The organism is Nitrococcus sp. (assembly GCF_059432795.1).
This window is the reverse complement of the sequence record NZ_JBXWZQ010000204.1, coordinates 1-47,534: the sequence shown is the minus strand read 5'-3', so window position 1 is coordinate 47,534 and position 47,534 is coordinate 1. Positions and strand designations below refer to the sequence as shown.

Genomic DNA, 47,534 nt, shown 5'->3' with positions numbered 1-47,534 from the left:
TCGTGCGCGACCAGCAAGGCCAGTGGCGGTTGGCCGAGGGCGATCGCTTCCTCGAAGGGGAGTTCATGGCCGCGCTCTCGGCCGAGCTCGGTGGTGAGCGCGCGCCGTCCGCATCGGCGACCCTCGTGAGCCAAGACACTCCGAGTGAGCCCAAGCCCATGATGCGGCAGCTCGACGATGGGCGGTCCGCTTTGATTCTGCCCGACCGATTCTTCAAGGCGTGGCGGCGGATCGGCTTGGCCCTCGACCGGGCCGGTTTTACCGTCGTCGACCGGGACCGCAGCGCGCGGCATTATTTCGTGCGCTACGATACACGTGCCGAGGTGGGGCCAAAGGAAAAAGGATTGTTGGACACAGTCGCTTTCTGGCGCTCCGATATTCCGGATACGGTCGAGCAATACCGGATCGACCTGAGCGAAGCGAACGACGACATTCAGGTTACGGTCCACCGTTTTGACGGCAGCCCGGCGGCCGAGGGCATCAGCGGCAAGATACTCGGGTTGGTCGAGGAACAGCTGAACTGACGGTCGGGGTGCTTCGCAGGCGAAGCACACATTCCCATCGACTCGGGCCATTGCAAGCCATGCTGAGTTTCACCGGCGGCTCCGCCCTATCCGCTTTTCGCACCGAGCAGCTTGTCAGCAACCTCAAGCGAGCCGTGGACCGTATGCATTCGGTCAGCGCGCGCTACATGTATTTCGTCGATATCGAGATGCAGCTCAGCGGGCGCAAGCACGCGGTGCTGCAGGACCTGCTCGGTTGCGAGGCTGGGTGGGACGCCGGCATGGAAGGCGGACAGTTGCTTCTCGTCGTGCCCCGTCTCGGCACCGTTTCCCCCTGGTCGAGCAAGGCAACGGACATCGCCCACCATTGCGGCCTGAGCGAGGTGCGGCGTATCGAGCACGGCATCGCTTATCGCTTGCGGGCGGCCGATGGCAAAGCGATTACGTCAGGCGAGCTACAGCGGGTACACGGTCTCATACACGATCGTATGACCGAATCCGTGCTTACGAGTCTTGGTGCTGCCGGCTCGCTTTTTTATCTGAGCGACCCCGCGCCACTCGGGCATATCGACATCCTCGGTAACGGACAGCTCGCCCTCGAGCACGCGAATCGCGACCTGGGACTGGCGCTGGCGAGTGATGAGATCGACTACCTGCTGGAGAGCTACCGAGCTCTGGGGCGCAACCCGAGCGATGTCGAGCTGATGATGTTCGCTCAGGCCAATTCCGAGCACTGTCGGCACAAGATATTCAATGCCGATTGGATCATCGATGGCGAACGCCGCCCGCACTCACTGCTGCAAATGATTCGCCACACCCATGAATGCTCTCCACAATGGGTCCTTTCGGCTTATCGTGACAATGCGGCGGTCATCGAGGGCCATTTCGCGCGCCGGTTCGTTGCGGATCCCGACAACGGTGTCTACGGACTTCTCGAGGAGCCGGCGCACTTGGTGCTCAAGGTGGAAACGCATAACCACCCCACCGCGATCGCGCCTTTTGCGGGCGCGGCGACCGGCGTCGGCGGCGAAATTCGCGACGAGGCGGCCACCGGACGCGGGGCCAAGCCCAAGGCCGGGTTCGCCGGATTTGCGGTTTCCAACCTCCGCCTGCCCGAGGCATTGCAGCCTTGGGAGCAGGAATACGGTCATCCCGAGCGCATCGTCAGCGCGCTGAACGTGATGTTGCACGCGCCCATTGGGGCCGCTTCCTACGCCAACGAGTTCGGGCGCCCGCAGTTGAGCGGTTATTTCCGCACGTTCGAAATGACGGTGCCCGGTGCCAAAGGCGCGGAGGTGCGTGGCTATCACAAGCCGATCATGCTCGCCGGCGGCGTTGGCAATATTCGCCCGCAGGACGTTGCCAAAAAGCCGATACCGGTCAATGCGGCGCTGGTGGTTCTGGGTGGGCCGGCGATGTTGATCGGTCTCGGTGGCGGAGCGGCCTCCTCCCTTGCCAGTGGGGCGAGCGCGGAGGCGCTGGATTTTGCCTCGGTTCAGCGCAGCAATCCCGAAATGGAGCGCCGTTGCCAGGAGGTGATCGACACCTGCTGGCGATCGGGTGCGCGTAATCCCATCCTTTCCATTCATGACGTCGGCGCGGGCGGCCTGGCGAACGCATTGCCCGAGCTGCTCGATGAATTCGCCCGCGGCGGGCGCATCGAGTTGCGCACGATCCCCAATGCCGATCCGCGCATGTCGCCGCTGGAGTTGTGGTGCAACGAATCCCAGGAGCGCTACGTGCTCGCGATCGAGCCGGATCGTTTCGCGGCGTTTCGCCGGATTTGCGAACGTGAACGTTGCCCCTATGCAGTTGTCGGCGAGGCCACGGCGGAGCGCCGCCTGATCGTCGGTGACGGGCATTTCGACAATACCCCGGTGGATTTGCCTTTGGAACTGCTGCTCGGCAAGCCACCGAAGATGTTGCGACAGGCCCGTAGCCGGCCGGTACCCAAGACGAGGCTCATGCTCGCGGGCATCGATCCGCTCGCCGCGGCGCAGCGGATACTGCGCCTGCCCTGCGTCGCCGCCAAGCATTTCCTGATCACAATTGGTGATCGCAGCGTCTCCGGTCTGGTCGCACGTGATCAGATGGTCGGCCCCTGGCAGATCCCGGTGGCCGATGTGGCCGTGACCCTGGCGGATTATCTGGGCTATTCAGGCGAAGCCATGGCCCTCGGTGAACGCACGCCCGTTGCGTTGCTGCAGGCCCCGGCGTCCGGACGCCTGGCGGTGGGCGAGGCGCTTACCAACATCGCTGCGGCCGCGGTGGGGGAAATCGCGCGGGTGAGCCTGTCGGCGAATTGGATGGCCGCTGCCGGTTACAGCGGCGAGGATGCGCGTCTTTATGAAACGGTGCGCGCCGTGGCGATGGAGCTCTGTCCGAAGCTGGGCATCCCCATTCCGGTCGGCAAGGATTCGCTGTCCATGCGCACGGTGTGGGAGGAGGCAGGTGAGCCAAAGAGCGTGACGGCCCCCTTGTCACTGGTTGTCAGCGCGTTCGCGGCGGTAGAGGATGCGCGCAAAACGCTCACGCCGCAGCTGCGGACCGACCGTGGCGAGACGGACCTCATTCTGATCGACCTGGGCAAAGGCCGCAATCGCCTGGGCGCTTCCGCCTTCGCTCAGGTATATGGGCAGCTGGGTCACGAGCCGGCGGATCTGAATGACCCCGATGCCTTGGTGAGAGCGTTCAACACGATCCAGGCGCTCGTCCGCGCGGAGCGCTTGCTCGCTTACCATGACCGCTCCGATGGCGGCCTCTTCGTCACGCTGGCGGAAATGGCGTTTGCCGGCCACACCGGCTTGGATGCCAACCTGGACGAGCTGGGGGACGCGCCGCTCGCGGCACTTTTCAGTGAAGAGCTGGGAGCCGTCGTGCAGGTTGAGCGCGCGCGCCGCGCGCAGGTGCTCGACGCGCTGCACGAGGCCGGGTTGGGACGCCATTGCCATGTGCTCGGTGGTCTGCGTGACGATGATCGCTTGGTGTTCCGCCGCGGTGGCACGATCGTGCTCGAGGCACCCCGCGTCGAGCTGCAGCGGGCGTGGTCCGAGACAACCTGGCGCATGCAGACGCTGCGGGACAACCCGCAGTGCGCGCGTGAGGAATACGATGCCTTGCTGGAAGGCTCGGATTCCGGGCTGCACGCCGCGCTCACGTTCGATCCGGCGCACGACGTCGGTGCTCCGTACATCGGCGCCGGCGCACGCCCGCGCGTGGCGGTGCTGCGCGAGCAAGGCGTCAACGGGCATGTGGAGATGGCGGCGGCATTCGATCGAGCCGGCTTCATGGCGGTCGATGTGCACATGAGCGATCTGCTCGAGGGCCGCCGTTTCCTCGATGAATTCCACGGTATCGCCGCAGCCGGCGGATTTTCTTACGGCGACGTGCTGGGAGCGGGTGGCGGCTGGGCCAAATCGATTCTCTACAACGCCCGCGCTCGCGATGCATTTGCCGCCTTCTGTGGGCGGCCCGATGTCTTCGGTCTCGGGATATGTAACGGCTGTCAGATGTTCGCCGGGCTGCGGGAGCTGATACCGGGCAGCGAGCTTTGGCCGCAATTTGTCCGCAACCGCTCCGAGCAGTTCGAGGCGCGCCTGGCGATGGTGGAAATAATGGCGTCTCCCTCGATATTCCTGGAGGGGATGGCCGGCTCCCGGCTACCGATCGCCGTGGCGCACGGCGAAGGCCGCGCGCAGTACGACTCGCCGCAAGGGCTTCGGCAGGCCCTCGCGGCCGACGTGGTCGCCATGCGTTATGTGGATAATTTCGGCCGGCCCACCGAGCGTTATCCGGCAAACCCCAACGGTTCACCCGAGGGGGTGACCGGTTTCACTAGCCGTGACGGGCGCTTCACCATCCTCATGCCCCATCCGGAGCGGGTGTACCGCACGATCCAGCTTGCCTGGTCGCCACGGCAGTGGGGCGAGGACAGTCCATGGTTGCGACTGTTTCGCAACGCACGCAAGGCCTGCGGTTAGGCGCGGATGTCGATGGTGGCCGTGCGAGGCGAAAGCGGTTTTCACCTTCACTAAGATAGAACACTGAGCGGGCGATCAGGTGCTGCGCGCAAAGCGCGCGAGCGTGAGCCCGTCGAGATCGAGCTCGGGCTGGCCTCCGGCGAGGATATCGTTGAGCGCATAGGCGCATCCGGCGGCGAACGTCCAACCAAGGTGACCGGAGCCCACGTTCAGCAAGAGGTTGGATACCGGAGTGCGTCCCAGGATGGGGGGGCCGTCCACCGTGAGCGGGCGCAGGCAGGCCCAGCCGGAAGCCGCGTCCCGATCCACCGTGGCGGCGAGTTCCGGCAAATTGCTCAGGGCCTGCTCGATGATGGTGCGCACGCGCTGTTCCCGGATGCTGTAATCGTAGCCGGCAAACTCGGCGGTTCCCGCGATGCGCAGGCGCTCGCCCAGCTGGGTCATCACGACCTTATGGCGTTCGTCGATGATGGGCACCCGCGGCACCCCGGGGCAACCGGTGGTGCTTAGGCTCGCGGAGTAGCCTTTTACCGGGCGGATCGGCAGATCGATGCCGAGTGGCTTGGCGAGCAGCGGCGCGTCCGCGCCGGCGGCGAGCACGTAGCAGTCGGCTTGGCGCAGGCCGCGGCTGGTCACGACGCCATGAATGGAGCCGTCTCTGAGCTCGATGCGACGCACCTCCGTGCGCAGCTCGAAGCAGACGCCTTGCCGTGCGGCCAGCTCACCCAGACGACGAGTGAAAAGGCAGGCATCACCGCTCTCGTCGTCCGGATAATAGATCGCGCCGACGAGCGCCTCGCGTACCCCCGCGAGGGCGGGTTCCAGGGCGATCGTGGCCGGCACGTCGAGAATCTCGTGGCGCACGCCGAGCTCCGCGGTCAGCGCCGCGGTCAGCGCCGCCTTGTCGAGTTCGTGCCGGGAACGGAAGATCTTGAGGATGCCGTGCTGCGCATCATCGTAGCGGATACCGGTTTGCTCCCGGATGCGCTGTGTCATCCGGTGACTGTAGCGGGCGAGCCGGGTATTGATGCGCGTGTTGCGCCGGTGGTGGTGAGGGCGACTATAGCGCAAGAAGCCGACGCCCCAGCCGAGCAGATACGGCAATTGCGAGAGCCGCAGGAGCAGGGGCGAGTTCTCCCGCCCGATCCAGCGCGTGAGCTGGCGCAGGGCGGCGGGGGTATTCCAGGGTTCGGTGTGGCTCGCGTGCAGCATCCCGCCGTTGGCGAAGCTTCCCTCGGCGGCCAGTGTGCTTGCCCGGTCGACGACGGTGACCTCGTGACCGCTCTGCCGCAAACACCACGCCGTGGTGGTGCCAATGACGCCGCCGCCGATCACCAGAACCTTCATTCACCGCTCATGTAACGTCGATGCCTACCGGGGGGACGGCGAGGCATGTTCGCGCATTGTCGCATGGTTTCGATCGTTCCTTGGCCCCTTTCTTGGCGTCACCGGCGACGGGTGATGTCCCGCATCGTCGTCGACGCTCGTTGATCGGCTAAAGCGACCTACTTACTGAGAATGTTCAGGCAAGGGGCGGGTCGTTCAATGCGGCGAGGGTTGGTTGCTGAGGTCGGAGGTCACCCTGATGCCGCGGTGCGCCAGTATGGCATGATTTGGCCTTATTGTTTATCGCGGCAGCTGCGAATTCGAGCACACTTCGCGCGATATTCGCCGGTGGGCGCGTGCAACAGGATCCATTAGGGTGTATGCAGGCAATGCCGATAAGCGATCGCCTCGGCGAGGTGCGTGCAGCGTATGCGCTCGGCACCGGCGAGGTCCGCGATACTCCGCGCGAGCTTCAGGCAGCGGTGGTAGGCGCGGGGCGAGAAGCGGAGCCGTTCCATCGCCTGCTGTAGGAGCCGCAACTCCGCTTCGCCGAGCGGGCAGGCGATTTCCACTTCGCTCGCTGTGAGCCGCGCCGCCGGCTTGCCGTCGCGCTCAGTCTGACGCTGACGGGCGGTGACGACGCGTTGGCGGACGACAGAGGTGGGCTCGGCCGCTGCGCTTTCGCTCATCTCGGCGGCCGTCAGCCGGGGAACGGCGACGTGCATGTCGATGCGATCGAGTAGCGGACCGCTGAGCCGGCCCCGGTACCGGGCGATCTGATCGGCCGTGCAGCGGCAAGTCGCCGCGGTGTCCCCGAGATGGCCGCAGGGACATGGGTTCATGGCGGCCACAAGCTGAAAGTTGGCCGGGTACTCCGCCTTGGCGGCGGCACGGGAGATAATTACCCGCCCGGTCTCGACGGGCTCGCGCAGTGCTTCCAATGCCGCGCGATTGAACTCCGGCAACTCGTCGAGAAAAAGCACGCCGTTGTGAGACAGGGAAATCTCTCCCGGTCGCGGTCGAGTCCCGCCACCGGTCAGTGCGACGTTCGAGGCGCTGTGGTGCGGGGCACGAAAGGGGCGCCGAGCCCAGTGCTCGGGGCGAAAGCCCCCGTCGGCTACGGAGAGCACCGCCGCCGTCTCCAAGCTTTCTTGTTTGGACATGGGAGGCAGCAGGCCGGGCAGGCGTCGTGCAAGCATGCTCTTGCCGGTGCCGGGTGGTCCGATCAGCAGCAGGCTGTGCTCACCGGCGGCGGCGATTTCCAAACAGCGTTTGGCCTGCTGCTGCGCCCGCACATCGGCAAGGTCCGGGGCTTGCGCGCTCGGCACGCCGCGCGGTGCCTCCACGGCCTCAAGGCGAGTCGTTCCGCTGAGATGAGCGCAGACATCGAGCAGGTGAGCGGCACCGAGAACATTGTCCTCGGCGGCCAACATCGCCTCGGGCGCGTTCTCGCGCGGTACGATCAACCAACGTTCGCTCTGGCGGGTGTGCAGCGCCATCGGCAGAACGGCGCTGATTGCGCGAAGCTTGCCGGTCAGTGCCAGCTCACCGGCAAACTCGTAGGACTCGAGCTCATTGCAGGGCAATTGACCCGAGGCGGCTAGAATGCCCACCGCGATGGGCAGATCGAAGCGACCGCCTTCTTTGGGCAGATCGGCGGGGGCGAGATTGACGGTGATCCGGCGCGTGGGGAAGTCGAATCCGCTGGTCAGTATGGCGCTGCGTACGCGGTCTTTTGCTTCCTTTACGGCCGTTTCCGGAAGCCCGACCACGGACAACGACGGCAGGCCGTTGGTCAAATGTACTTCGACGGCAACCGAGGGTGCCTGTACCCCAACGGCAGCCCGCCCGTAGGCGACGGCAACAGACACGGCACCCTCCTTGGCCGAACCGAGCGCCCATTTCGCTGACCGAAACGGGGCGTCATTCGTTGCTGGATTGCGGATCCTTGCCCGTGCTGCGCGCGCGCCGTGTCGGACCCTTGCCCGCCGAGGGCGTCTCGCCGGGCGTGGCGGCGGCCTTCAGCGCCGTTTCGAGTGCGGCCACCTGCGCCTCCAGCTCATGCAGACGCGCCCGCGTTCGCGCCAGCGTTTTCGCCTGAGCGTCGAATTCGTCGCGTGTGATCAAATCCATGCGGGCGAAGGCGGACTGCATGGTGGCCCGCACATTCCTCTCGACCTCCTGTTGGAACTCGCGCATCCCGGGCGGAAGGCTTTCCGTGAATCGACGTGCAAGCTCATCGAGTTGCTTCGGATCGAGCATTGGGCTGCCTCCTTCATGACGGCCTGAACCATTGTAAGTCGGCGGCGATCCGCCCGCCAGCGCCTTTCCTGTGCACCACGACGATGCCTTTTGCACCTGAAAGAGGCCGGCGCTTGTGGCAGGGCGGTCGGGGGCGTATTACATGTGATTGTTTCTTCGAGGAAAACAGGCATTGGCCCAGACCATGCTTTGCTGTCCGCGCAGATCGGAACAAAAGCCCGTTGCCGGTGGCGAAAACACATAGGGAAAGCCATATGAAATACGTTGTCGCGGTAATCAAGCCGTTCAAATTGCACGACGTGCGTCAGGCACTCTGCGGGCTCGGCCTGCAGGGGCTCACCGTATCGGAGGTAAAGGGGTTCGGACGCCATGTGGATCATGGCGAGCTTTATCGGGGCGTGGAGTACCGGGCCGACCTGCTGCCCCGGATCAAGGTCGAGGCGGCGCTGGATGATGGTTGTGTGGAGCAGGCCCTCGAGGCGATCTGTCAAGCCGCCCGCACGGGGAAGGCGGGCGACGGGAAGATCTTCGTCTCACCGCTCGAGCGGATTGTGCGTATCCGTACCAACGAGACCGGCAAAGCGGCGCTGCGCGCGTGAATAAGGCAGTCACGGAGGAGGCATCCATGGACGTTCGCTCGACTCGCAAAGCTCTCGGCCTCGTCACAATCTTAATGTTGCCCGCTCCGCTCGCAGCGGTGGCCGCCGAGGCTCAGCGTGTCGACTCGGGCGACACCGCCTGGATGTTGACGGCCACCGCATTCGTGCTCTTCATGACGATCCCGGGGCTGTCCCTATTCTACGCCGGCATGGTGCGTAGCAAGAATGCATTGTCGATCATGATGCAGTGCTTCGCCATTACCTGTCTGGTCAGCCTCTTGTGGGCCACCTACGGTTACAGCCTCGCATTCGCCGACGGCGGTGGGTTGCAGCCGGTCGTTGGTTCGCTCGCGAAATCGTTGCTCTTCGGTGTGGACGGAGTACTTGACGGTGGCCGTATCCCGGAGACCGTGTTCGCGATGTTCCAGCTGAGCTTCGCCGTCATCACGCCGGCGCTTATCGTGGGGGCGTTTGCCGAGCGCATGAAGTTCTCCGCCATGCTTTGGTTCGTCGGCGGTTGGCTGAGCCTGGTCTACATCCCGGTTGCTCATTGGGTGTGGGGCGGCGGTTGGCTCGGCGCTCTCGGCGTGCTGGATTTTGCGGGCGGCACGGTGGTGCATATCAATGCCGGGGTGGCGGGGCTGGTCACGGCGATGGTGCTGGGTCGGCGACGGGGTTATCCGGCTACCCCGATGATGCCGCACAATATGGTATTCACGCTCGTCGGTACCGGCATGCTTTGGGTCGGTTGGTTCGGCTTCAACGCCGGCAGCGCACTCGCTGCGGATGCGATCGCCGGTCGGGCGATGCTGGCGACCCAGATCGCCACGGCCGCGGCGGCATTGAGCTGGATGATCGCCGAGTGGGTCGGTCACGGTAAGCCGAGCGCTTTGGGGATCGCCTCCGGGGCCGTGGCCGGAATGGTGGCGATCACGCCCGCTTCCGGATTGGTCGGCGTGCTCGGCGCACTGATCATCGGCGCTGGCGCCGGTCTCGCCTGCTTCTATGCCGTCACCCGCGCTAAGCCGGCGCTCGGTTATGATGATGCTCTGGACTGTTTCGGTGTGCACGGGGTGGGAGGCATCGTCGGCGCGCTCACTATGGCCATCTTCGTGGTCGAGCCGCTGGGCGGCGTCGGCCTGCCGGCCGAAGTTTCCCTTGTAGGACAAGCGGGCAGACAGATACTGGGCGTGTTGGTAACGATCATCTATGATGCCTTGCTCACCTTTGCGCTGCTGAAGGGCATCGATGCGTTCATCGGGCTGCGGGTGACCGACGAGCAGGAGATGGCGGGCCTCGATATCGCATTGCATGATGAGCGCGGCTATAACCTCTGAGCGAGCGAGAGCGGTTGCGGTCGGTGGCTTCATCGCCACGGGCGCCGATGGGGCACAGCGCGATTTGCCGCTGGGCGTGATTGGCCAAGGTGGCGTGCACGGGGCTTGATCTCTCAGGCCCGAGGGATGATTACCTCGCTCTCAAGGGGCGAGCGACGGCTGACAGCGGTATGATGAGCACGGGCCTGGTCATAGAAAACCTCGATTGCGGCAGTGTTCGCGACGTGAATCTCACGCTCGCCGGGGGCGAATGCGTGAGTCTCGCCGGCGTGTCCGGCAGCGGCAAGACGCGGCTGCTGCGCGCGATTGCCGATCTCGACGAGCATCTCGGCAACGTTTCACTCGACGGCACGGACCGGCGCGCGTTTCGGCCGGCGCAGTGGCGCCATCGGGTGGTGATGGTTCCGGCGGACAGCCATTGGTGGGCGGATACGGTGGGCGTGCATCTCAATGGCAGCCCGGATAGGGACCTCACCGCACTGGGTTTTGACCCCGAGGTGCGTGGTTGGTCCATTCGCCGCCTGTCCTCCGGGGAGCGTCAGCGTTTGGCGCTGGTGCGCGCGGCGGCACTGGAACCGCGAGTTTTGCTGCTCGATGAGCCGACCGCTAATCTGGATGCCGACGCGACCGGACGGGTCGAGCGCTGGCTTGCTGAGCGTCGCGAGCAAAATGGCACGGCCGTGCTCTGGGTCACCCACAATCCCACCCAGGCGGCGCGGGTAGCGCAGCGCGGCTACCGGATCACCGAAGGCAGATTGCAACGCGTATTCCCATGAAGATGGAGCATTTGGGGTGGCTGGATCTCAGCGTCGCCGCGATTTTGGTGGTGATTCTGGCGGCGCTCGCGGCCCGCGCGCGTCTGGAGATCAGTCGTCCACTGCTGATATCGGCCGCCCGCATGGTGATTCAGCTCGCGCTGGTAGGCGTCGTGCTGGAGACACTCTTCGCGCACACCGCCCTTCACTGGGTTTCGTTGATGGCCGTGGTCATGTTGCTGCTTGCCGGTTGGGAGGTGGTGGCGCGGCAACGCCGACGGCTCGCCGGATGGTGGAGCTTCGGCATCAGCGCCGCGGCCATGTTCGTTTCGTCGTTTTCCGTCACCGGGTTCGCACTGATTGCGCTGGTGCAGGCCGAGCCCTGGTACGAGCCGAGGTATGCGATTCCGCTGCTCGGCATGCTTCTCGGCAATACCATGAACGGCGTGGCACTGAGCCAGGATCGGCTGATCGAAGGCGCGTGGCAGCAGCGCGATATCATCGAGGCGCGCCTGATGCTGGGGCAAGGATGGCAGGAGGCCTTGGGGTCGGTCAGCCGCGAAAGCATGCGCAGCGGCATGATTCCTCTGATCAACGGTATGGCTGCCGCGGGCGTGGTGAGTTTGCCGGGCATGATGACCGGTCAGATCCTGGCTGGCAGCCCACCGGCGGAAGCCGTCAAATATCAAATCCTGATCTTTTTACTGATCACCGTCGGCAGTGGCTTCGGCACATTGCTGGCCAATCGGCTGGCGGCTCGTCGCTTGTTCGATGAGCGGGAGCGTCTGCGCGTGGACCGTCTGGTTCGGATGCAGACACGCTGACCTGGGCGCCGCCGGCGATGACGAGGCCTTCGTGTCAAGCATCGAACAGGTCGCGGCAGAATGGCGGTAGCGCCAGCGCGCCGCAATGCACTTCTTCATTATAGTAGCGGGTCGGAAAGGGCCGCGCGGCTGCGGCGGCGCGGCGGAACTCCCGTACGTCGCGGCTCTTGCCGGCCAGCGTGCAGCTCCACCAGCCGCTTGGATAGCTCGGCACGGGAAAGGAAAGGGTCGCGCAGTGGGCGTATTTTGCTCCCGCCAAGGTACGGTGCAGCGGCTTGAGGATGCTCTGCGCATGCAGCAGCGGGGACTCGCTCTGCTGAGCGAGGACACCGCCCGGTTTCAAAATGCGGTGAGTCTCACGCAGAAAATCGTAGCCGAACAGATCGCGCGCCGGGCCGATGGGATCCGTGCTGTCGATGATGACCACATCAAAGGATTCCGCGGCCGAGCGACGCACGAACTCGATGCCGTCCTCGAAGCGCAACTCGCAGCGCGGGTCGGCGTTCATGGCCGTGAGCTCGGGAAAGAAGCGCTCGGCAATCCGGGTGACCCGCTCGTCGATCTCGACCTGCATCACCCGCTGTACCTCCGCGTGGCGGAGCACTTCCTGCAAAGTGCCGCAATCGCCGCCGCCGATGATCAGCACGTCCCGCGCTCTGGCATGGGTGAACAAGGCAGGGTGCGCCATCATCTCATGGTAGATGAAGTTGTCGCGCGCGGTGAGCATCACGCACCCGTCGATGACCATCAGGCGGCCCCAATGCGCCGTTTCGAAGACTTCGACGCGTTGATACGGTGACTGCTCGACATGCAGTCTCTGCCGTATGCGAAGCGAGAAGGCGATGCCCTCGCTGTCGACTATTTCTGTGAACCAGTTCTCGTCAAGGGCCATGGTCATTTCGTTCCCGGACGCCGGCCCGCCCGGCGCCACCGAGCGGCGCCGCGGGATGGTACCGTGCTGCTTTGCAGTCGCTCGTCCGCCGGGCGCCGGCGCGTCACCGGATTCGGCTATTGAGCACGGATGGTAAACTGGGCGACCTTTGTGTATCGCCACGATTGTGATTGTACATGGATAATGCGAGCGGTCATCCGGCCCGAGAAATCTATAACATCGGCTACTGGAGCGGCGGCTACTTCGACATCACGCATGCTGGACGGCTGATTGCGCGACCCGACGGTCGCCGGGACGGCTGCGAGGTGGATCTTTACGAGCTTGCGCGGGACATACGCCGCGCCGGTCTCGCGCTTCCGGTGCTGGTGCGTTTCATCGATATCCTCCACGATCGGGTGGCCCGCTTGTGTCGAGCCTTTCGCCGCGCGATGAGCGCGCATGGCTATGACGGTTCGTATACCGCCGTCTATCCGATCAAGGTGAATCAGCAGCGCCGGGTGGTGGAGGAGATCCTGGCCGGTGCTGAAGATCGGGTCGGTTTGGAATGCGGCAGCAAGCCCGAACTCATGGGCGCGATGGCGATCTCTGCCGACGGCGGGCGCATCATCTGCAACGGCTATAAGGATCGCGAGTACATCCGTCTGGCGTTGCGCTCACGGCAGCTGGGGCTGGATTGCTGGATCGTGGTGGAGAAACTCTCCGAACTCGAGCTGATCATTCTCGAGTCGCGGCGCCTCGGTGTCGAGCCGCGCTTGGGCTTACGCGTGCGCCTGGCCTCCATCGGTGAGGGGAAATGGCAGAACACCGGTGGCGAGAAGTCCAAGTTCGGGCTTTCCGCCGCCCAGGCACTGACCGTGGTCGAGCGCCTGCGCGAGGTGGACATGCTCGCTTCGCTGCAGATGCTGCATTTTCACCTCGGCTCTCAGATCCCCAACATTGCCGACATCCAGCGTGGGATGCGCGAGGCGGCCCGCTACTATGTCGAGCTCAACCGGCTGGGGGCGCCGGTGGGCTGCGTGGACGTTGGCGGCGGTTTGGGCGTGGACTACGAAGGCACCCGTTCGCGCAACTTCTGCTCGATCAACTACACGGTGGAAGAATACGCCCACAACATCGTCCATACGCTAGGCGAGCTTGCCAGCGCCGCCGGATTGCGCCATCCGGACATCATTACCGAATCGGGCCGGGCCATGACGGCGCATCACGCCGTGCTCATCACGGACGTGATCGATGTCGACCGGGCGCCGGACCCGCCGGATCTGCCCGCGCCCGATGACCGCGCGCCGCCGATTCTTCGCGATCTCTGGCGCGGTCTCGCGCAGGGGGAGCGGCGCTCGCCGCTCGAGGTTTATCATGATGCCTGTCACTGGCTGCACGAAGCTCAGAGCATGTACACGCACGGCCTGCTCAGTCTGGCGCAAAGAGCCGAGGCCGAGCGCATCTATCATGCCACCTGCCGGCGCGTGCACAGCCGCTTGGATCCACAGGTGCGCGCGCATCGCGATGTGCTCGATGAGCTCGAGGAGAAGCTCGCCGACAAGCTGTTCGGCAATTTTTCGCTGTTTCAATCGATGCCCGATATCTGGGCCATCGATCAGCTTTTCCCGATTCTGCCGTTGCACCGGCTCAATGAACCGCTCGTCAGGCGTTGCGTGCTGCAGGACCTCACCTGTGACTCCGATGGGACCGTGCGCTTGTACGTGGACCGGGCCGGCGTGGAGCGCACGCTGCCGCTGCCGATCTGTCGCGCCGGTGAGCCCTTGGTGCTCGGCGTTTTTCTCGTCGGGGCGTACCAGGAAATTCTGGGCGATATTCATAATCTCTTCGGTGATACCGACTCGGTCAATGTGGTGCTCACGCCCGAGGGCTACCGGCTCACGGACGCGCGCAACGGTGACAGCATCGAAGCCGTGCTGCGTCAGGTCCATTTCGACGGGCGGGAGTTGCTGCAGAGCTACCGCCGGCGTGTGGTCACGGCACCGCTCGACGAGGCGGTGCGCAGGGAGTGTCTGCGCGAGCTCGAGGCAGGCCTCCAGGGCTACACCTATCTCAACGGTCCACACGGCAGCGGCGTGACAGAGGAGGAAGGACAGTAATGAAAGTGGGAGTGATCGGCCTCGGCGCCATGGGCGGTGGAATGGCGCGGCGCCTAGCGAAGGCCGGGCTGCTGAGCGGTGTCTGGAATCGCAGCACGTCCACGGCCGCGACGCTTGCCGAAACGCTGGGAGTGAGCGTAAGCCCTGATCCGGCCGCGTTGGCGCGTGAGTGCGATGTCATCATCATTTCGGTCTCGGCGGACGCCGATGTGCTTGAGGTGGTGGCGGCGATGGAAGACGGCATCGGCCGCGGCAAGATCATCGTGGACACCTCGACCATCGCCGTTAGTACGGTGCAGCAAGTGGCCGAGCGCGTCGCAAGCCATGGCGCGTGGTTCATCGACGCGCCGGTCTCGGGTGGCAAAGAAGGCGCCCATTCGGGCAGCCTGGTGATAATGGCGGGCGGCGACGCCGTTGCGATCGAGCGTGCCATGCCGGTATTCGATGCCATTGCGCGTAAAGTGGTTCGCGTCGGTGATTCGGGTCAGGGCCAAGCCGCGAAAGCGGTGAATCAGGTCATGTGCGCCGGGATCAATCAGGCCGTATGTGAGGCCTTGGCCTTTGGCGAGGCCCAGGGTCTCGATATGGACACCGTCATCGCGCTGCTCAGCGGCGGGGCGGCCGGCAACTGGTTCCTAGAGCATCGGGGCCCGACAATGGTGGGTGGCTCATTTGAGCCCGGCTTCAAATGCGCACTGCACTATAAAGACCTATCGATCTGCCGGAGTATGCTCGATGAGCTCGGGGTGGCTTTGCCGGTGGTGGAAATGACGCTCAAGCACTACGAGCGCCTACTCGAGCAAGGCCATGGTGAGGCGGATATCTCGGTGCTCTACCGTCTCAAGCAGGCGTTATTCGCGCAGGGGAACAAGCGCAGCTTGTGAGCGAAGGGGTGCAGCGGGTCCTGTTTTCGCTCCATCGGAACGCGGCCATGCTTGACATCGAGACAGATGTTTTGCTCGTATACCACCCAATACCTTCAAATTAGGTCAGCCTCGGTTATGGCTGCCGGCACGCTGGGGGTGACGGCGTGCGCAACGGACTGTAAGCTGTGCGGCTATTGTAGAACGTGTGAGTATATTCGCCGCTGCCGCGAGTTGCCCCGCCCTCTGCGGATACCGCCGCAAATCGGCAACCTGAACACTGCGATCTCTCATCGGCCGGCCCCTGCCCGAGCCTGGCTACACGCCCAAGGCTGTTCGGATGTGAGGGAGGGTGTGACTACGTGAATCGCTTCTCGTGGGGATTTCTCGTCCTCGTCAGTCTGGTTGTGAGTCTCTCGCTGCCGCTTGTCTATGGGGGCGTGGACAGCTTCAAGCAGCTTGCCACCATATCGCCTGCGGTGGTGGCTTTGTTGCTCTCGATGATCGTGGCGGGCTGGATGTTCAATGCCGGGCGCATACGCATCCTGGCCCGTGGTCTCGGCGTGCGGCTGCGCGCGCGTGAGGCGCTGCGCACGGTGGTCAGTGCCGAGTTCGCCGCCGTGGCCACACCCGCTTCGACGGGCGGTGCGGCGACCTACATCTTTCTGCTCTCCCGGCGCGGTCTGCGCCTCGGCGAGGCGGCTGCCATTGTGGCATTCGATCAGGTGATGGACTTGATCTTTTTCGCAACGGCGATGCCGTTGGCGTTGGTGCTGTTTCTCACCGGACAGGGACTCACCCGGTCGTTCAGCGGGCCTGCGGTATTGATTGGCGTGCTGGCGCTCGGGGTGACCCTAATGTTGTGGCTGCCGCGTCACTACCGTCCGGTGGCCATCTGGCTGGGGCGGGTCATTCGCCGGGTACCCTGCCTTTGCCGGTTACGTTACCGGCTCGCCCGATGGTTGATCCAGTTCCGTTGCAGCGTCACGCTTCTGTTGCGCCTCGGCCCGCGTCGTCTGTTGTTGATCTATGTGCTTTGCGTCGGCCACTGGCTGCTCCGTTATGGGGTGTTGCCGGTGCTGCTCTATTTCATGGGCTATTCAGGGCACTGGTCCTATATATTCCTCGCGCAGGGATTGATGTTCTTGGTGGGTCACGTTTCGTTCCTTCCCGGGGGCGCGGGCGGTGTCGAACTTGCCTTCGGTGCGCTGCTGCGACCGTATCTGGATGGCGGCACTACGGCCGCGGCTATCCTCGTTTGGCGTTTTTGCACCTTTTACTGGTATCTGCTTGCTGGCGCGCCGGTGTTTATCTTTACGACCGGCCGGCGGGTATTCGGGTTTGCCGCCCAGAATGTCGACCTCAGCCGCCGCGCTTGAGCAGGATGGTATGTATCTTATTCGTCTGTAGACGCTCTCGAATGGAGTTGAGGTTAGCGCGATTGCTGAAGGGTCCGATGCGGACCCGATGCCAGGTTTCGCCGCTGGCAAGCTCCACATTCTGTATCGATGCCTCGATCCCCAACAGCGCCAGATGCGCCTTCAGCTGATCGGCGTCGTTGAGACTGCGAAACGAGCCCACCTGTAAGAGGTATCCGACGGTACTCTCCTTGTTGCCGTTATCCTCTCGCTTCGTCCCGTTGCTCGGTCGGCGTGGGTGCTTCGCCTCGGTGGGAGCGGGCGGCGGCTTTACGGCTGGAGCCGCTAGGCGCGGTTCCGGAGCCGGCACGCTTACCTCCTGATCGGGCAGCAGCTTGTAGAACTCGAATTGGGGTTGCTGGGGCTCGTTGCGCTGCGACGCTCGCTCCTCGTCCGGCGTCCCGTCAGGCTCACCAGCAGCCCCCTCGTGGGTCTGAAAGAGCCCGGTAACCGCCTCGCTGCTGCTCGGCGTCGAATGATGCAGCTGTACCAGCAGAGCGACGAACAAGCCGACGCTCAGCCCTGCCAGGCCCCAGCTCCAGCCCGGCAGCAGCGAGTGCCCAGTGGAGGAGGGCCGGCTGGCTTGTCGTGAGCGTTTATTGGTTTCTCGAGCCATGATTACATGCTTTGCGGTGCGGAGACACCCAGTATCGTGAGGCCATTGTGCAGAACCTGCCGGGTGGCGATGATCAGGTTGAGTCGCGCGTTGCGCAGCTTCGGATTGTCCACCAGAAACGGGTGGGCGTTGTAGTAGGTATGGAAGGCATTCGCTAGTTCCCGTAGGTAATGACCGAGCTGATGGGGCTCGTGCGCTAGCGCGGCGGTTTCTACCAACTCCGGGTAACGGCCCAGCTGGGCCAGCAATTGCCGTTCGTGCGCTTCGGTGAGGTGCTCTATGGCCTGCAAGCCCAGCGCCGTGTCATGGCTTCCACCGCGCTCGGCGAGTTGGCGCATGACGCTGCAAATCCGTGCGTGGGCGTACTGAATATAGTAGACGGGGTTGTCACTCGACTCGGACTTGGCGAGATCCAGATCGAAATCGAGGTGTTGCTCGGGTCTGCGCATGACGTAGAAGAAACGAGCCGCATCATTGCCCACCTCCTCGCGTAGCGCGCGGAGCGTCACGAACTCGCCGGAGCGGGTGGACATTGAAAGCCGCTGGGAGCCGCGATAGAGAATGGCGAATTGCACCAGCCTGATTTCCAGCCGCTCGGGTGCATAGCCAAGCGCGGCGAGCGCGGCCTGAATGCGCGCGACATAGCCGTGATGATCGGCTCCCCAGATATCGATCGCACAATCGAAGTCGCGCTCGAGCTTGTCGATGTGGTAAGCGATATCCGAGGCGAAATAGGTGATCTGGCCGTCAGAGCGGCGTATTACCCGGTCCTTCTCATCGCCGAAGGCGCTGGAGCGAAACCACAGTGCGCCGGCGTCGTTATAAAGATGTCCCATTGACGAGAGGCGCTCGATTGCGCGTTCCACTGCGCCGCCGCTCAGCAGCGCGCGCTCGGAGAACCATTCATCGTAGCTTACGCCGAATTCCTGCAGATCCGCTCGGATATCGGCGAGGATCGACTGCAGGGCAGTTTGCTGCACGTCCCGATAAGCCGGTTCGCCGAGCAGTGTCTTCGCCCGACGGACAAGGGCGTCGACGTACTCCTCTTGATCGCCGCCCTGGCTTGCATCCGCCGGTAGGGCGTGCATGAGCTCGGTGCCGGCGAGCCGGAATCGCTCCCCCTGGCGCGTGTGCAGGTCATCGGCGATGTGACGGATGTAGTCGCCGCGATAGCCGTTGTCGGGAAAACGCACATCCTCCCCGCAGGCCTGGAGGTAGCGCAGGAGGACGCTCAGCGCGAGGATATCCATCTGCCGGCCGGCGTCGTTGATGTAGTACTCACGCCGGACTCGGAAACCGGCGCTCGTGAGCAGATTTCCGAGCGCGGCGCCGAAAGCCGCGCCACGACCATGGCCGACATGCAGAGGGCCTGTTGGATTGGCCGAGACGAATTCCAGCAAGACCTGCCGATTCGCGCCGATGCGGCTCAATCCATAGCGTGTGCCAGCCTCGATGATTTCGGGGATGACCGCGAACGCGGCGGCCGAGGTCAGGAAAAAGTTGATGAAGCCCGGCCCGGCCACCTCCACTCGCTCGATGTATTTATGGCGCGGCAGCCCGTCGACGATAAGCTGTGCGAGTTCCCGAGGCGGGCGGCGCGCCGGCTTGGCAAGCTGCATGGCGACATTGGTCGAATAATCGCCGTGGGCATTGGCCCGTCCCCGATCGATTTGGATATCGACCACGGCCTCTGTCGGCAACGTGCCATTCTGGCGTAGCGACGCGAGGGCTTGCTCCAAGAGTTCGGCGAGCTGATTTTTCATACTGGGTGGCCGCGTTTTGCTGCGCGAGGTGCAAAACCGCTTATTATCCTGGCTGTGACGGAGCTTGCAAGGAGGCCGCGCGGGCGCGCATCGACGCGCGTCGCGAACCGTGCTGACGCCACGGCCATTATAGGGAAGTTCTCCTGCGGAGGCTCGGTGGCGCCGATTTACAGTATCTCCAACGGATCGACATCCAGAGACCAGCGCACGCGGCGCGCCTCTTTGAGCGCGGCGAGGCGTGGCACCCAGTCACGCAGCAGAGCCTGCAGCGTGTCTCGGCGCGCCGACTGGAGCAGCAGCTGAGCACGGTACCGTCCTGCGCGGCGCTCCATCGGTGCCGGGACCGGCCCCAATATGCTTATCCCTTGCGCTGGGCGCGCGCTCGCCTTCGCTTGATGCAGAAAAGCGCTTGGCGCCTGCGCCTCGTGCGCCTCGGCGCGGAGCAAGGCCATGGCGGAAAACGGCGGGAGGCTCGCCTGCTCGCGTTCGTTTAGGGCGTTGTCGGCAAAATCCTCATAGCCCTTGTGGATCAGTGTCTGGAGCAATGGGTGCTCCGGGTAATGCGTCTGAATGACCACCTCGCCGGGGCGCGAGGCACGCCCGGCTCGGCCGGCCACCTGAATCAACAGCTGAGCGAAGCGTTCTGGCGCCCGGAAATCCGAACCGAACAGGCCCTGGTCGGCGTCGATGATCGCTACGAGCGTTACGGTCGGCAGGTGATGGCCCTTGGCGAGCATCTGAGTGCCGAGCAGCAGCTGCGCCTTGCCTTGGTGGGCCGCCTGCATTCGCGCTTCGAAGGCGCCTTTGCCGCGTGTGCTGTCACGATCGATGCGGAGCAGGCCGACTCCGGGAAACGCCAGCCGCAGCGCGGCCTCGATGCGTTGCGTGCCGTAACCGAGCGCCCGCAGGTCGGCTCCGGCGCAGTGCGGGCAATGCGTCGGCACGGTGCGCTCGTAGAAACAGTAGTGGCAGCGGATGCGTTTGCCGGTGTCGTGATACGTCAGTCGGGCATCGCAACGCCGGCACTGGGCAACCCAGCCGCATTCGTGACACAGCAGCGTTGGCGCGAAACCGCGGCGGTTCAGCAACAGCAGCGCTTGGTGGCCGGCATCGAGGTGGCTTTTCAGCCGTTGCTCCAAAGGCTGGGATAGCCCCTCTCGCAGCTTTTTCCCTCGCACATCGAGGAGGCAAAAGGTCGGCGTCGCGGCGCCGCCGGCCCGGTGCGGCAGGCGCAGCGGTCGATAGCGCCCCCGGCGCGCATTGTACAGCGTCTCGAGCGAGACCGTGGCCGAGCCCAGCACGATCGGGATGTGCAGGCGCCGAGCGCGAACCACGGCGAGATCGCGCGCCGAATAGCGAAAGCCATCCTGCTGTTTGAGGGAAACATCGTGCTCCTCGTCGACGATGATCAGCCCCGGGCGCGCCAGCGGGGCGAACACCGCCGAGCGGGTGCCTATGATCACCGAGGCGGCGCCGTTGCCGGCGGCAAGCCAGCCTCCCAGCCGCTCGGCATCGGAGAGCCCCGAATGCAGTACGGCGAGGGTGGCATCGAGGCGCCTGGTGAAGCGCTCCACCAGCTGCGGGGTCAGTCCGATCTCGGGCACCAGCACGAGCACCTGGCGCCCCGCGGCGAGAACGGCCTCGATCGCGGCGAGGTAGACCTCCGTCTTGCCACTGCCCGTCACGCCCTCGAGCAGCAGCGCCTGAAAGCCGTTCAACGCGGCGGTGATCGCTTGGATGGCGCTGCGTTGCGCTGTATTGAGCTCTGGCGCGGCGAGCCGAGCATTGCCGTAGTGCAGCCCATAGGCGGGTTTGTCCGAGGTCTCGATCCAGCCGCGAGCAACCAAGCGCTCGAGGGCACCACGCCAATTAGCGGCCGACTCTTCCAGCTCGGCCCGGCGTAGAGGCCCGTTCGACTGCTGCAGAGTCTCAAGCAGTCTTGCCTGCCGCGGCGCACGCGGACGCAGCGCTTCTGCAGCAATGGCTCGGCCGGTTGGCGTTATTCGCCACAGGCGCTCGCGCGCCGGCGCGGCGGGTCGGCCAAGGCGCAACAAGCGCGGTAACGCCGTAGCCAGGCTCTCACCGATTGGGTGCTGATAATAGCGGCTCGCCCAGAGCAGCAATTCCATGAGCTCCGCGGGAAGCACCGGCTGGAGATCGAGCACGGTTTCGATCGGGCGCAGGCGCTGGTGCTCGATGGAGGTCTCGCGAACCACGGCCGTGACGAGGCCAACCACCCGGCGCTTGCCGAACGGCACCCGCACCCGGGCACCGACGCACGGCAGCGGCGTCGCCGAGGGCAAGGTGTAGTCAAACAAATCGTAGAGCGGGGAGGGTACGGCGACCCGAACGATGGGGGGGGTGCTCATGCCCTCACCGCGCGCGCTTGGGCGACAGGAGCCTTCGTGTGGGCGTGGTTGAGATGCGGGGCCGGCCGCGATAATAATACGCTGATTCGTTTGGTCGCCCCGTCAGCGATTTGATCCGGCGCGGGAGCGTTGCATCGCGGACCGTCGTGCGGTGTGGCCAGCGCGCCCGTCTCTGCCCCTGACAACCCATCCGAGGCACGGCATTGCCGCGCTGCGAGGAACTTGTTTGATGCGTCTGCTTAGCGTGGCGTCGGCTGCTTTGTTGCTCGCCGGCACGGTGCTTCGGGCGGCGCCGGGCGATCAGCCCGGGCCGCTCGGTGTCTGGCTCAACGAGAAGTCCACGGTCGCGGTGCGTATCGTGAGCTGCGGCGCGGAGCTCTGCGGTCGTATTGTCTGGCTCGCCAAGCCTTACCGCGGCAATGGCAAGCTCAAGCGTGACCGGCATAACCCGAACGCCGGCAAGCGAGAACAGCCTCTTTGCGGGCTGAGGGTGCTCGAAGGTTTCCGGCAAACATCCGAGCGTGTCTGGGATGATGGTCAGATCTATGATCCGCGCAAGGGGAAGACCTATCATAGCTACCTGACACTGGCCGCACGCGACGAGCTCCGGGTTCGTGCCTACGTTGGGCTGCCATTGTTTGGCAAGACCCAGACTTGGCACCGTGCCGACGCACCGGCACGAGAGTGCCCGCAACCGTCACCGCGGCGGCCGTCTTCGGGCGCGAGCGGGCCCGATGAGCATGGCCACCTCACCAGCGAGCGCGCGGCGCTGGAATGAGCTTTCAATCCTCTCCGGCACCCAGCGTATCCGAGGGGCTTAGGATCGCTTGCAGATCGGCGAACGCCTCGCAGATCGTGTCGATCTGCTCCGGGCTATGGGCCGCGCTGACACTGCAGCGGACCAGAGTGTAGCCGCCCGGTGTGGCCGGGGGCAGCACGAGATTGACATAGATGCCCCGTTCGAGCAGCCCCTGACAGAACGCCACGGCCTGGTGGCGGGAGCCGAGCAGGGTTGCCACGACTGGGCTCGGCTCGGGGCCGAGGCGGCAGCCGATGGCCTTCAACTGCCGATACAGCTTGGTGGCGTTGGCCCAAAGGCGCTCGCGCAGCTGCGGGCGGCTACGCAGCAGATGCAGCGCCGCGCGCGTGGAGGCAATCACGGAGGGCGAGGGCGATGCCGTGAAGATGTATGGGCGGCTAGCGTAGCGCAAGTATTCCAATTCGGGGTGATTGCTGGCGACGAATCCGCCTACGGATCCCAGGCTTTTGCTGAACGTGCCGAGGACGAAGTCGACCTCACCGGCGACCCCGGCCTCCTCGCAGAGCCCGCGGCCGCACTCGCCGAGCACGCCCAGCGAATGCGCTTCGTCGACCACGAGACAGCCACCGTGGCGGCGTTTTATGGCGGCGATCTCGGCCAGCGGCGCGCGGTCGCCGAGCATGCTGTAGAGCCCTTCCACGACGATCAGCGTGTTCTCGGCACGTTCTTTGAGCCGCTGCAGACGCTTTTCGAGGTCGGCAACGTCATTGTGTCGAAACCGTATGATCTGAGCGCCGCTGAGTCGGCAGGCATCGTAGATGCTGGCGTGGCAATCCGCATCGAGCAAAATCACGTCCTGCGAGCCGGCCAACGTGCCGATCAGGCCCAGGCTGGCGAGATAGCCGGTGGAGAAAACGATCACCGAACGGCATTGATAAAAATCCCCGAGCTCGGCTTCCAGTGCGTAGTGGCCGCCGTAGCTGCCGTTCGCCATCCGCGAACCCGTGGTCCCCGTCCCTTCCCGATCCAAGGCTTTATGGGCGGCTTCGATGCATTCGGGCGCAAACGTCAGACCGAGGTAATTGTTGGTGCCCGCGAGCAGTACGCGCCGTCCGCCGATACGCGCTTCGGTCGGTGAGTACACTTGTTCGATGCGCGTTTCGAAGGGGTTTGGACCGGTGGGAAAGAGCTCTGCACGGTCGCTGACGAGCTTATTGAACTTGTCGAACAACGCCATTATCCCGTCTCCATCAACCGGGCGATTGCGCGAGCGAGGTCCCCGGGAGTGCGGATGTCGGCAAGGATGTTCAAAGGTACGGAAATATCGAAGTCCTCTTCGATTTCCAGCAGCAGATCCATGACGTTGACGGAATCGAGGCCGAGCTCGCTGACCAAGTCCGTGTCCTCCTCCAATGTCGTGCCCTCCGGTGCCATGGAGCGCAGGTGGGCGTAGAGTCGGTCGAGAATCTGTTGGTAGTCTGCCATGCCCTGCAAGCCCCGGTTGGACCGTGTGTCCGCACCCTGGTGGTAGCGTGTTTATCCGCCCAGCCCTTCCCGCATCGCGCGTTCAAGATCGATTTCGGGTTGCCAGCCGAGCGCCTCAGCGAGCGCGCCATTGTCGCATATCCAGTCAGGATGCCGAAGTTCCCTCAATTTTCCCGGCGTGAGCATCGGCTGATAGCCGAGCCACCGCCCGAGGCGCAGGTTGGCGGCGGCAGCCAAGGTCAGGCCGACGGTCGGCAGGCGCAGCAATCTTACCGGACGGCCGTAGACCTCAGCGGCGAGGGTGGCGACGCTCTGCCATGTATAGCCGCCACGGCGTCCATCATGGAGCTCGAAGGTACCGATGAGGGGGTGAGAGCAGTTGAGCCAGCGCAGCACAGCGGCCGTGAGATCGTGCACATGCAGCAGGGTCAAGCGGGCCTCATGGTCACCCACGACGGGGAGCCAGCCGTGCCGCAGGAGTCGGAAAACGGGACGGAGCTCGCGGTCGCCGGGTCCATACACCGCGGTGGGACGGAAGATGGTGAGCGCGATCGTGCCGGCTTGCTGCGCTAAGAGTTCCTCGGCGCGGTGCTTGGATGCGGCGTACCAGGAGAGTCTCGGCTCGCGGGCGGCGAGCGAGGACATGAACAGAAAGCGAGCGCCGGGAGCTGCTTTGCGAGTAATCTGCAGCAACCGTTCCGAGCCGTGCACATTGATCTGCTGGAACCGCTCGGCGCTTCGGCCGCGCACCGCGCCGGCGCAGTGTATGACGGCATCGGTATCGGCCACCAGCCGTTCCAGGCCGGACGCATCGTCAAGGTCGCCCGGTATCCATTGCATGCTCGGCGCCGGTGGCGCATCCGGGATCCGCCGCACCAGAGCGCGAATCTGCCATCCGGCTCGGGCGAGCGGCTCGCACAAGGCGCTGCCAATAAATCCCGTCGCGCCGGTTAGCGCCACTACGCCGGCCATCGCTCCTCAACGGGAGGCTACGGCCTTGGGCGTCTCCATGACCATCTTGCTCTGGCGATCCCAGCCGACGCGCTCGATAAAGCGTCGCCTCGCCTCGGCGCGCGAGAGCTTGCCCGAGGACGTCCGCGGCAGCGTCTTCGGCGGGACCAGCTCGATGCGGCATTTTATCCCGAATTCGCTGTAGGTCATACGCTGCAGGCGGCTTACCAGCGCATCACGGCGCGTCTCTTCGGTCAGGCGGCACTGGACCAGCATGACCACGACTTCGCCGCCCTGAGGATGCGGAGCCACGAATGCAGTGACGTCGCCAACGCGCACTTCCGGCTGCTCCTCGGCTAGCCGCTCCATGTCTTGCGGCCATATATTGCGGCCGTTGACGATGATCAAATCCTTGGAACGCCCCGTGATGAACAGCCCGGCCTCGGTCAGGTAGCCCAAATCCCCCGTGTCGAGCCAGCCGTCCCGCCCCAAGGCATCACGCGTGCTCGCCGCGTCCTGGAAATAGCCCGACATCAGGCTCGGCCCTCGGACGCTGACATTGCCAACCTGTCGATGGGGCAGCGGCCTCTGGTCGTCGTCGCGTACGATCACCTCGTGCCCGGGCAAAGGTCGTCCGCAATTCACGAAGGCACTCACGCGCTCGCCCGAGGCCATCGTGCTGGCGGTCATGCCGCTCTCCAGTGCCCTGCGGTCGACGTGATCCACCGACATGCCCTCTTCGAGCGCGGCAAAGGTAACGGCCAGCGAGCTTTCGGCGAGTCCGTAGCAGGGCAGGAAAGCGCGTCGATTGAAGCCGGCCGGCGCGAGAAAATCGGCAAAGCGCTCCAATGTCTCGGCATGAATGGTCTCCGCGCCGACACCCGCGACTCGCCAAGCGCTGAGATCATAGCGGTTGATCTCGGCGCGATGGACGCGGCGGGCGCAGATGTCATAGCCAAACGGCGGCGAAAACGCGATGGTGCCCCGGTTGTTGCTGAGCAAGGACAACCACTGGCGCGGTCGCATGGCGAAATCTCGCGTGCCGAGGTAATCGACGGAGAGTTGCGAGGCCAGCGGGCCAAGAACGAATCCGACCAAGCCCATGTCGTGGTAAAAAGGCAACCATGAGACGCAGCGGTCACCCGAGCGGACGGCGAGCCCGGGACCGACAATCCCGGCGAGGTTGGCCATGATCGCTTGTTGTGTGATCACCACACCGCGGGGGAAGCGCGTGCTTCCGGAGGTGTACTGCAGGTACGCCACATCCGGTGGACCGCTGGGCTCAAGCGCTACCGCCGGCTCCTCGATGGCATAGAAATCCTCGGGACTGCCGACCATCCGCATTTCCAGACCGTTGGCGGCTTCCTGAAGGAATGAAAGAAACTCCGCCGGGGCCATGGCGGCCGCCGCGCTGCAACTGCGCAACAGGGCGCGCAGCCGCTCGATATAGCGCTCTCGGCTGCCGAGATTGATCGTGATGGGCAAAGGAACCGGGACGAAACCGCCGTATTGACAGGCGTAGAAGAATTCCATGAACTCGGGACAGGTCTCGGCGATCAGGGCGATGCGTTCGCCCCGCTGCAGTCCGAGCCCGTGGAGGCGCTTGGCAGTGGACAGAGCGCGCCGTCGCAACTCGGCGTATGGAAGCGCCGCTCGCAACCGCCCGCGACCGTCATAGAAGTTATACCCAGTAACGCCCTGCGCGGCATAGTCCAACGCTTGCGCGAGCGATGGGAAATCCGCGCAGCGCAGGGGCTGATTATTGATTGTTGGCGTCGCCGTGTTAATCAATTCAAGTACCTTCCGCTTTCTTTGTCCCTAGCTCTCCGACCGTTGCGGTCGCAGTGGCGGTTGGCCGCGACTCGGCGATTCCCGCCCGCCTCCATGCAGGGCTCGCCAGCGTGAGCCCGTGTGATCCTGTAAGGCGGCCGCGATAAGAGACCGCTGGTAAATGCCCGCCGCACGCATAAGGCCACTGGCCGGGCACGGCGTGCGCCAGAGCGTACATCCGGTGCCCGACAATTGTCTCGGTCGCTGTCCTCGATCTGCGTTTCACCACTCGAGCTGTTGGCTATATTAGCGTAGCCGTATTGGGCCCAATCGGATGAGATGCGCGGGCAAGGTATAATTCTTCTCGGCCGCAGTAGCCTCTGCCGACGTTCGGCTTCCCATGCATGGGCATGCAGCGTACCGTGCTTGCGCTCCGCTGTATTGGGCCACTGCTTGTCCAGAACTGAACGAGGATCTTCCATGGCACCTTGAGTTAAAGTGCAGTTCCAATTCAGTCTACTGAACTTGAGAATCTACGTGAAGTTCAGAGTCTACATCAATATGAAACAACAATCGTAGAAAAACAAGTTAAGATGGTCACCGGGGGATGGGGCGTCTCGCCTGCTTATTATTATTGACCTCCAACGCTCGGTCGTAGTTCGAGATTAACCGTCAATCGCACCTAGCTGAGCCCGGTCTGCCCTTGCACCATTCGGGCCGGAGCGCCGGAGGGTTTGCCGCCCATGGAAACGCGCGCCATAGCAAATTGTTGCGATCCTGAGGAGCGTCGGGATTCGCCGATTGTCGTGCAACCGCTGAAGCGACGTGGTGATTTTGCCACATTTTTGAGCCTTCCGCGACAATTTTACCACAGCGACCCGCATTGGATTGAGCCTTTACGCTTCGAGCGTCGCCAGCATCTATCACGGCGCAATCCCGTCTTCGAGCATCTGGACTGGCAGGGCTGGGTCGCGTGGCGCGGCCGTCATCCGGTCGGACGAATCACGGCTCAATGGGATCGCCTGCATCAGCAGCGCCATGGCGATCACACCGGCTATTTCGGCATGATCGAAGCCGCGGATGATGCCGAAGTCTTCACAGCCTTGACGGCTGCCGCCGAGCGTTGGCTGCAAAGCCGTGGGGCACGCCAGATGATCGGCCCGTACAACCTATCCATCAACGAGGAGTGCGGGCTGCTCGTGGCGGGCTTCGATCGTCCGCCGCTGTTCATGATGGGCCATGCCCGTCCTTATTATGCGGATCGGCTGGAAGAGCAGGGTTTCAACGCGATCAAGGATCTGCTCGCCTATTCGATGACACCGGGCGAATTGTCGTTCACGGCGCCGATGCGCCGGCTGATGGCCCGTCATCAAGCGCGGATTCGCTTACGTCCCATCGGCCGGGAGCGTTTCGCGGCGGATCTGAAGATTTTACGTGATCTTTTCAACGATGCCTGGTCCGAGAACTGGGGATTCGTGCCGTTTACCGCCGCGGAGTTCCGCGATCTGGGGAGCAATCTGCGATTGTTCGTGGCCTACGACCTGATCCAGATCGCCGAGGTCGACGGTGAGCCCGCCGCTTTTATCGTGGCGATGCCCAACCTCAACGAGGCGATTCGTGACCTGCGCGGCGGTCTCATGCCGTTTGGCTGGATGAAGCTGCTCTGGCGCCTGAAGGTGCGCTATCCAGCGACGGCGCGCGTGCCGCTTATGGGCGTGCGCAAACGGTATCAGTTCAGTCGTCTCGGGCCAGCGCTCGCCCTGACGCTGATTGCCGCGATCTGGGAGCGTATCGTCGCCAAGGGTTTTCGGGAAGTGGAGATGTCGTGGATCCTCGAGGATAACGCGGGCATGCGCAACATATTGAATAATATCGGCGCCAAGCCCTACAAGCGTTACCGGTTATACCGCAAGGCCATTCAGCCGCTGCCAAGCCAGGTCGCCGGGGCGTCGGCCCCGGCAATCCCGACGCGCCCCACGGATCATGGCTGACCCGAGAGCGCAGCGCGTGGCCGCCGTCGTCCTGGCCGGCGACCGCACTCGCCCGGACGCGGTGGCCGAAGCGGCCGGCGTGCCGTGCAAGGCGCTCGTTCCGGTTGCCGGGACACCCATGGTGCAACGCGTGCTGCAGGCGCTGTGGGAGAGTGCGCTGATCGATCGTATCGTACTCTGTGGTCCGCCGCGGGGAGTAATACAATGCACGCCGGTATTGCAGCAACTGCTCGCGGCACCGCGTGTCGAGTGGCTGCCGTGTGCGGCCTCGCCGAGTGCGAGCGCACTCCAAGGGCTGGATGCGCTACCGGCGGAGCGCATCACGCTGCTCACGACCGCGGACCATGCATTGCTCAGCGCGCCGATCATCCGCTTTTTTCTCGAGCGAGCCCGGGCTGGTGGCTGGGATCTGGCGGTCGCGGTGGCGGAGCAGCGGAGCGTGGCGGCGCGTTTCCCGAGCGCCCGGCGCACCGCGATTCGCTTGCGGGGTGGGCCGTATTGCGGTTGTAACCTGTATGCCTTCTTGAGCCCCAAGGCGAGGCGACTGGCGGAACTCTGGCTCGATGTCGAACGCCAGCGCAAGCGGCCTTGGCGAATTGTCACGCGCTTGCTCGGTTGGCGCGGCGTGGCGCGCTACGCCCTGGGTTGCCTCACGCTGGAGCAAGCGCTCGAGCAGCTCTCTAGCCGGCTGGGGGTGCGGATTGGGGCCGTGATTCTACCCTACCCGGAGGCCGCGGTGGACGTCGATACGCCGGCCGACCGCCACCTTGCCGAGGCGATTCTGAGCGAGCGCCGGCAGACGGAGGGCCCGTAGGGTGTAACGGCAGCGGCGGATTCGCGAGGCGGCAAGCGACGCGAAGGCGCCTCGGACCACGGCTTGCGCTCCCTTGGGCGGCTTCCCGCCGCGCGCAACCAGCCATGCTCTAAGGTGCATTACCGGTGTTGCTCATCGAACGTTATCTGATGGCTGAGATACGACGCCCGCTGGTCGCCGTGGTCGGCATGCTGAGCTTCATTTTTGCGAGCTACACGACCGCGCGTTTTCTCGCGGACGCGCTCAGCGAAACGCTCGGGATGCAGGCGATCGCTCTGATCGTGGCATTTCGCACACTGATTGCCCTGGAGGTTCTCGTGCCGGTCGCGCTGTACGCCTCGGTGGTGATCGGGCTGGGCAGAGTATACAACGATCAGGAGATGACCATCCTGAACGCCGTGGGAGTGAGCCCGCTGCGCGTGTACTGGGCGGTCTTGGTTATCGCGCTGCCGGTGGCGCTCGCCGTTGGGGTGCTCTCGTTATTCGGGCGACCGTGGGCCTACCAGCAAGCTTATCAGGCCGAGGCGAGCGCGCATATCGAGATTCCTCTGGAACGCCTGCGTGCCGGGCGCTTCTACGTGGATTCGGAAACCGGGCGGATGATCCTCGCCCGCGCCGTCGACAGCAAACGCGGCCTGCTGCACGACGTATTGATTTATGAACGTACGGCAGAGACCACTCGAGTGATAAAGGCGCGGCAAGCACGGCAGCGCCCGGGCGGGCATGAGGGTGAGTCGCTGCTGCTCTTGCGTGAGGGTACGGCCTATTTGCTCGACCGGGGAGGCAGTCGGGATCAAATACTGCGCTTTGGCGAGCTTTCGCTGCGTATGGCGCAGCCGCAGCCGGTGGTGGGTTACAAGCGCAAGGCGGCCTCCACGGCCACCCTGGCGCGCTCGGAGGAAACCGGAGAGCTTGCCGAACTGCAGTGGCGGCTCTCCCGCCCCCTGACCACCGTACTGCTCGCGCTGTTCGGCGTGCGGCTGAGTCGCACGGCACCGCGCGGCGGCCGATTCTCGAAGATTCTGCTTGCCGCGCTCGTTTACGCTTTGATCTACAATGCCAGCGGCTTGGCGCGAACGTGGGTCGAGCATGGCGTGGTGGGCGCCATACCCGGTATCTGGTGGATCAATGCGGCCATGCTCCTCGTACTTGTCATCCTGGCGCGCGGCGAAGTCAAACCGCGTCGGCACGCCCGCGTATGAAAACGGCGGAGCGCTACCTCATGCGCGCCGTGGCCGCGGGCTTCGTAGTGGCGGCCGCGGTATTGCTGCCTTTGTTCAGCTTCGTCGACCTCGTGGAGCAGCTGGATGCGAGCGGAGAGGGCCGATACGGAGTCGCGCTGGCGTTTGCCTACGTCGGGCTTATGTTGCCAAGGCGACTGATCGAGCTGGGGCCGTTCATCGCGCTGTTGGGGAGCATCGTTGCCCTCGGCGCCCTGGCCAGCCACCGGGAGCTCACCGCGCTGCGCTCGGTAGGCGTTTCACCGGGGCGTATCGCCCTTGCCGCGCTCAAATCCGGCATTTTATTCGTTCTGCTGTTGGCGCTGACCGACCAGTTCGTCGCCTCGCCTCTACAGCAGCGCGCTTTCGGGATGCGCTCCGAAGCGCTCAGCGGAGGCAATGACGCCAAGCTCGAGGACGGCGCGGCGCTCTGGGCGCGGCGCGGCGAACGGGTTATCCGCATCGGCAGCTTGCGCCTGGGGCGCATACCCGCGGGTGTTGAGATTTTCCGGTTCAATGATGAAGGACAGCTCCTTCGATATGTTTACGCCGACCATGCCGAGATCCACCATCGCGCCCCTTGGCGGTTGCGCGCCGTGCTCGTTAAAGCGTTCGAGGACGGCATACCGGTGACCGCGCAGCGCGCTAGCATGGCGTGGCGCCCGTTTCTGACCCCCGCTCAGATCGCATTGCTGGAGATGCCGGCCGAGAGCCTCTCGCCGGTGCAGCTCTATGGCTACGTGCGCTATCTGCGTGACACCGGGCAGCCATCGGCGGTATACGCCCTCATGTTATGGCAGAAGTTGGGACTGCCCGTAACGACCGCCGCGATGATCCTGCTGGCGGTGCCCTTCAGCCTTGGTACCCCACGCGGCGCCAGCATCGGCAGCCGGGTCGTGCTCGGTGGCATTGTCGGCTTGGGTGTGTACCTCGTCGATCAGCTCATCGCCAACGTCGGTCTGTTGCTGGCGCTGAGCCCGCCGCTGATCGCCCTGGGACCCGCGGTGGCGCTGCTGCTCGTGGCACTGGTCGCACTTCGCCGCAGCACCGGGAGGCGCTGATGGGTTCGTACGGCGACGGCGCTGTGCCCACCCGCTTTGGGTGCGATCGGGGCAGCGCCATGACACCCACACCGGCGCGCGAAGCCGATCTTGAACTGCCTCGGCGGGTGGGTGTGCTGTGCAACCCCCACAGCGGGCGTAATCGGCGTTGCCTGCAGCAAGTGCGTGAAGAGGCGCGGCGGCTGCCGGGCGCTATTTATCGAGAAGCGGTTGACCCGATCGCAACGGCGCAGGGACTTCAGGACCTGCTCGCCGCAGGCGCCGAGTTGCTGGTCATCAATGGCGGTGATGGTACGCTACAGGCGGCTCTCACGTATCTTCTGGGGCCGGAAGGACCCAAAGGGAGTCCGCCGCGCCTGATGGTAGTCGCTGGTGGCACGACAAACATGTCGGCGGCCGATGTGGGCGCGCGGGCGGCACCCCGCCAGGCATTGCGCTGCATCGGCGCCTGGCTTGCCGGAACCCGCGGCGGTCCGCTGCGCCGCGATCGCCCGGTGCTGCGGGTGGCCGGGGCCGGCCGGGCGCCAGTCCACGGCATGTTCTTCGGCGCCGGCGCCATTCACACGGGGGTGGAGTATTTCCATCGACGCATCGCTGCAATACGTGCCGGAAGCGCATTCGGGCCCGGTCTTGCCTTTGCCCGGATGCTGTTCTCGGTAGCGCGACCCAGCCAGTCCTGGATCAAGCCGGCCCGGCTGAGCCTCAGCGTGGACGAGGGCGCCGTGCAGGTGGGGGAGTACCTTCTGGTTCTCGTCAGCGGCCTGGAGCGCCTGCTACTCGGATCCAGGCCGTATTGGGGGCTCGAACCGGCGCCGTTGCACTACACGGCAATCCGCTATCGGCCAGCGCGTTTGTTGCGCTCCCTGCCGTTCGTGCTCAGCGGCGGCCGTGGCCTGCGTCCGCGTGAGCAGGATGGCTATTTCAGTCATAATATCAATACCTTGTCGCTCGGCGTCGAGGGCGGTTTCGTGCTGGACGGCGAGCGTTTCCGGGTCGATGCAGACGCGGGGGCGCTGCGCGTCTCGCAGGGTGAGCGGGTAGCGTTTCTCGCGTTCTGACGAGCCTGGAGCATTCGCCGATGCGCTACGGATTCATGCAGCGGGGGTGTGCCAACCCCGCACCTCCCACCGCCCTGATCACGGAGGTGGCAGCGCAGAGCGCCCGACCCGTCCCGGCGGCGCTGCATTGGCTCAGTGAGCGCATGCGCGCGCGCTTCGGCCCGGGCGTGGCAGGCGTGATCTTGTACGGCTCCTGCCTGCGCAGTGAGCAGCCCACGGCGGGTCTGGTGGATCTGTACGTGGTGGTCGACGCCTACCGGGCGGTTTACGACGCTCACCTGCTGCGTTGGCTCAATGCCCTGCTGCCGCCGAATGTCTTCTACCACGAATTCGCCGATTCCGATGGTGCGACGCTGCGGGCCAAGTGCGCGGTGCTCTCGTTGGAAGATTTGGAACGGGGTACGACGCAGTGGTTTCACTCCTACGTCTGGGGCCGCTTCGCTCAGCCCGTCTATCTGGTTTATGCGCGGGACGCGACGGCCCGGGTACGCATCGAGCGCTCCTTGGCCGCTGCCGTGATGACCCTGCTCGAGTGTGCGCTGCCGTGTCTGCCGGAGCGCTTCGACAGCGAAACATGCTGGCTGCGGGCATTGGCATTGAGTTACGCCGCCGAGCTGCGCCCGGAATCGCCGGGGCGCGCCGCTGAACTGGTGCATCATGCCCTGGGGGATTACCGTCGGCGCACGGCCGCGGCCGCCTCCGGGCTGTCGTGGCTGGCGGCGGTGGGCGAGGATGCCTATATCAATCGAATGCCCCCGCGCGCGCGGCGCTCGCGTCGTTGGGCCTGGCGCATGCGACGGGCACAGGGGCGGGTGCTGAGCGTGCTGCGGTTGATGAAATCGATGCTCACGTTCGACAACGGAATCGATTATCTCGCCTGGAAACTCGCGCGGCACAGCGGCGCGGCTCTGGAGCTGACACCGCTTCAGCGCCGCTATCCGCTGCTGTTCGGTTGGCGCGTCCTGTGGCGTTTGCTGCGGCAGGGGGCGTTGCGCTAACCGACCTGCCAGACGGCCTCGGCTTCGCGTGCGAGCCCGGCGGCCGGTACGTCGGGAAAGGTCGTCTGCAGGATCCGCCCCAGCGCCTCCAACGCCTGAGGCTCCGGCTGCGGGCAGCTCTTGCGGGTGAACAAAGCGGCATTGGCCGCGGCGTCCCGCCAACGCTCCTCCGCCGGAGCCGCCGGACGCCCCGGCGGGAAATCCTCGATGAACAAACGTTGCTCGATCCGCTCCGCCTCCAGCTCTTGCTCCAGCAAGCGGTGACGAAGGCGCTCCGTGCGCCGTTCCAGACCCTGTGGCGGGTGCTGACGCAGACGCCGGCGCAGGGCGCGTAACGGCTCGATGATCTCCCGGTGCCACTCCATGGCGCGGCGAATGGCGGTTTCGAGTTCGGTTGCGCCGAGCCGACCGTAGCCGTTGGCTCCGGCCCAGACGGTACTCAGCAGGAGGCTTATGCTCAGTCCATAACGGGCCTGAATGCTGAAGCAAGCCTGCTTGACCGAATCGACCTCGTAGAGAGTCAGCGCGAACTCCCAGAGCCGTTGGGCCTCGTCATCGATAGAGCGCTCGGCATCGGCAGACATGGCGACCGGTGTACCTAGAGCTTCTTGAGCACCTGAATGAGCTCGCCGGCGGCTTTCTGGCCGTCATTGAAGAGCATCTGGCAATTGTCGGCGAAGAACAGATGATTCTCCACGCCGGAGAAGCCTTTGCCCTTGCCGCGTTTGACTACGATCACGTTGTTTGCCTCGGCCACATCCAGGATCGGCATGCCGTAAATCGGGCTCGAGGGGTCATCCTTGGCGGCCGGGTTTACCACGTCGTTGGCACCGATCACGATGGCCACGTCGGTGCGGCTGAATTCGGCGTTGATCTCTTCCATGTCGTAGATCAGATCGTAGGGGACGCCGGCCTCGGCGAGCAGCACATTCATATGACCCGGCATGCGGCCCGCCACGGGGTGAATGGCGAATTTGACGGTGATGTCCCGCTCTTGGAGCAATTCCACCAGCTCCCAGACCTTGTGTTGTGCCTGCGCAACGGCCATGCCGTAACCGGGCGCGATGATGACCTGATTGGCGTAAGCCATCATGATGGCCGCGTCCTCGGCCTGAATCGCCTTCATCTCGCCCTGCGGGCCGCCGCCCGCCTCCACCGCCGTGGTGCCGAACCCGCTGAACAGAACGTTCGTCAATGGCCGGTTCATCGCCTTGGCCATCAGCTGGGTGAGCAGGCTGCCGGCAGCGCCCACGACCGTGCCGGCAATGATCATTGCCGGGTTGCCCAGCAAGTAACCCTCGAAGCCCACGGCAAGGCCGGTCAGGGCGTTGAAAAGTGAGATGACCACGGGCATGTCGGCGCCGCCGATGGGGACGGTCATAAAGATACCGAAGATCAGGGCGAGCGCCAGGAAGACGATGATTACCGTCAGGCCGTCGGTGAAATAGCTGAGGATCGCAAACAGCACGGCCAGGGCGAAGACGCCGATGTTTACCAGTTGCTGCGCCGGCAAGAGGCGGTTGCGATGCAAGCGTCCGTCGAGCTTCGCCCAGGCCACCAGCGAGCCGGAAAAGGCGACGGTGCCGATGAGCGCACCGGTGATACCGAGCGCGGCATGGTCGGCGCCGAGCATCGCGCCGACGTAACCCCGTTCGTCGACCATCTGCTGTGCCTGCGCGAGATTCACGCTCGAATTCGCGGCGAGCTGCTCGGCGGCCTGTGCGCCGCGGCCGGTCAAGTCCGTGCCGATCCGGCCAACCGCGCGGAACAGCTCCACGGCTCCAATGGCGGCCGCGGCGCCGCCGCCCATGCCGTTGTAAAGCGCCACCATCTGCGGCATGTCGGTCATCGGCACGCGTTTGCCCGACCACCATGCGAGCGCGCCGCTGATGGCAATTGCGAGGATGATGAGCAGGTAGTTGACCGCATGGTGCAAATCCGGGTGGAAGAAGGTGGCAACGGTGGCGATCACCATGCCGATCCCGGCCCAGACGATGCCCTTTCGGGCCGTCGTGGGCGAGCTCATGCCTTTCAAGCCGAGGATGAACAAGACCGCGGCCACGAAATAGCACAGCTGCACGAAAGTGCTCATTCTTGCCCCCCTTTCTTCTTCTGCTCGTCCTTGGTTTTGAACATCTCGAGCATGCGCTCGGTTACAACGTAACCGCCGACGGCGTTGCCCGCCGCCAGGATGACGGCGATGAAGCCGATCAGCTGCTCGGATGCGCTGTCGGCTCCGCCGAGCGCCACCATAGCGCCGACAAGCACGATGCCATGGACGAAATTCGATCCCGACATCAGCGGGGTATGCAGGATCACCGGCACGCGGGCGATCACTTCATAACCGGTAAACGCGGCCAGCATGAATATCCATAGCGCAATCAAGCCTTCGATCATTTACTGCCTCCTTCCAGGCGCGTCCGGGTTGGGGCATGATGGATCTCGCCTGCGTGGGTGAGGCAGGTGTCCGCGATGACCTGATCCTCCCAGTCGAGGCGCAGTTCGCCGTCCTTTACCATCAGCACGAGCAAGTTGTAGAGATTCCGCGAGTACATTTCGCTCGCGTGGGTGGCGGCAGTGCTGGTGATGTTCTTCGGCCCGTAGATCACGACCCCGCGGTGGTCGATTTGCTTGCCCGCCTGGGTGAGCTCGCAGTTGCCTCCGCTCTCCGCAGCCAGATCGATGACCACCGAGCCGCGCTTCATCCGCTCTACCGTCGCCTTGTCGATAATCTTCGGCGCTGGGCGTCCCGGTATCGCCGCTGTCGAGATCACGGCATCCGCCTGGGCGATCCGAGCCGCGAGCACTTCCTGCTGTTGCTCCTTCTCGGCCGCCGTGAGCTCCCGCGCGTAGCCGCCTTCGCCCTCGGCCTTCACGCCGGTGTCGAGGAATTTGGCGCCCAGCGACTCCACTTGTTCCTTGGTCGCCCCGCGTACGTCATAGGCTTCGGTGATGGCGCCCAGGCGCTTGGTGGTGGCAATCGCCTGCAGTCCGGCGACGCCGGCGCCGATGACCAGGGCCTTGGCTGGGCGGATCGTCCCGGCCGCCGTAGTCAGCATGGGAAAGAGGCGCGGACACAAGCTCGCGGCCAACAAGGCGGCTTTGTAGCCAGCAATGCTGGCCTGGGACGACAGGGCGTCGATGGATTGCGCACGCGTAATGCGTGGGACAAGCTCCATGGCGAAAGCGCTCACTTTGCGATCAAGCAGCTTCTTGAGTCGGCTGTCGCCGGTATGCGGCGCGAGAAAGCCGAGCAGCACGCCGCCTGTTTTTATCTTGCCCGCCTCACCAACGGTCGGTGGCTGAACCTTGAGCACGATCTCGGCCTGCGCATAGAGCGCATCGGCGCCGACGATTTCAACCCCTTCATAGTCGGCGTCCTCAAAGCCGCTGCTCTCCCCGGCACCCTTTTCCAGCAGGGTCTTTACGCCCAGCTTGTCGAGTTGCCTGACCACGCTGGGGACAAGCGCGACACGGCGCTCGCCGGAGGCTGACTCTTTGGGCACACCTAAAGTTAACGTCATTGTGCTCTCCCGCCTGTTCTCATTCGTCGAGGAGGGTATATCGTCACCGGACGATTTTATTGTTTGCGGCAGTGCGTCCCGCCCATGCCCGCGATGGCAGGCGTCGCGCCCGCCTCAGCCATGGGGCTCGCCCAGGGGGCGGGCACCGCTTGCGCTTTGTCAGCGGCCGGGGGGAACGCGTACCATCGGACTGCGGATGATGGTAGGCATGCGGGGACGAGCCTCGCAGCGAGTCGGCCGGCGAGCATCGGGCTACCGGCCAGGCCAAAACGACCGCGCCGCATGCGTTCGTTTGCCGTTGATTTTCTACCATTTCGATTCGGCTACGGTCTGTTCTGGCAAAGCCGGCGCCATGGCGCCCAGGCGGCAGCACTTATCCGTAAGCGCTTCGCGAACGCCCGATCCGCCGGCGGCTTTCCGTGCCCGCCGCCCGGCCCGCTCGCGCGACGGACAGGATCGGCAAGTATAGGCGGATCATCACCGGGCACCCAACTCAATGCGTTATTCTGATTAAGATGAAAAATGCCTAAGCTTAGTCGCGCGCGTTGTCGTCGTTGTCCGTCGCGCATCGCCCGACTCCGGTGGGAGTTGCGCTGTGACGTGCATCTGTGAAATAAATTGTGCTGTGAGCCGCGCTCGGACACCGGGTCGATCGGGCGTGGATAAAGGGTAGTCACCGTGCTTAGCCTTCAACATGACATCCTGCGCACCGATATCTCGGGTATGCCGCTGGAATGGATCAGCTACCAGGGTGCCGTGCGCCTCTACTACCTTGAACAGGTGGCTTACAGTTGTGGCCGCCTGCTATACCGTATTCACGGCGGCTTCAATGCGGCGACCGGTCGGCGCAGCGTCATCGAAGTGAACTCCATTATCGCCACGGACGGCTCGGTTCAGGCTTCGATGAAAGGCCGCCCAGGATACACGCCCCCTTTGAACAATGCCACGCTGTTCCGCCGTGACGACTTTCTGTGCATGTACTGCGGAGAGCGTCAGCGACAGTCCGCCCTCTCGAGGGATCATGTGCGACCGATCAGCCGGGGAGGCGAGGATAGCTGGAACAACGTGGTCACGGCCTGCAAGCACTGCAATAGCCACAAAGGCAATCGCCGGCCGGAGGAGGCCGGTATGCAGCTTCTGGCCGTTCCTTTCACTCCTACGCATGCCGAGTATGTGTACCTGCAGGGGCGGCGGATCCTGGCGGACCAGATGGAGTTTCTGCGTGCGCATTTCCCCCGCCGCAGCCCGTTACGCGAGCGCCTCAAGAGCGCCAACTCGCCGGATACAGTGCGTTTTCTCTCATGAGTCCGTGGGATGATATCAACGCCGCCATCGAGCGTGCCACCGGCTCGCCCGTGCGTGCTGGCGCGGAGGGCTCTATCACCGGTGGCGGCATCAGCCGCACGGCGGTTCTCGGCGACGGTAAGGCACGCTACTTCGTCAAGCTCAATGATGCGCCGGCAAGCTTGCAGATGTACGAGGCGGAGGCCGCCGGTCTGCGGTTGCTGGCGCAACCCGGTGCGCTTCGGGTGCCAATGCCGATCTGTTGCGGCACCAGTGGGGCTACCGCTTACCTGGTTCTCGAGCACATTGACTTCGCCCGTGCTGGAAAAGGCGGGGAGGAGCGGCTCGGGGCTGGCTTGGCGGCGATCCATCGGATGAGCCGGCCGCGTTTCGGTTGGGAGCGTGACAACACCATCGGCTCGACGCCCCAGATCAACCAGCCGTCGGATGATTGGGCAACGTTCTATGGCGAGCATCGGCTTGGTTTTCAGCTCGCACTGGCCGAGCGTAATGGCCGTGGCGGCGCGCTGACGCAGACAGGTTACCGATTGTTGGAGGCGCTGCCAGCCCTGTTCGCCGATCATCGGCCGGTCGCTTCGTTGCTGCACGGCGATTTGTGGGGCGGAAACGCCGCGTTCGATGCCCAGGGAGCGCCGGTGATTTACGACCCCGCCGTGTATTTCGGTGACCGTGAAACGGATCTTGCCATGACCGAGTTGTTCGGAGGGTTTGGCGCGAGCTTCTATCGGGCCTATCAGGCGGCATGGCCGCTTGACCCCGGCTATGAGCTACGCCGGGATCTCTATCAGCTTTATCACGTGCTCAATCACTTGAATCTGTTCGGCGCCGGATACGCGGGGCATGCAAGGCGCCTTATCGATCGTTTGCTGGCGGCGGTTCGTTGACCCCCTCGGTGGTGTCCTCCTCCTCGGTGGGCGGGAGTTCCTGGAACAGGGACTCGTCGTAGAGTTCCTCGAGCGGCGGGTTGCCGTCGTAGATAACATTGAAGCGCCGCTGCTGGTAGGCGGAGCGAATGAAGGCGTAGCGATCCACCGAGGCTTCGCGGCTGATGCGCACGGCCTTGTCCAGCTGCGCCCGGGTATTAACTGCCTGCAATGTGGACAGTCCCGCGCGAAAGGCGGTCGAGGAGACGATGAAGGTCAGGGTGTTGGAATATAGATCCGCCGGCAGGCCCGACGCGTCTCGGACATTCGAAGGTCCCAGCACGGGGAGAATCAGATACGGCCCCGGTCCGCTCCCCCAGGCGGCGAGCGTCTGTCCGAAGTCCTCGCGGTGGGCGCGCAGCCCCAGATGAGTGGCGGGATCGAACAGACCAGCGATTCCCACCGTGGAGTTGAGCGTAAAGCGCAGCAGATCCTGTCCGGCATCGGCGGTTTTGCCCTGCAGGATGTCGTTGACCACGACGCCCGGGTAGGCCAGGTTGTCGAAGAGGTTGCCGATTGCCTCGCGCACGGCGCCGGGTGTGATGAACGTCCAAGCCTTCGAGAGGGGTTCGAGCACGTAGTAATCAACTTGTTCGTTGAACTGGAAGGTTTTTCGGTTCATCGACTCGAGCGGGTCGTACACATCCTGCCGCGCCGGGTTGGCCGCACAGCCGGCGAGCAATGTGAGCAGGAGTGCTAAGCCCGGCCGGAATTTCCTCCAGGTGGCAATCGATGCGCTCATTGCCTCTCCTTGTTTGTTGTTGTTTTGCGCCAACGAGCCTTCGCAAAGGAGCGGGCACGGGACGCCTTGCGTGCAAGCGTCGCTCGACTGCCTGCGGGCTTCAGCATTGCCACGCAATGCTTGCGCGCCTCACTGGGAGAGAGCGGGCAGCTACCGCCGGCGCTTGGCGTCAGGTTTCGTCATCGGGCAGTGAGTCGGCGGCGTAATCGAAGGAATCATAGTAGAGATGATCCGGGTCCAGTCCGTGCTGGACGAAATCATGCAGTGCCGCTTCGATCAGTCCCGGCGGGCCGCTCATGTACACGTCGAAATCGTCCAGGTCCGGATAGTTTTCCAAGAGTACGTTGTGGACCAAACCGGTCGCCCCGGGCCAGTTATCCTCGGCGCTGGGTTCGGAGAGCACGGGCGTGTACTGGAAGTTCTCGTGCTCCTGCGCCCAGCGCCGAGGCAGTGTGTCGAGATAGAGATCGCGCCGGCTTCGCGCGCCCCAATACAAGTGGATCGGGCGTTCGATACCGGTGTGGAAAGCGTGTTCGAGCATGCCCTTCAAAGGAGCGAAGCCGGTGCCTCCGCCCATCATCAGAATCGGGTTCGGCGAACTTTCGCGCAGGTAGAAATCGCCCAGCGGGCCTTCGAAGCGAAGCAGCGCCTCCGGCTCGATCTTATCGAAGACGTAGCTCGTGAACTCACCGCCGGGCACGCGTCGTATGTGCAGTTCCAGCAGGTCGTTGTCGTGCGGCGCATTGGCCAGGGAAAAACTGCGTCGGCGGCCACCGCGGAGCAAAATATCGATGTACTGGCCTGCAAAGTGCTCTAAGCGCTCCTCGCCCGGCATGCGCAGATAAAGCCGGCGCACGTCGTGGCACAAATCCTCGATGCGCGCGACGCGGCAGGGCAGCTTGCGTGGCTCTATGGATGGCTCGGGCAGCGGCTTCGGAAACTCGACGACGAGATCCGTAAGCGGCCGCGCCTGGCAGAACAAGGTTCGACCGAGGGCTTCCGCCCTTGGCATCGCCGAAGTCCGTCCTTCCGGATAAGCGACTTCGCCCTCGATCACCCGTCCGGCGCAAGTCCCGCAGGTGCCGCTGCGGCAGTTGAACGGAAATGCCATTCCTTCGCGCAGCGCGGCATCGAGTATCGATTCGCCGGGATTGACGGTGAACTCGAGTTCGGTGTTGTCTATCCGCACGCAGTAGCTCATTTCGCTCCACTCGTCAGCGGACGACACCCTTGGTTAGCGAGCATCCACCGCTTTGGCGCGACCTCCCATCACTCGCCAGGAACTCCTGACTCCCGCGTTCTATACAGAACTTGTGCGGGCAGCACAAGTGTGCCAACGGCGCCCGCGCGAAGGCGAGGCCATAGCCCTTCTTAATTATCTGCGCCGCGATCGTCTTTTTAGCCTAGAGGATAGCAACCCTGACCACTAGCCTAAAGGATGACCATCCCAATCGTGGGGTCGACGAATTTTCGCCAGGGGGGCGAATCGAGCGTCGGGGGCGCTTTTGGCGGTCGCGAAGCGGTGCGTGGAGTCGCACGGCGACACAGCGCAGCAGGAGAATCGATGATGTGAGGTGAGTTGGTGCTAGAATTGTTAAGGGGATCACAGTGCGCGGCCGTTGCAACGCATCAATAAGCGCCGCGCGTTTGGGGATGTGGGGGCTTGCAATGGAAAAACGAAAACTGCTTTACCTTGACGGGGACGGATCCGGCGAGTTCCATGGCCTGAGGGGGCTGGGAGAGCAGTGGGATATTCATACGGCAACGAGCACCGATCAGGCACGCGAACTCATCGAGCGCGCTGATTTCAAAGTGGGCCTGGCCCGGCTCGAAGAGCCGGAGGGCAAGCTCGCCGCATGTGAGGACATGCTCCTGTGCGGCAAACAGATGGCATGGGTGGCTTTGCTCGACCGGGTATCGCTGGAGCGCAGCTCGTTGCGGCGCATGATCCACGAGATCTTCTTCGATTATCATACCCTGCCGTTGGACCTCGACCGGCTCGCGCTCTCCCTGGGCCATGCCTACGGCATGGCGGCGCTGAAGACCCCCGCCCTGCCCAGCGAAGGTCAGCAAGGCGAGTACGCGATGGTCGGCGGCAGTCCGGTCATGCGGGAGCTGTTCAAATCGATCCGCAAGATGGCCTCAGTCGACGCCCCGGTGCTCATCCAGGGGGAGAGCGGTACCGGCAAGGAGCTAGCCGCCGCCGCCATTCACGAACGCTCCCGGCGAGCCCATGGGCCCTTCGTGGTGGTCAACTGCGGAGCGCTACCGGGCGGCCTCATTCAATCGGAGCTGTTCGGATACGAGCGAGGGGCGTTCACCGGCGCCCACCAGCGTAAAATCGGCCGCATCGAGGCGGCGCACGGCGGCACCATCTTTCTGGACGAGATCGGCGATCTGCCGTTCGACATGCAAGTCAATCTCCTGCGTTTCCTCCAGGAGCAGACGATCGAGCGGGTGGGCGGCAGAGAGCCGATCACGGTGGATGCGCGAGTGATCGCGGCGACGCACATGGACCTGGACAAGGCCGTCTCGGAGAAGGGCCGGTTCCGCGAAGACCTCTATTTTCGCCTGAACGTATTGCGCTTGCACATGCCGCCCCTGCGCGATCGCGAGGACGACGTCGAGTTGCTGGCCTGGTTCTTTTTCAACCGGTTCGCCGCCGAGCGCAGTCCCGTGGTGAAAGGGTTCAGCCAGCAGGCGCTGGAGGCAATAAAGCAGCATTTATGGTCGGGCAACGTGCGCGAACTCATCAACCGGGTACGCCGCGCCGTTGTATTGTGTGACAAGCGATTAATTACCCCGGTCGACCTCGGATTGGAGCGGCGCCAGGGCATCAGACGGAACCTGACGCTCGTCGAAGCGAGAGACGGCGCCGAGCGGGCGGCCATCATCGGTGCGCTGCGTCAGACGGACGGGAATGTATCGCGAGCGGCCCGTCGCCTCGATGTCTCGCGAGTGACGCTGTACCGACTGATGGAGAAATACGGCATCCGCTGGTGAGCCAAAAGCGGTGGGTGTTTAGCCATCGTTACACTTGCGAGTGCCCTCGGTCGGCTTGTATTGGAGAAAAGACGCTAAATTCAGCTCGCTAACAACTTAGGCATACAGCTTGCTTTATTTTTTAATGGGTATTGAGTGAGGACGGCGCAGTGAATACGAGAGCTCAGAAGGTGCCGCTGCGACGGCGTTATCGATGGCGATGGTTGCTTCGTTGCACCGCCGTGGTGCTTATCAGCGCCGCAGCGGGGCCAGCGCTGCAGAGCGTCGCTGCGGAGCGCTCTATCCAGGCCGGCGACGGCGCGACCCACGCGCCACCAGTGCATTTTCAATCCGAGGCGCTGGATCACAAGGCGCTGAGCACCATTCGCGGCCGGGGTGGCGTTGGCGTAGCGCCCTCTGTGAACCTGAGCATCATTTTATGGGATGAACCGGGTCGGGGTGGCGCCAAGCCCCGTGCGCTCGTGGAGAACGACGTGGGCGATTCGCTCGGCGCGATGTCGTTCGACCGCTATCAGAGCGTCTCGATCGGCAGGAAGTAGCGCTCGCTGCACAGCGCGAGTCGTTACCGGCCCGTGGCATTGAGAGCGGCGCCGTTGCCTGCGGCGAGGCAGGCAACGGCAGACGTGAAGTTCGGCCGTGTTGGGACGGGTTCGCGCGCCAGTGGTGATGCGGACCTGTGTGGCTCGGCGTGCGCAGGCGCGCCGCCCTTGGCGGTTCGGGTCGTCTCGGGGGGTGTGGATTATCGGGACCAAGCCGCCGCGTTTCGGGGTGAGGGTGGTGAGCGTGTCGTTATCGAGGCTCGCGGACCGATTAGTGAAGCCTCATGCCTGATCGGCACGCAGGGCCACTCCGTACAATAAGAGGCTTGATTCCATGTCCAGAAAAAAAATCGCTTGGCCTTGTCTAGGCCTCATTACCGCACTGGTCTCCGGGGGGGCCGCGGCGCAGGACGCCAGCGAAAACCCGCACGCGGCGCCGCGGCTTCAATTGCAGCTGGCCCAAGCGAAGGGCGGGCAACAGCCGCAGGCCGCGCAACGCCCGGTCGGTCAGGCGCCGCCCAAGCAAAAGCAGGTGCGCCCGCAGGTACAGGTGCTACCGCAGCTGGGAGGCGTGCTGACGCCCAAAGGCACGCTGATCGTGACACCTTCGCTTATGACCTCGACGGCCCAGGTCAACCGTTTCAACTTCAACGGCGTCTCGGTTTTGGACACGCTTCTGATCGGCCTAATCAATGCCGAGGATACGGACCGGGATCTCGTCGAGGCCGCGTTGAACTTCCGCCTGGGCTTGACCAATCGCTTCGAGGTGGGACTCAAGGTGCCCTACATCTACCGTCGTGAGAAAAGCTCGCTCACTCTCGTCTCGCTCGATAATAGCTCTCCGGATGCACAGGAGGAGCGTACGCGCGAAAATGCGGGCCTCGGCGATGTGGAGGGCTACCTGCACTATCAGATCAACCAGGGGCTCAAGGGCTGGCCTTTCGTCGTGGCCAACCTGCGCTACAAGTCGACCACCGGCACCGGCCCCTTCGATGTCAGCCGTGATGCGCAAGGCCTGCCCACCGAGCTGGCCACGGGGTCCGGCTTCCATGGCGTCGAGCCGAGCCTGACATTCCTGCTGCCCTCCGATCCCGCCGTGTATTTCGCCAACGTCGGCTACCTGTTCAACCTGCAGGGCGCGGTGAACAAGACCATAGGCGTGGAAGATAACGCGCGGCGCATCGGCGATGTGAATCCCGGCGATGCGTTCCGCATGAGTTTCGGCATGGCCTACGCCATGAATCAGAAAACGTCTTTCAACCTCGGCTACAAGAACGATTATATCTTCCCCACCCGTACCGAGATCGACGGCGTCACATTCAAATCCGATCGTCTGATCGTGGGCGCTCTGTTGCTGGGGTTCAACTACGCACTCTCACCGCGTTCCCAGGTCAACGTCAATGTCGAGGTGGGGGTCACCGCGGATGCTCCGGATGTAATCCTCGGCTTGCGTGTGCCGTTCGCGGTCGGCGTATTCTGAGCAGGGAGGCCGCCATCGGCCCATTAAAAAAGCGGACCATAAAAAAGAGCGGCAGGCTCGTGGCTTGCCGCTCTGCGAAGGTCCAGCAAGACGTCGTTAGAAGTTTTGATTCGCCAGCCGTTGATTCAGGAAGCCATTCCGCAGTGACTCGCTGAACTGACTGAAGTTCTTGACGTCGACCTGTATGTTCATCTCGATATCGATATGCCGGTCATTGGCCTGATTGATCACGGTGTTGCTGATCCGGTTGCGAGTGATCTCCTGAATACTCGCCGTGAGCCCCTTGGTATCGTTGAGCACCACGCCCTGAATTTCCTCTCCGAGACCGCTCAGGTCAAGCTGCGGGCCGCCGCCCCAGCGGCTCACGGCCGGGGTCGTGGCGGCGCCCGGCTGCGTGGCGGTTGCGCTCGCGGTGGCGCCTTCCGCTGAGCTCGCCTCCGATCCGATCCGGTTCGCCAGGTTGCGAAGTCCGGCCAAGCGACCGGCGACATCGATCGATACGAGCTGCCGGCCGCTGCCGGCCGCGCTGGCCTGAGCGTTGCCCGCCGTCGCGACGGCAGCGGAATTGGCAGGAGTCGTCTCGCTGCCATGCACGGCGCCCTCGACAATCCCTTTCACCAGGCCGGCCGTATCCTGCGCCACCTGCGCGAGCTGCGAGCCGCGCGTGTTGGCGGCCGCGTCGACCAGATCCCGGTTCGAGCTGATGAGACCGGCTTTGGTGAGCTGGACGATCGTTTCCAAGCGCACGACGTTGTCGATCAGGGTGCGCACATTGGCCCCGAACTCGAGCTCCAGGCCGCCGACATTGAACCCGCCGCGAAGCTTGGCCATCTGCTCGTGACGAATGAGTGGGAAGGCGGCAAACGGATCGCTTGCCTCGGCGGCGCCATTCCAATCGCCGGCCAAGGCGGGCGCGGCGATCGGCAGCGTCAGCAATGCCCCCAATGCCATTCCCTGCACGGGGCGAAAGAGCCCGCTTCGCGTCCCCTTTGGACGAACGGTTGTGGTCATCACCTTCTTATCTCCCGAACTCATTACGCCCGGGCAGGGTGAGGCTGAATACCCCCAGCCCGATGCGGTTGACACCGTTGACACCCTGGGCGAGCGGCGCCTGCGGGCGCACGCTCCAGTCTCTGATGGTGTTGAAATGCTCGCGGGCCGTGTCGAATTTCCCGCGTGCCGCCAGCACTTCGCCGTTCCAGATCTGTTCGAACAGCGAGCGCGGGACGACGGTCGTTCCCGCGGCCGGGTCACCCACCACGACCTCGGTTGCCGTGACGCCCTTTATGACGATGAAGTGCCGGTAGCCCTTGGTGTTGACCAGGGTGATGGCGGGCACGCCGAGCTTCTTCAGCCCGTCGAGCGTCATGCGAAAACCATCGGAGTGCAGGCCCTTGCTATCGAGGTAGCGCTTCATGTCCAGCATGGAAAAGCCCTGAGCGCGAATCTTCTGCTGATTGCCGATCTGGAACATGCTGCGAAAAACCTCGGCTTCCGCCGTGGGAGTGGCGTAGTGGTAGGTGAGAAGCGTCGCGACCGCGGCCGAGCCGCAGCTGTAGTCGTACTGCTGGTGGATGGTCGCGTCCCACTTAGTTTCCTTGAGGCTCTTCGCCGTCATGAAAAAGCCGTGACCAAAGCCGGGCACCTGGACATTGGCGGCCTGCACGGAGGCCATTGCCAAGTGGACGCCCACCAGAGCGGCCGTAAGCCGTGTTGCCAGGCCACTCGCGCGCCGGCGTGCTTCTCGTGACCCAGGTATGTCGTTTCGAGCGTCCATGCCGGGTGTCAATGCAGGTTGACGGTGTAATTCACGCCGGTGGTGATCGCGTTGTTGTTGCCGGTGTTGAGGACGTTGACCGCCATCCCGCTGAACCCGGCAAACGCGTTTTCACCTACGGTTGCGGCACCCGAGTTGATCGCGCCGGCATTGATCGTGCTGCCCATCACGTTGGATTTGAAATCCTGGTTGCTGCTGACGATGGTGAGATCACCCGCGCGCCCGCGCATCGTGGCCAGATCCTGCGAGGGCACGACGCTGAAGGCCGCGAAGGGGTCCGCGCCGCGATCGCTCTCGGTGGGGTCGGCGGCGAGCGTTTGGCCGCTCGCGAGCGCCAAGCCGCAAGCGAGCATCAACGCCCCGCCCCGCTGCATTGGAAACTTCTTCTTCATGGCACGCTCCGGTTGTTGTTTTGATCCAGCTTCCCGCTGGCCCCGTGTTGGGGTAAGGGGACCGGCGGGAGTATTCCCCGCCGGCCCGGTCAGCATCGCAACCTGGTTTTAGTTGCCGATGTTGACGTTGGAGTGCGC

At 64.1% G+C, this 47,534-nt stretch carries 41 protein-coding genes; 21 read left to right on the top strand and 20 right to left on the bottom strand.

From position 1 onward, the window contains the following. Together bamC and purL are read left to right on the top strand one after the other, a co-directional pair. Positions 1-524 (top strand): NlpB/DapX family lipoprotein (bamC, locus tag AC52Q4_RS14480; RefSeq protein WP_495537506.1); only part of this gene is annotated, 524 nt, incomplete at its 5' end. Positions 525-583: 59 nt separating this feature from the next. Beyond that, a complete protein-coding gene (purL, locus tag AC52Q4_RS14475; RefSeq protein WP_495537505.1) occupies positions 584-4,483 on the top strand; it encodes a phosphoribosylformylglycinamidine synthase in 3,900 nt (1,299 codons plus the stop codon). Positions 4,484-4,558: 75 nt separating this feature from the next. Here the strand turns inward: purL and AC52Q4_RS14470 are convergent, their stop codons facing one another. From AC52Q4_RS14470 to ubiK, 3 genes are all read right to left on the bottom strand, one after another. Then, on the bottom strand, positions 4,559-5,830 hold the full coding sequence (locus AC52Q4_RS14470) for a D-amino acid dehydrogenase (protein WP_495537504.1): 1,272 nt from the start codon (positions 5,828-5,830) through the stop codon (positions 4,559-4,561). Positions 5,831-6,180: 350 nt separating this feature from the next. Beyond that, positions 6,181-7,680 carry a YifB family Mg chelatase-like AAA ATPase gene (locus AC52Q4_RS14465; RefSeq protein ID WP_495537503.1) on the bottom strand — a complete coding sequence of 500 codons (1,500 nt, stop codon included), beginning with the start codon at positions 7,678-7,680 and terminating at the stop codon, positions 6,181-6,183. Between the two features lie 52 nt (positions 7,681-7,732). Beyond that, entirely contained in the window at positions 7,733-8,071 is a 339-nt protein-coding gene (gene ubiK / locus AC52Q4_RS14460) for a ubiquinone biosynthesis accessory factor UbiK (protein WP_495537502.1), read from the bottom strand. Between the two features lie 254 nt (positions 8,072-8,325). On the opposite strand from ubiK, the gene AC52Q4_RS14455 reads away from it, so the two are divergent. From AC52Q4_RS14455 to AC52Q4_RS14440, 4 genes are all read left to right on the top strand, one after another. Further along, a complete protein-coding gene (locus AC52Q4_RS14455) occupies positions 8,326-8,670 on the top strand; it encodes a P-II family nitrogen regulator (protein ID WP_495537501.1) in 345 nt (114 codons plus the stop codon). A gap of 74 nt (positions 8,671-8,744) precedes the next feature. After that, positions 8,745-10,007 (top strand): ammonium transporter, encoded by a 1,263-nt coding sequence (locus AC52Q4_RS14450; RefSeq protein WP_495537500.1) that lies wholly within the window; start codon positions 8,745-8,747, stop codon positions 10,005-10,007. 89 nt (positions 10,008-10,096) lie between these two features. Further along, positions 10,097-10,783, top strand: coding sequence for an ABC transporter ATP-binding protein (locus AC52Q4_RS14445; protein ID WP_495537509.1), 687 nt, complete (start codon positions 10,097-10,099; stop codon positions 10,781-10,783). Then, on the top strand, positions 10,780-11,586 hold the full coding sequence (locus AC52Q4_RS14440; RefSeq protein ID WP_495537499.1) for an ABC transporter permease: 807 nt from the start codon (positions 10,780-10,782) through the stop codon (positions 11,584-11,586). The genes AC52Q4_RS14445 and AC52Q4_RS14440 overlap by 4 nt, the downstream gene beginning before the upstream one ends. Before the next feature lie 34 nt (positions 11,587-11,620). Here the strand turns inward: AC52Q4_RS14440 and speE are convergent, their stop codons facing one another. Further along, on the bottom strand, positions 11,621-12,478 hold the full coding sequence (speE, locus tag AC52Q4_RS14435) for a polyamine aminopropyltransferase (RefSeq protein ID WP_495537498.1): 858 nt from the start codon (positions 12,476-12,478) through the stop codon (positions 11,621-11,623). A 176-nt stretch (positions 12,479-12,654) separates the two neighbouring features. Between speE and speA the strand changes: the two genes are divergently transcribed. The 3 genes from speA to AC52Q4_RS14420 all read left to right on the top strand — a co-directional run bounded on the left by speA (position 12,655) and on the right by AC52Q4_RS14420 (position 16,816). Next, the gene (speA, locus tag AC52Q4_RS14430; protein WP_495537497.1) at positions 12,655-14,574 is read left to right on the top strand and encodes a biosynthetic arginine decarboxylase; all 1,920 of its coding nucleotides are present in this window, start codon (positions 12,655-12,657) and stop codon (positions 14,572-14,574) included. Continuing rightward, positions 14,574-15,458: an NAD(P)-dependent oxidoreductase gene (locus AC52Q4_RS14425; protein WP_495537496.1), complete on the top strand. Its 885-nt coding sequence runs from the start codon at positions 14,574-14,576 to the stop codon at positions 15,456-15,458. Before speA ends, AC52Q4_RS14425 begins: the two co-directional genes overlap by 1 nt. A 341-nt stretch (positions 15,459-15,799) precedes the next feature. Continuing rightward, positions 15,800-16,816 (top strand): lysylphosphatidylglycerol synthase transmembrane domain-containing protein, encoded by a 1,017-nt coding sequence (locus tag AC52Q4_RS14420; RefSeq protein ID WP_495537495.1) that lies wholly within the window; start codon positions 15,800-15,802, stop codon positions 16,814-16,816. Here AC52Q4_RS14420 and AC52Q4_RS14415 read toward each other — a convergent pair. From AC52Q4_RS14415 to AC52Q4_RS14405, 3 genes are all read right to left on the bottom strand, one after another. Then, the gene (locus AC52Q4_RS14415) at positions 16,800-17,471 is read right to left on the bottom strand and encodes an SPOR domain-containing protein (protein ID WP_495537494.1); all 672 of its coding nucleotides are present in this window, start codon (positions 17,469-17,471) and stop codon (positions 16,800-16,802) included. The two genes, AC52Q4_RS14420 and AC52Q4_RS14415, sit on opposite strands and share 17 nt — an antisense overlap. A gap of 2 nt (positions 17,472-17,473) precedes the next feature. After that, a complete protein-coding gene (gene argS, locus AC52Q4_RS14410) occupies positions 17,474-19,234 on the bottom strand; it encodes an arginine--tRNA ligase (RefSeq protein WP_495537493.1) in 1,761 nt (586 codons plus the stop codon). Between the two features lie 167 nt (positions 19,235-19,401). Next, complete coding sequence (locus AC52Q4_RS14405) at positions 19,402-21,603, bottom strand: primosomal protein N' (protein ID WP_495537492.1); 2,202 nt, start codon at positions 21,601-21,603, stop codon at positions 19,402-19,404. A 229-nt stretch (positions 21,604-21,832) separates the two neighbouring features. On the opposite strand from AC52Q4_RS14405, the gene AC52Q4_RS14400 reads away from it, so the two are divergent. Beyond that, positions 21,833-22,381 (top strand): DUF2147 domain-containing protein, encoded by a 549-nt coding sequence (locus tag AC52Q4_RS14400; protein ID WP_495537491.1) that lies wholly within the window; start codon positions 21,833-21,835, stop codon positions 22,379-22,381. 4 nt (positions 22,382-22,385) lie between these two features. Here AC52Q4_RS14400 and spt read toward each other — a convergent pair whose 3' ends face one another. The 4 genes from spt to AC52Q4_RS14380 are packed head-to-tail and all read right to left on the bottom strand — an operon-like array spanning position 22,386 to position 26,590. Then, positions 22,386-23,600, bottom strand: a complete 1,215-nt coding sequence (gene spt, locus AC52Q4_RS14395) for a serine palmitoyltransferase (RefSeq protein WP_495537490.1) — start codon at positions 23,598-23,600, stop codon at positions 22,386-22,388. Then, positions 23,600-23,848 (bottom strand): acyl carrier protein, encoded by a 249-nt coding sequence (locus AC52Q4_RS14390; RefSeq protein WP_495537489.1) that lies wholly within the window; start codon positions 23,846-23,848, stop codon positions 23,600-23,602. The genes spt and AC52Q4_RS14390 overlap by 1 nt, the downstream gene beginning before the upstream one ends. Before the next feature lie 51 nt (positions 23,849-23,899). Further along, complete coding sequence (locus AC52Q4_RS14385) at positions 23,900-24,820, bottom strand: NAD-dependent epimerase/dehydratase family protein (protein WP_495537488.1); 921 nt, start codon at positions 24,818-24,820, stop codon at positions 23,900-23,902. A 6-nt stretch (positions 24,821-24,826) separates the two neighbouring features. Beyond that, positions 24,827-26,590 carry a fatty acyl-AMP ligase gene (locus tag AC52Q4_RS14380; protein ID WP_495537487.1) on the bottom strand — a complete coding sequence of 588 codons (1,764 nt, stop codon included), beginning with the start codon at positions 26,588-26,590 and terminating at the stop codon, positions 24,827-24,829. A gap of 824 nt (positions 26,591-27,414) precedes the next feature. Here AC52Q4_RS14380 and AC52Q4_RS14375 point away from each other — a divergent pair. The 6 genes from AC52Q4_RS14375 (at position 27,415) to AC52Q4_RS14350 (ending at position 33,711) form a co-directional block, all read left to right on the top strand. After that, positions 27,415-28,560, top strand: coding sequence for an N-acetyltransferase (locus AC52Q4_RS14375; protein ID WP_495537486.1), 1,146 nt, complete (start codon positions 27,415-27,417; stop codon positions 28,558-28,560). After that, positions 28,553-29,374: a nucleotidyltransferase family protein gene (locus AC52Q4_RS14370; protein WP_495537485.1), complete on the top strand. Its 822-nt coding sequence runs from the start codon at positions 28,553-28,555 to the stop codon at positions 29,372-29,374. The genes AC52Q4_RS14375 and AC52Q4_RS14370 overlap by 8 nt, the downstream gene beginning before the upstream one ends. A gap of 125 nt (positions 29,375-29,499) precedes the next feature. Next, a complete protein-coding gene (lptF, locus tag AC52Q4_RS14365; RefSeq protein ID WP_495537484.1) occupies positions 29,500-30,576 on the top strand; it encodes an LPS export ABC transporter permease LptF in 1,077 nt (358 codons plus the stop codon). Further along, positions 30,573-31,655 (top strand): LPS export ABC transporter permease LptG, encoded by a 1,083-nt coding sequence (gene lptG / locus AC52Q4_RS14360; RefSeq protein WP_495537483.1) that lies wholly within the window; start codon positions 30,573-30,575, stop codon positions 31,653-31,655. Before lptF ends, lptG begins: the two co-directional genes overlap by 4 nt. Further along, positions 31,655-32,713, top strand: coding sequence for a diacylglycerol/lipid kinase family protein (locus AC52Q4_RS14355; protein WP_495537482.1), 1,059 nt, complete (start codon positions 31,655-31,657; stop codon positions 32,711-32,713). Before lptG ends, AC52Q4_RS14355 begins: the two co-directional genes overlap by 1 nt. Before the next feature lie 20 nt (positions 32,714-32,733). Next, a complete protein-coding gene (locus AC52Q4_RS14350) occupies positions 32,734-33,711 on the top strand; it encodes a hypothetical protein (protein ID WP_495537481.1) in 978 nt (325 codons plus the stop codon). Here AC52Q4_RS14350 and AC52Q4_RS14345 read toward each other — a convergent pair. From AC52Q4_RS14345 to AC52Q4_RS14330, 4 genes are read right to left on the bottom strand one after another with little or no spacing between them, the layout of a single operon-like run. After that, positions 33,708-34,295 carry a TIGR02444 family protein gene (locus tag AC52Q4_RS14345; RefSeq protein ID WP_495537480.1) on the bottom strand — a complete coding sequence of 196 codons (588 nt, stop codon included), beginning with the start codon at positions 34,293-34,295 and terminating at the stop codon, positions 33,708-33,710. The two genes, AC52Q4_RS14350 and AC52Q4_RS14345, sit on opposite strands and share 4 nt — an antisense overlap. A 14-nt stretch (positions 34,296-34,309) precedes the next feature. Further along, the gene (locus AC52Q4_RS14340; protein ID WP_495537479.1) at positions 34,310-35,803 is read right to left on the bottom strand and encodes an NAD(P)(+) transhydrogenase (Re/Si-specific) subunit beta; all 1,494 of its coding nucleotides are present in this window, start codon (positions 35,801-35,803) and stop codon (positions 34,310-34,312) included. Beyond that, positions 35,800-36,108: an NAD(P) transhydrogenase subunit alpha part 2 gene (locus AC52Q4_RS14335; protein ID WP_495537478.1), complete on the bottom strand. Its 309-nt coding sequence runs from the start codon at positions 36,106-36,108 to the stop codon at positions 35,800-35,802. The genes AC52Q4_RS14340 and AC52Q4_RS14335 overlap by 4 nt, the downstream gene beginning before the upstream one ends. Beyond that, positions 36,105-37,235 (bottom strand): Re/Si-specific NAD(P)(+) transhydrogenase subunit alpha, encoded by a 1,131-nt coding sequence (locus tag AC52Q4_RS14330; RefSeq protein WP_495537477.1) that lies wholly within the window; start codon positions 37,233-37,235, stop codon positions 36,105-36,107. Before AC52Q4_RS14330 ends, AC52Q4_RS14335 begins: the two co-directional genes overlap by 4 nt. Before the next feature lie 723 nt (positions 37,236-37,958). Between AC52Q4_RS14330 and AC52Q4_RS14325 the strand changes: the two genes are divergently transcribed. Continuing rightward, positions 37,959-38,540, top strand: a complete 582-nt coding sequence (locus tag AC52Q4_RS14325) for an HNH endonuclease (RefSeq protein ID WP_495537508.1) — start codon at positions 37,959-37,961, stop codon at positions 38,538-38,540. After that, complete coding sequence (locus tag AC52Q4_RS14320; protein WP_495537476.1) at positions 38,537-39,424, top strand: fructosamine kinase family protein; 888 nt, start codon at positions 38,537-38,539, stop codon at positions 39,422-39,424. The genes AC52Q4_RS14325 and AC52Q4_RS14320 overlap by 4 nt, the downstream gene beginning before the upstream one ends. On the opposite strand, the gene AC52Q4_RS14315 is transcribed toward AC52Q4_RS14320, so the two are convergent. Continuing rightward, positions 39,393-40,205 (bottom strand): MlaA family lipoprotein, encoded by an 813-nt coding sequence (locus AC52Q4_RS14315; protein ID WP_495537475.1) that lies wholly within the window; start codon positions 40,203-40,205, stop codon positions 39,393-39,395. The two genes, AC52Q4_RS14320 and AC52Q4_RS14315, sit on opposite strands and share 32 nt — an antisense overlap. 169 nt (positions 40,206-40,374) lie before the next feature. Then, positions 40,375-41,406 carry a CDP-6-deoxy-delta-3,4-glucoseen reductase gene (locus tag AC52Q4_RS14310; protein WP_495537474.1) on the bottom strand — a complete coding sequence of 344 codons (1,032 nt, stop codon included), beginning with the start codon at positions 41,404-41,406 and terminating at the stop codon, positions 40,375-40,377. A 467-nt stretch (positions 41,407-41,873) separates the two neighbouring features. Between AC52Q4_RS14310 and AC52Q4_RS14305 the strand changes: the two genes are divergently transcribed. The 3 genes from AC52Q4_RS14305 (at position 41,874) to AC52Q4_RS14295 (ending at position 45,227) form a co-directional block, all read left to right on the top strand. Beyond that, positions 41,874-43,208, top strand: a complete 1,335-nt coding sequence (locus AC52Q4_RS14305) for a sigma-54 dependent transcriptional regulator (RefSeq protein ID WP_495537473.1) — start codon at positions 41,874-41,876, stop codon at positions 43,206-43,208. Between the two features lie 149 nt (positions 43,209-43,357). Continuing rightward, positions 43,358-43,747: a hypothetical protein gene (locus tag AC52Q4_RS14300; protein WP_495537472.1), complete on the top strand. Its 390-nt coding sequence runs from the start codon at positions 43,358-43,360 to the stop codon at positions 43,745-43,747. Positions 43,748-44,081: 334 nt separating this feature from the next. Next, positions 44,082-45,227 carry a transporter gene (locus AC52Q4_RS14295; protein WP_495537471.1) on the top strand — a complete coding sequence of 382 codons (1,146 nt, stop codon included), beginning with the start codon at positions 44,082-44,084 and terminating at the stop codon, positions 45,225-45,227. 96 nt (positions 45,228-45,323) lie between these two features. On the opposite strand, the gene AC52Q4_RS14290 is transcribed toward AC52Q4_RS14295, so the two are convergent. The 3 genes from AC52Q4_RS14290 to AC52Q4_RS14280 all read right to left on the bottom strand — a co-directional run bounded on the left by AC52Q4_RS14290 (position 45,324) and on the right by AC52Q4_RS14280 (position 47,396). After that, positions 45,324-46,238 carry a hypothetical protein gene (locus tag AC52Q4_RS14290; protein WP_495537470.1) on the bottom strand — a complete coding sequence of 305 codons (915 nt, stop codon included), beginning with the start codon at positions 46,236-46,238 and terminating at the stop codon, positions 45,324-45,326. Between the two features lie 7 nt (positions 46,239-46,245). Beyond that, positions 46,246-46,902: a C39 family peptidase gene (locus tag AC52Q4_RS14285; RefSeq protein ID WP_495537507.1), complete on the bottom strand. Its 657-nt coding sequence runs from the start codon at positions 46,900-46,902 to the stop codon at positions 46,246-46,248. 110 nt (positions 46,903-47,012) lie between these two features. Then, on the bottom strand, positions 47,013-47,396 hold the full coding sequence (locus AC52Q4_RS14280; protein WP_495537469.1) for a hypothetical protein: 384 nt from the start codon (positions 47,394-47,396) through the stop codon (positions 47,013-47,015). Positions 47,397-47,534 lie beyond the last annotated feature (138 nt).

What these genes read in the sequence shown, in the direction of transcription:
- AC52Q4_RS14440 (WP_495537499.1), top strand. Translation starts at nt 10,780, where the DNA reads ATGAAGATGGAGCATTTGGGGTGGCTGGATCTCAGCGTCGCCGCGATT.
- AC52Q4_RS14425 (WP_495537496.1), top strand. Translation starts at nt 14,574, where the DNA reads ATGAAAGTGGGAGTGATCGGCCTCGGCGCCATGGGCGGTGGAATGGCG.
- speE (WP_495537498.1), bottom strand. Translation starts at nt 12,478, where the DNA reads ATGGCCCTTGACGAGAACTGGTTCACAGAAATAGTCGACAGCGAGGGC.
- AC52Q4_RS14330 (WP_495537477.1), bottom strand. Translation starts at nt 37,235, where the DNA reads ATGACGTTAACTTTAGGTGTGCCCAAAGAGTCAGCCTCCGGCGAGCGC.
- AC52Q4_RS14310 (WP_495537474.1), bottom strand. Translation starts at nt 41,406, where the DNA reads ATGAGCTACTGCGTGCGGATAGACAACACCGAACTCGAGTTCACCGTC.
- AC52Q4_RS14385 (WP_495537488.1), bottom strand. Translation starts at nt 24,820, where the DNA reads ATGGCCGGCGTAGTGGCGCTAACCGGCGCGACGGGATTTATTGGCAGC.
- AC52Q4_RS14405 (WP_495537492.1), bottom strand. Translation starts at nt 21,603, where the DNA reads ATGAGCACCCCCCCCATCGTTCGGGTCGCCGTACCCTCCCCGCTCTAC.
- purL (WP_495537505.1), top strand. Translation starts at nt 584, where the DNA reads ATGCTGAGTTTCACCGGCGGCTCCGCCCTATCCGCTTTTCGCACCGAG.
- argS (WP_495537493.1), bottom strand. Translation starts at nt 19,234, where the DNA reads ATGAAAAATCAGCTCGCCGAACTCTTGGAGCAAGCCCTCGCGTCGCTA.
- speA (WP_495537497.1), top strand. Translation starts at nt 12,655, where the DNA reads ATGGATAATGCGAGCGGTCATCCGGCCCGAGAAATCTATAACATCGGC.
- AC52Q4_RS14340 (WP_495537479.1), bottom strand. Translation starts at nt 35,803, where the DNA reads ATGAGCACTTTCGTGCAGCTGTGCTATTTCGTGGCCGCGGTCTTGTTC.
- AC52Q4_RS14390 (WP_495537489.1), bottom strand. Translation starts at nt 23,848, where the DNA reads ATGGCAGACTACCAACAGATTCTCGACCGACTCTACGCCCACCTGCGC.
- AC52Q4_RS14370 (WP_495537485.1), top strand. Translation starts at nt 28,553, where the DNA reads ATGGCTGACCCGAGAGCGCAGCGCGTGGCCGCCGTCGTCCTGGCCGGC.
- AC52Q4_RS14305 (WP_495537473.1), top strand. Translation starts at nt 41,874, where the DNA reads ATGGAAAAACGAAAACTGCTTTACCTTGACGGGGACGGATCCGGCGAG.
- AC52Q4_RS14315 (WP_495537475.1), bottom strand. Translation starts at nt 40,205, where the DNA reads ATGAGCGCATCGATTGCCACCTGGAGGAAATTCCGGCCGGGCTTAGCA.
- AC52Q4_RS14290 (WP_495537470.1), bottom strand. Translation starts at nt 46,238, where the DNA reads ATGACCACAACCGTTCGTCCAAAGGGGACGCGAAGCGGGCTCTTTCGC.
- AC52Q4_RS14400 (WP_495537491.1), top strand. Translation starts at nt 21,833, where the DNA reads ATGCGTCTGCTTAGCGTGGCGTCGGCTGCTTTGTTGCTCGCCGGCACG.
- AC52Q4_RS14415 (WP_495537494.1), bottom strand. Translation starts at nt 17,471, where the DNA reads ATGGCTCGAGAAACCAATAAACGCTCACGACAAGCCAGCCGGCCCTCC.
- AC52Q4_RS14280 (WP_495537469.1), bottom strand. Translation starts at nt 47,396, where the DNA reads ATGAAGAAGAAGTTTCCAATGCAGCGGGGCGGGGCGTTGATGCTCGCT.
- AC52Q4_RS14470 (WP_495537504.1), bottom strand. Translation starts at nt 5,830, where the DNA reads ATGAAGGTTCTGGTGATCGGCGGCGGCGTCATTGGCACCACCACGGCG.
- AC52Q4_RS14355 (WP_495537482.1), top strand. Translation starts at nt 31,655, where the DNA reads ATGGGTTCGTACGGCGACGGCGCTGTGCCCACCCGCTTTGGGTGCGAT.
- AC52Q4_RS14295 (WP_495537471.1), top strand. Translation starts at nt 44,082, where the DNA reads ATGTCCAGAAAAAAAATCGCTTGGCCTTGTCTAGGCCTCATTACCGCA.
- AC52Q4_RS14320 (WP_495537476.1), top strand. Translation starts at nt 38,537, where the DNA reads ATGAGTCCGTGGGATGATATCAACGCCGCCATCGAGCGTGCCACCGGC.
- AC52Q4_RS14325 (WP_495537508.1), top strand. Translation starts at nt 37,959, where the DNA reads ATGCCGCTGGAATGGATCAGCTACCAGGGTGCCGTGCGCCTCTACTAC.
- AC52Q4_RS14350 (WP_495537481.1), top strand. Translation starts at nt 32,734, where the DNA reads ATGCGCTACGGATTCATGCAGCGGGGGTGTGCCAACCCCGCACCTCCC.
- AC52Q4_RS14345 (WP_495537480.1), bottom strand. Translation starts at nt 34,295, where the DNA reads ATGTCTGCCGATGCCGAGCGCTCTATCGATGACGAGGCCCAACGGCTC.
- lptG (WP_495537483.1), top strand. Translation starts at nt 30,573, where the DNA reads ATGAAAACGGCGGAGCGCTACCTCATGCGCGCCGTGGCCGCGGGCTTC.
- spt (WP_495537490.1), bottom strand. Translation starts at nt 23,600, where the DNA reads ATGGCGTTGTTCGACAAGTTCAATAAGCTCGTCAGCGACCGTGCAGAG.
- AC52Q4_RS14285 (WP_495537507.1), bottom strand. Translation starts at nt 46,902, where the DNA reads ATGGCCTCCGTGCAGGCCGCCAATGTCCAGGTGCCCGGCTTTGGTCAC.
- AC52Q4_RS14455 (WP_495537501.1), top strand. Translation starts at nt 8,326, where the DNA reads ATGAAATACGTTGTCGCGGTAATCAAGCCGTTCAAATTGCACGACGTG.
- ubiK (WP_495537502.1), bottom strand. Translation starts at nt 8,071, where the DNA reads ATGCTCGATCCGAAGCAACTCGATGAGCTTGCACGTCGATTCACGGAA.
- AC52Q4_RS14450 (WP_495537500.1), top strand. Translation starts at nt 8,745, where the DNA reads ATGTTGCCCGCTCCGCTCGCAGCGGTGGCCGCCGAGGCTCAGCGTGTC.
- AC52Q4_RS14335 (WP_495537478.1), bottom strand. Translation starts at nt 36,108, where the DNA reads ATGATCGAAGGCTTGATTGCGCTATGGATATTCATGCTGGCCGCGTTT.